At 72.8% G+C, this 56064-nt stretch carries 52 protein-coding genes and 8 pseudogenes (1 of these 60 only partly in view); 29 read left to right on the top strand and 31 right to left on the bottom strand.

The features are described from left to right. The 3 genes and pseudogenes from ACFW6P_RS16285 to ACFW6P_RS16275 form a co-directional block, all read left to right on the top strand. Positions 1-1121 carry the 3' portion of a hypothetical protein gene (locus ACFW6P_RS16285; RefSeq protein WP_386355273.1) on the top strand. 355 nt of this gene lie to the left of the window's left edge, so the window shows 1121 of its 1476 coding nt (coding positions 356-1476); the start codon falls outside the window, past its left edge; its stop codon occupies positions 1119-1121. 74 nt (positions 1122-1195) lie between these two features. Then, positions 1196-2046 (top strand): annotated as a pseudogene (gene prcB / locus ACFW6P_RS16280) (proteasome subunit beta). A 206-nt stretch (positions 2047-2252) separates the two neighbouring features. Next, positions 2253-2744 (top strand): DUF5709 domain-containing protein, encoded by a 492-nt coding sequence (locus ACFW6P_RS16275; protein WP_386355443.1) that lies wholly within the window; start codon positions 2253-2255, stop codon positions 2742-2744. Positions 2745-2787: 43 nt separating this feature from the next. Here ACFW6P_RS16275 and ACFW6P_RS16270 read toward each other — a convergent pair whose 3' ends face one another. Next, a complete protein-coding gene (locus tag ACFW6P_RS16270; protein WP_386355270.1) occupies positions 2788-2994 on the bottom strand; it encodes a hypothetical protein in 207 nt (68 codons plus the stop codon). A gap of 218 nt (positions 2995-3212) precedes the next feature. Here ACFW6P_RS16270 and ACFW6P_RS16265 point away from each other — a divergent pair, with 218 nt between their 5' ends. Beyond that, positions 3213-3449, top strand: coding sequence for a chaplin (locus tag ACFW6P_RS16265; protein WP_386355267.1), 237 nt, complete (start codon positions 3213-3215; stop codon positions 3447-3449). 64 nt (positions 3450-3513) lie between these two features. Here ACFW6P_RS16265 and ACFW6P_RS16260 read toward each other — a convergent pair whose 3' ends face one another. Both ACFW6P_RS16260 and ACFW6P_RS16255 read right to left on the bottom strand, forming a co-directional pair. Continuing rightward, positions 3514-4614 carry a PP2C family protein-serine/threonine phosphatase gene (locus ACFW6P_RS16260; RefSeq protein WP_386355440.1) on the bottom strand — a complete coding sequence of 367 codons (1101 nt, stop codon included), beginning with the start codon at positions 4612-4614 and terminating at the stop codon, positions 3514-3516. An 80-nt stretch (positions 4615-4694) separates the two neighbouring features. Next, entirely contained in the window at positions 4695-5891 is a 1197-nt protein-coding gene (locus ACFW6P_RS16255) for a beta-1,3-glucanase family protein (RefSeq protein WP_386423985.1), read from the bottom strand. Between the two features lie 368 nt (positions 5892-6259). Here ACFW6P_RS16255 and ACFW6P_RS16250 point away from each other — a divergent pair, with 368 nt between their 5' ends. Continuing rightward, a complete protein-coding gene (locus tag ACFW6P_RS16250) occupies positions 6260-7147 on the top strand; it encodes a GNAT family N-acetyltransferase (protein ID WP_386355261.1) in 888 nt (295 codons plus the stop codon). A 21-nt stretch (positions 7148-7168) separates the two neighbouring features. Here ACFW6P_RS16250 and ACFW6P_RS16245 read toward each other — a convergent pair whose 3' ends face one another. Then, positions 7169-8047: a Gfo/Idh/MocA family protein gene (locus ACFW6P_RS16245; protein ID WP_386423983.1), complete on the bottom strand. Its 879-nt coding sequence runs from the start codon at positions 8045-8047 to the stop codon at positions 7169-7171. 239 nt (positions 8048-8286) lie between these two features. On the opposite strand from ACFW6P_RS16245, the gene helR reads away from it, so the two are divergent. Then, complete coding sequence (gene helR / locus ACFW6P_RS16240) at positions 8287-10452, top strand: RNA polymerase recycling motor ATPase HelR (protein ID WP_386423981.1); 2166 nt, start codon at positions 8287-8289, stop codon at positions 10450-10452. Here the strand turns inward: helR and ACFW6P_RS16235 are convergent. Both ACFW6P_RS16235 and ACFW6P_RS16230 read right to left on the bottom strand, forming a co-directional pair. Further along, positions 10433-10846: a VOC family protein gene (locus ACFW6P_RS16235; protein WP_386355252.1), complete on the bottom strand. Its 414-nt coding sequence runs from the start codon at positions 10844-10846 to the stop codon at positions 10433-10435. The genes helR and ACFW6P_RS16235 overlap by 20 nt on opposite strands. Before the next feature lie 184 nt (positions 10847-11030). Then, entirely contained in the window at positions 11031-11243 is a 213-nt protein-coding gene (locus ACFW6P_RS16230) for a hypothetical protein (RefSeq protein ID WP_386355249.1), read from the bottom strand. Between the two features lie 297 nt (positions 11244-11540). Between ACFW6P_RS16230 and ACFW6P_RS16225 the strand changes: the two genes are divergently transcribed. From ACFW6P_RS16225 to ACFW6P_RS16210, 4 genes and pseudogenes are all read left to right on the top strand, one after another. Next, positions 11541-12398, top strand: coding sequence for an aldo/keto reductase (locus ACFW6P_RS16225; RefSeq protein ID WP_386423979.1), 858 nt, complete (start codon positions 11541-11543; stop codon positions 12396-12398). Between the two features lie 38 nt (positions 12399-12436). Then, positions 12437-12879, top strand: a pseudogene (locus ACFW6P_RS16220) (ATP-binding cassette domain-containing protein); the annotation flags it as partial. Between the two features lie 154 nt (positions 12880-13033). Beyond that, positions 13034-13303 (top strand): DUF5133 domain-containing protein, encoded by a 270-nt coding sequence (locus ACFW6P_RS16215; RefSeq protein WP_386355437.1) that lies wholly within the window; start codon positions 13034-13036, stop codon positions 13301-13303. 283 nt (positions 13304-13586) lie between these two features. Further along, positions 13587-13790, top strand: coding sequence for a hypothetical protein (locus ACFW6P_RS16210; RefSeq protein WP_031111422.1), 204 nt, complete (start codon positions 13587-13589; stop codon positions 13788-13790). Between the two features lie 42 nt (positions 13791-13832). Here ACFW6P_RS16210 and tgmB read toward each other — a convergent pair whose 3' ends face one another. The 6 genes and pseudogenes from tgmB to ACFW6P_RS16180 all read right to left on the bottom strand — a co-directional run bounded on the left by tgmB (position 13833) and on the right by ACFW6P_RS16180 (position 17880). After that, positions 13833-14810: an ATP-grasp ribosomal peptide maturase gene (tgmB, locus tag ACFW6P_RS16205; protein ID WP_386355243.1), complete on the bottom strand. Its 978-nt coding sequence runs from the start codon at positions 14808-14810 to the stop codon at positions 13833-13835. 16 nt (positions 14811-14826) lie between these two features. Then, complete coding sequence (tgmA, locus tag ACFW6P_RS16200; protein WP_386355240.1) at positions 14827-15018, bottom strand: putative ATP-grasp-modified RiPP; 192 nt, start codon at positions 15016-15018, stop codon at positions 14827-14829. A 133-nt stretch (positions 15019-15151) separates the two neighbouring features. Further along, complete coding sequence (locus ACFW6P_RS16195) at positions 15152-15463, bottom strand: YkvA family protein (protein ID WP_386355237.1); 312 nt, start codon at positions 15461-15463, stop codon at positions 15152-15154. 245 nt (positions 15464-15708) lie between these two features. Continuing rightward, positions 15709-16100, bottom strand: a pseudogene (locus ACFW6P_RS16190) (xanthine dehydrogenase family protein molybdopterin-binding subunit); the annotation flags it as partial. A 24-nt stretch (positions 16101-16124) separates the two neighbouring features. Further along, positions 16125-16656, bottom strand: a pseudogene (locus ACFW6P_RS16185) ((2Fe-2S)-binding protein). An 87-nt stretch (positions 16657-16743) separates the two neighbouring features. Then, positions 16744-17880 carry a hypothetical protein gene (locus ACFW6P_RS16180; RefSeq protein WP_386423978.1) on the bottom strand — a complete coding sequence of 379 codons (1137 nt, stop codon included), beginning with the start codon at positions 17878-17880 and terminating at the stop codon, positions 16744-16746. A 585-nt stretch (positions 17881-18465) separates the two neighbouring features. Here ACFW6P_RS16180 and ACFW6P_RS16175 point away from each other — a divergent pair. After that, on the top strand, positions 18466-19206 hold the full coding sequence (locus ACFW6P_RS16175; protein WP_386355231.1) for a GNAT family N-acetyltransferase: 741 nt from the start codon (positions 18466-18468) through the stop codon (positions 19204-19206). Between the two features lie 276 nt (positions 19207-19482). On the opposite strand, the gene ACFW6P_RS16170 is transcribed toward ACFW6P_RS16175, so the two are convergent. Both ACFW6P_RS16170 and ACFW6P_RS16165 read right to left on the bottom strand, forming a co-directional pair. Beyond that, positions 19483-20310 carry a ribonuclease BN gene (locus ACFW6P_RS16170; RefSeq protein WP_386355228.1) on the bottom strand — a complete coding sequence of 276 codons (828 nt, stop codon included), beginning with the start codon at positions 20308-20310 and terminating at the stop codon, positions 19483-19485. 359 nt (positions 20311-20669) lie between these two features. Continuing rightward, complete coding sequence (locus ACFW6P_RS16165) at positions 20670-20885, bottom strand: hypothetical protein (protein WP_386355225.1); 216 nt, start codon at positions 20883-20885, stop codon at positions 20670-20672. A 325-nt stretch (positions 20886-21210) separates the two neighbouring features. Here ACFW6P_RS16165 and ACFW6P_RS16160 point away from each other — a divergent pair. Continuing rightward, a pseudogene (locus ACFW6P_RS16160) lies at positions 21211-21607 on the top strand (hypothetical protein). Then, positions 21604-21897, top strand: a pseudogene (locus ACFW6P_RS16155) (hypothetical protein); the annotation flags it as partial. The pseudogenes ACFW6P_RS16160 and ACFW6P_RS16155, both read left to right, overlap by 4 nt. 108 nt (positions 21898-22005) lie before the next feature. Here the strand turns inward: ACFW6P_RS16155 and ACFW6P_RS16150 are convergent. From ACFW6P_RS16150 to ACFW6P_RS16135, 4 genes are all read right to left on the bottom strand, one after another. After that, positions 22006-23370 carry an FAD-dependent oxidoreductase gene (locus ACFW6P_RS16150; RefSeq protein ID WP_386423976.1) on the bottom strand — a complete coding sequence of 455 codons (1365 nt, stop codon included), beginning with the start codon at positions 23368-23370 and terminating at the stop codon, positions 22006-22008. 128 nt (positions 23371-23498) lie between these two features. Next, positions 23499-26255, bottom strand: a complete 2757-nt coding sequence (locus ACFW6P_RS16145; protein WP_386355220.1) for a SpoIIE family protein phosphatase — start codon at positions 26253-26255, stop codon at positions 23499-23501. 110 nt (positions 26256-26365) lie between these two features. Then, positions 26366-26911 carry a hypothetical protein gene (locus ACFW6P_RS16140; RefSeq protein ID WP_386355217.1) on the bottom strand — a complete coding sequence of 182 codons (546 nt, stop codon included), beginning with the start codon at positions 26909-26911 and terminating at the stop codon, positions 26366-26368. A 28-nt stretch (positions 26912-26939) separates the two neighbouring features. After that, a complete protein-coding gene (locus ACFW6P_RS16135) occupies positions 26940-27527 on the bottom strand; it encodes an ATP-binding protein (RefSeq protein WP_386423974.1) in 588 nt (195 codons plus the stop codon). Positions 27528-27698: 171 nt separating this feature from the next. On the opposite strand from ACFW6P_RS16135, the gene ACFW6P_RS16130 reads away from it, so the two are divergent. Beyond that, positions 27699-27929: a DUF397 domain-containing protein gene (locus ACFW6P_RS16130; RefSeq protein ID WP_386355212.1), complete on the top strand. Its 231-nt coding sequence runs from the start codon at positions 27699-27701 to the stop codon at positions 27927-27929. Positions 27930-28070: 141 nt separating this feature from the next. Beyond that, positions 28071-28985 (top strand): helix-turn-helix domain-containing protein, encoded by a 915-nt coding sequence (locus ACFW6P_RS16125; protein ID WP_386423972.1) that lies wholly within the window; start codon positions 28071-28073, stop codon positions 28983-28985. 68 nt (positions 28986-29053) lie between these two features. Here ACFW6P_RS16125 and ACFW6P_RS16120 read toward each other — a convergent pair whose 3' ends face one another. After that, positions 29054-29881, bottom strand: a complete 828-nt coding sequence (locus tag ACFW6P_RS16120) for an SAM-dependent methyltransferase (protein ID WP_386355206.1) — start codon at positions 29879-29881, stop codon at positions 29054-29056. A 373-nt stretch (positions 29882-30254) separates the two neighbouring features. Here ACFW6P_RS16120 and ACFW6P_RS16115 point away from each other — a divergent pair. After that, a pseudogene (locus ACFW6P_RS16115) lies at positions 30255-30484 on the top strand (nitrate reductase); the annotation flags it as partial. Positions 30485-30667: 183 nt separating this feature from the next. Here ACFW6P_RS16115 and ACFW6P_RS16110 read toward each other — a convergent pair. Continuing rightward, the gene (locus ACFW6P_RS16110; RefSeq protein WP_386359488.1) at positions 30668-31021 is read right to left on the bottom strand and encodes a hypothetical protein; all 354 of its coding nucleotides are present in this window, start codon (positions 31019-31021) and stop codon (positions 30668-30670) included. Between the two features lie 215 nt (positions 31022-31236). On the opposite strand from ACFW6P_RS16110, the gene ACFW6P_RS16105 reads away from it, so the two are divergent. Beyond that, positions 31237-31410, top strand: coding sequence for a CsbD family protein (locus ACFW6P_RS16105; RefSeq protein ID WP_003995073.1), 174 nt, complete (start codon positions 31237-31239; stop codon positions 31408-31410). 199 nt (positions 31411-31609) lie between these two features. Here ACFW6P_RS16105 and ACFW6P_RS16100 read toward each other — a convergent pair whose 3' ends face one another. Next, positions 31610-33055, bottom strand: coding sequence for a glyceraldehyde-3-phosphate dehydrogenase (locus ACFW6P_RS16100; RefSeq protein ID WP_386359486.1), 1446 nt, complete (start codon positions 33053-33055; stop codon positions 31610-31612). A gap of 157 nt (positions 33056-33212) precedes the next feature. Between ACFW6P_RS16100 and ACFW6P_RS16095 the strand changes: the two genes are divergently transcribed. From ACFW6P_RS16095 to ACFW6P_RS16080, 4 genes and pseudogenes are all read left to right on the top strand, one after another. After that, entirely contained in the window at positions 33213-34088 is an 876-nt protein-coding gene (locus tag ACFW6P_RS16095) for a hypothetical protein (RefSeq protein ID WP_386423970.1), read from the top strand. 267 nt (positions 34089-34355) lie between these two features. After that, positions 34356-34790, top strand: a complete 435-nt coding sequence (locus tag ACFW6P_RS16090) for a Fur family transcriptional regulator (protein ID WP_386359484.1) — start codon at positions 34356-34358, stop codon at positions 34788-34790. 49 nt (positions 34791-34839) lie between these two features. After that, entirely contained in the window at positions 34840-37062 is a 2223-nt protein-coding gene (gene katG, locus ACFW6P_RS16085; RefSeq protein ID WP_386359483.1) for a catalase/peroxidase HPI, read from the top strand. Positions 37063-37279: 217 nt separating this feature from the next. Then, a pseudogene (locus ACFW6P_RS16080) lies at positions 37280-38007 on the top strand (carbonic anhydrase). 45 nt (positions 38008-38052) lie between these two features. Here the strand turns inward: ACFW6P_RS16080 and ACFW6P_RS16075 are convergent. Beyond that, positions 38053-39444, bottom strand: coding sequence for a Tat pathway signal sequence domain protein (locus ACFW6P_RS16075; protein ID WP_386423968.1), 1392 nt, complete (start codon positions 39442-39444; stop codon positions 38053-38055). Positions 39445-39570: 126 nt separating this feature from the next. Then, complete coding sequence (locus tag ACFW6P_RS16070; RefSeq protein ID WP_386359481.1) at positions 39571-41289, bottom strand: VanW family protein; 1719 nt, start codon at positions 41287-41289, stop codon at positions 39571-39573. Between the two features lie 208 nt (positions 41290-41497). On the opposite strand from ACFW6P_RS16070, the gene ACFW6P_RS16065 reads away from it, so the two are divergent. The 3 genes from ACFW6P_RS16065 (at position 41498) to ACFW6P_RS16055 (ending at position 44475) form a co-directional block, all read left to right on the top strand. Beyond that, positions 41498-42763, top strand: coding sequence for a glycosyltransferase family 4 protein (locus tag ACFW6P_RS16065; protein WP_386359480.1), 1266 nt, complete (start codon positions 41498-41500; stop codon positions 42761-42763). Beyond that, entirely contained in the window at positions 42760-43632 is an 873-nt protein-coding gene (locus ACFW6P_RS16060) for a transferase (RefSeq protein ID WP_386359479.1), read from the top strand. Before ACFW6P_RS16065 ends, ACFW6P_RS16060 begins: the two co-directional genes overlap by 4 nt. A gap of 183 nt (positions 43633-43815) precedes the next feature. Next, on the top strand, positions 43816-44475 hold the full coding sequence (locus ACFW6P_RS16055; RefSeq protein WP_386359478.1) for a YceI family protein: 660 nt from the start codon (positions 43816-43818) through the stop codon (positions 44473-44475). 24 nt (positions 44476-44499) lie between these two features. Here the strand turns inward: ACFW6P_RS16055 and ACFW6P_RS16050 are convergent, their stop codons facing one another. From ACFW6P_RS16050 to ACFW6P_RS16030, 5 genes are all read right to left on the bottom strand, one after another. Next, entirely contained in the window at positions 44500-44997 is a 498-nt protein-coding gene (locus ACFW6P_RS16050; RefSeq protein ID WP_386359477.1) for a molybdenum cofactor biosysynthesis protein, read from the bottom strand. 51 nt (positions 44998-45048) lie between these two features. Continuing rightward, positions 45049-46059: an MASE1 domain-containing protein gene (locus ACFW6P_RS16045; RefSeq protein ID WP_386359476.1), complete on the bottom strand. Its 1011-nt coding sequence runs from the start codon at positions 46057-46059 to the stop codon at positions 45049-45051. A gap of 90 nt (positions 46060-46149) precedes the next feature. Continuing rightward, positions 46150-46986 (bottom strand): PP2C family protein-serine/threonine phosphatase, encoded by an 837-nt coding sequence (locus ACFW6P_RS16040; protein ID WP_386359475.1) that lies wholly within the window; start codon positions 46984-46986, stop codon positions 46150-46152. Between the two features lie 3 nt (positions 46987-46989). Continuing rightward, positions 46990-47652 carry a hypothetical protein gene (locus ACFW6P_RS16035; protein ID WP_386359474.1) on the bottom strand — a complete coding sequence of 221 codons (663 nt, stop codon included), beginning with the start codon at positions 47650-47652 and terminating at the stop codon, positions 46990-46992. Positions 47653-47672: 20 nt separating this feature from the next. Further along, positions 47673-48671, bottom strand: a complete 999-nt coding sequence (locus ACFW6P_RS16030; protein ID WP_386359473.1) for an anion permease — start codon at positions 48669-48671, stop codon at positions 47673-47675. Between the two features lie 151 nt (positions 48672-48822). Between ACFW6P_RS16030 and ACFW6P_RS16025 the strand changes: the two genes are divergently transcribed. Continuing rightward, positions 48823-49437, top strand: a complete 615-nt coding sequence (locus ACFW6P_RS16025) for a DUF998 domain-containing protein (protein WP_386359472.1) — start codon at positions 48823-48825, stop codon at positions 49435-49437. A gap of 136 nt (positions 49438-49573) precedes the next feature. Here ACFW6P_RS16025 and ACFW6P_RS16020 read toward each other — a convergent pair whose 3' ends face one another. Next, a complete protein-coding gene (locus tag ACFW6P_RS16020) occupies positions 49574-50272 on the bottom strand; it encodes a pyridoxamine 5'-phosphate oxidase family protein (protein WP_386359471.1) in 699 nt (232 codons plus the stop codon). Between the two features lie 316 nt (positions 50273-50588). Further along, positions 50589-50990: a hypothetical protein gene (locus ACFW6P_RS16015; protein ID WP_386359470.1), complete on the bottom strand. Its 402-nt coding sequence runs from the start codon at positions 50988-50990 to the stop codon at positions 50589-50591. A 237-nt stretch (positions 50991-51227) separates the two neighbouring features. On the opposite strand from ACFW6P_RS16015, the gene ACFW6P_RS16010 reads away from it, so the two are divergent. Together ACFW6P_RS16010 and ACFW6P_RS16005 are read left to right on the top strand one after the other, a co-directional pair. After that, positions 51228-52064 carry an endonuclease/exonuclease/phosphatase family protein gene (locus ACFW6P_RS16010; protein WP_386359469.1) on the top strand — a complete coding sequence of 279 codons (837 nt, stop codon included), beginning with the start codon at positions 51228-51230 and terminating at the stop codon, positions 52062-52064. After that, positions 52061-52807, top strand: a complete 747-nt coding sequence (locus ACFW6P_RS16005; RefSeq protein WP_386423966.1) for an SDR family NAD(P)-dependent oxidoreductase — start codon at positions 52061-52063, stop codon at positions 52805-52807. Before ACFW6P_RS16010 ends, ACFW6P_RS16005 begins: the two co-directional genes overlap by 4 nt. A 16-nt stretch (positions 52808-52823) precedes the next feature. Here ACFW6P_RS16005 and ACFW6P_RS16000 read toward each other — a convergent pair whose 3' ends face one another. Beyond that, the gene (locus ACFW6P_RS16000; RefSeq protein WP_386359467.1) at positions 52824-54326 is read right to left on the bottom strand and encodes an arylsulfotransferase family protein; all 1503 of its coding nucleotides are present in this window, start codon (positions 54324-54326) and stop codon (positions 52824-52826) included. Between the two features lie 436 nt (positions 54327-54762). Between ACFW6P_RS16000 and ACFW6P_RS15995 the strand changes: the two genes are divergently transcribed. Next, the gene (locus ACFW6P_RS15995) at positions 54763-55008 is read left to right on the top strand and encodes a DUF6411 family protein (RefSeq protein ID WP_386359487.1); all 246 of its coding nucleotides are present in this window, start codon (positions 54763-54765) and stop codon (positions 55006-55008) included. A 33-nt stretch (positions 55009-55041) separates the two neighbouring features. Continuing rightward, positions 55042-56001 carry a polyphosphate kinase 2 gene (ppk2, locus tag ACFW6P_RS15990; RefSeq protein WP_386359466.1) on the top strand — a complete coding sequence of 320 codons (960 nt, stop codon included), beginning with the start codon at positions 55042-55044 and terminating at the stop codon, positions 55999-56001. Positions 56002-56064: the final 63 nt, after the last annotated feature.

The following is a 56064-nucleotide window of genomic DNA, read 5'->3' as shown; positions in this document are numbered from 1 at the left end:
GCCTGTTCCCGACCCGCGTGCTGGTCGTGGGCGGCGCCTTCTTCGCCTCCCTGTGGATGACCCTCTTCTACGGGCCGCAGGCCATGCCCAACTACTGGGTCGCGATCGGCGCCCTGATCAGCGTGGGCTGCCTCCTGCGCGTCCGGGAGGGCCACGGCGCCCGACCGGCCCTGTGGGGTGTCGCCGGGGGCGCCGCCCTCATGGCGTGGATGCGGCCCATGGACGCGGTCTGGGTGACGGTCCCGCTCCTCGTCGTCACCCTCGCACGCCGCCACCGGCGGCTCCTCCTCGCGCTCCTCGCGGGCCTCGTGGCGGGCGCCGTGGAGTGGGTCGTCGAGGCCTACGTCGCCCACGGCGGGCTGCTGGAGCGGTTGCGCGAGGCGTCCCGCATCCAGGGCGGGCTCGGCTGGCAGTTCGCCGTCGACGACCAGATGCGCAGCCTCGGCGGACGCGCCCTGTGCCGGCCGTGCACCGGGTCGATGCCCGACCCGCCGGTCCTGCTCTGGTGGTTCGTACTGCCCGTCCTGGCCGGTCTCGCGCTGGTCGTCGCCGGCCGGGCCCGGCGCTCGGGACGGACTCTGATCCCCCTGGCCTGCGCCACCACGGCCGCCCTGCCGTACCTGTTCATGATCGGCTACGCCGCCCCCCGCTTCCTCCAGCCGTCCTACGCCCTGCTCGCGATCCCGGTCGCGGACGCCCTGTGGTACCTGGTCAGAACACCCGGCGGACGATGGCGTCCCGTCACCGCGTGTGTCGTCGGGCTCTGCCTGGCAGGGCACCTCGCGGTGCAACTGGCCGTCCTGCACGGCGCCGTCACCCGCAACACCGACAGCCGCCGCGACTGGGACCGCACCGCCGCCGCGCTGCACCGCCTCGGCGTCCGCCCGCCCTGCCTGCTCACCGGCCACGAGGCCATCCCCATCGGCTACTACACCGGCTGCTCCTCGGGCGCGACCTCCGGCAACAACGAGAACACCACGGTGGAGGACATCCGGCGCACCGCGGACCGGCTCCCGGTCGCCCACCTCGCCCCCGCCGGCGGCACCCCGCCCCGCTACGCCCGCGCCTGGCCGGTCCACCGGATCACGGACCTGGACGTCCGCGTCGCACCGGCCCCCTGACGCCCCGGCCCGCGTTTCCCGCCCGCCTCGTGCAGGTAGGACTGGGACGACGGTCACGGACGAGGCGGAACGGCATGGCGGCGAGCGACCACCAGGGCCGGCTGGGCGCGGAGTTCTTCACACCGGGCTCGTCGTCCTTCACGGAGTTCCTGGCGGCCCACCGCCCCGAGCTGCTGGGCACCCGCCGCCTCCGGCCGGACGGGGTGCGCGCGAAGGGCGTCCCGCACGGCACGACCGTGCTCGCCCTCACCTACGGCGACGGCGTGCTGATCGCGGGCGACCGGCGGGCGACGCTGGGCAACCTCATCGCCCAGCGGGACCGGGAGAAGGCGGACCCCGCGGACGACCACACCGCCGTCGCCTTCGCCGGCACGGTCGGCCTGGCGGTGGACCTGGTCAGGCTGTACCAGGTGGAGCCGGCGCACTTCGAGAAGAAGATCGAGGGCATCCCCATGACCCTCGCCGCGAGGACGACCCGGCTGGCCGCCATGATCCGCGGCAGCCTGGGCCAGGCCATGCAGGGCCTCGCCGTCGTCCCGCTGCTGGCCGGCTATGACGTCACGGCGCCCGGGGACACGAGGGCCGCATCTTCTCCTTCGACCTCGCCGGAGGCCGCTACGAGAAGCACGGCTTCCACGCCGAGGGCTCCGGTGCGCCGTACGCCAGGGGCGCGCTGAAGAAGCTGCACCGCCCCGGCATGTCGCGGCGCGAGACGGCCCTGGCCGCGCTCCAGGCGCCGTACGACGCGGCGGGCGACGACTCGGCGACCGGCGGCCCCGACCTCACGCGCCGCATCTACCCCGTCGTCGCCGTGATCACCGAGGACGGCTTCGAGCGGCTGCCCGACGCGGAGACGGAGGCGCTCAGCCGCACCACGGTCGAGCAGCGCCGCGGCCGGCCTGACGGACCCGGCGCGCCGGTGTGAGACCGCTCCGGCCGCGGGACCGCCGGGTTCCACCGGTCGGCCCTCCCGCCGTCGCGTCCGGTTCCCCCCTCCCTGCGGGGCGGCATCCGCCGAGGTTAGAGCGCGCATTACGGGAAACGCGGAACGGACGAGACGAACGAGTCGACGCCTGTCGCGACAGACGCGGCAGACGCGACAGGGAGGCAGGAGCAATGGGCACGGAACCGATGCGCCCCGAACCGATGGCGGACGATGCGTACCAGCCCGCCGGGAGCAACGAGGAGCAGGCGGACGCCGCGCCGCTGGACCTGCAGGACGCCGTCGACGAGCGGACCTACGACGACACCCTCGACGAGGGCTACTCCCCGCCGGAGAAGCCGCTCGGCGTCACCAAGACCGGCACCACCGCCGCCGAGCAGCACGAGGGCGAGAGCCTCGACGAGCGGCTGGCCCAGGAGGTGCCCGACGTGACGGCCGAGCCGGCCGGGGACGGCATCGGCGACACTCCCGACAGCGACGGCGAACCGGTGGACCCCGAGGCGGGCACGGCCCGGGCCGGCCGCCTGGTCGCGCCGGACGAGGGGGCCCACCCCGACACCGAGAAGGACGCCGTCGCGAGCGACATGGGCATCGACGGCGGCGCCGCCGGTGCGGAGGAGGCCGCGGTCCACGTCGTGGAGGACGACACCGCCCTGCCCGAGGACGACGTCACGGTCTGAGCCGGCCGCTCAACCGAAGAGACCCGCGGCCGGGGGCGTGCGGTCAGGGCAGCAGCTTCTCGAGGGCGGCCGGCCCCTCCGCCTCCAGCTTGCGCCGGGCCCATTCGAGGTTCTGCGGGGTGAGGTCCTTGCCCGAGGCGAGGACCAGGTCCTCCGGCGACACGTCGGTGCCGGTGCGGGCGTGGAGCAGACGGTCCGGGGTGGTGCTGTCCTCGGGCGGCCGGGACGCGGGGGGCTGTGACGTCGACATGTTCTCTGCTCCTAGGGTCCGGATCGCTGGTGCGGCCCCGGTGCCGAAAAACGGGTCCGCTCTCACCATTCCCCGCGGGAGCCCGGTGTGCATCCTGAAGGCGCGGCCCTACCCCCGCAGGACCCCGGGCACCCCGTTCGGACGCCCCCCGATGTCGCACCGCCGCACCTCGGGCCACGGTGGTCACACATGTCCCTGCGAATGACAGGAGCTTTTCCATGCGCACTCGTGTGACTGCCGCGATCGGCCTGGCCTGCGCCGCCCTCCTGGCCACTGCCGGTGCGGCGAGCGCCGACGAGGGCCCGGTGGCCGTCTCCGCCCACAACTCCGGCGTCCTCTCCGGCAACATCATCCAGATCCCGCTCCACATCGACACCAACATCTGCGGCAACACGTTCGACACGCTCAACCTCTTCAGCCCCCCGATCGGCAACAGGTGCTCGAACGAGGGATGACGTAGCGGCCGTACGGCCTGCCGGCGGCGGTTCGCGCAGTGGTGCGGGCCGCAGCCGGCCGCTGTCAGGGCCCGGGTGGCGGCCGGGGCGCGAGCACCAGCACCGTGACGTCGTCCCGGACGTCGGGGCAGTGCCGCACCAGGTCGGACCACACCCGCTCGGCCAGGACCGCGGGGTCCTCGTCGGCGAGCTCCGGCAGCCGCTCGGCCAGCGGATAGAAGGCCCCCGCAGTGTCCCTCGCCTCCGTGACCCCGTCGGACGCGAGGAACAGCCGGTCACCGGCGCGCAGCGGCACCGAGACGACCCGGGGCGCCGCGGCCCCGGCGAGTCCCAGCCCGAGCGGTGGGCACGGTTCGACGTCGAGTTCGACGACCCGCCCGTCCCGCAGCAGCAGCGGACCGGACTGCCCGCACGCCACGATCCGCACCAGCCGCGCGTCGGCGGAGAAGTCCAGCAGCACCGCCGTCGCGAACAGCTCGGCGTGCGGATCGCCCGCCGAGTCCACCGTCAGCCTCCGGTCGAGCCGGCCCGCCACCGCCTCCGGGTCCGGCTGGTCCAGCACCGCCTCCCGGAACGCCCCCAGCAGCGACGCGACCGTGGCCACGGCCGACAGTCCGTGCCCCTGCACATCGCCCATGACCGCCCGGACGCCGTAGGGGCCCGCCCGCACGTCGAAGAAGTCGCCCCCGACGAGCGTCCCGCGCTGCGCGGCCCGGTACAGCCCCGCGCACCCCACCGGCCCCACCCGCCGCGGCAGCGGCGGCACCACGGCCCGCTGCGCGACCTCGGCGACCGCCCGCTCGGTGACCAGCTGCGCGTCCCGCCTGCTGCGGACGAACGACAGCAGCACACTCAGCACCGCGACGAAGCAGACGGTCAGCAGATCCGTGCTGCCGGGGTTGTCCAGGTTGAACGCCGGCACGGTCAGCACGACGACCACCAGCGCCCCGAGCACCGCCGTCGGCATCGGCCCGTGCGCCAGGACGGCCAGTGGCGGGATGGCGCCCAGCAGGAAGCCGATGTCCAGCGGGTCCGGGCTGACCAGCTCCGCCAGGCACACGGCCACCAGCAGCGCGGACGGCAGCACCCGGGCCCACACCGGCGGCGGTGCGCCGCGCAGCCAGCCCCGCCGGTCGGGGTCCCGGCGGGGCGGCAGGCCGCGCACGCTGCTCACACCCCCACGCTGCTACGGCCACCGGGCCGCCGCACGCCGGAACCCCGCCGCCGCGCGGCCCCGGGACCCGCCTAGAAGGGCGTGAGTGTGAGCCGGACGCCCGTGGGGGCCGTGTCCTGGATGTACGAGGCGAAGTCGGCCACGTCGTCGAAGGCGAAGCCGTACGCCTTGCCGTCCCGGGTGGCCGCGTGCATGGCCTTGGCGTAGTGGTTGGTGAGGCCGGTCCCGTAGAAGGACGCGGGGTCGGACGTCGGCTGCTCGGCCGAGCCCAGCAGCGTGGAACGGTTGAACCCGGCGCCCAGGATCGCGGCGACCGGCCCCGTCGTCCCGTCGTTGGGCGCGGCGAGCGCGCCGTCGCAGAACAGCACGTCGCGGGTGGACGGCCTGCCGAAGGACACCTCGGCGGGCCCGGTGAAGGCGAACCGCTCACCGCGCACCCGGCCCGTGAACGTACCGGCGTTGGTGGTCACCTTCAGGTCCCGGCCCGTGTACGTGCTCCACACCTGGTCGATGTGGGGCGCGAAGTAGTCCCGCGGGAACAGCCCGGCGTCCAGGCCGTGCCCGGGCGCGATGATCCGCGTGTCGTCCACCACCAGCCGCGCGAACTCCGGGACCTCCCGCACGGCCGCGAAGGCCGCCGCCCGGCCCCCGTCCCGCAGGGTGCCCGTCGTCTGGTCCTTCGCGCCGGTCAGCCGGATGCTCAGCGGCACGCTGAACATGTCGACCATGGTGGTGTTGCAGAACATCCCCGCGGAGTTGTACGTGAACTCGGCGCAGTCGTGCAGCACCCCGTAGTTGGGGTCCGAGGACACCCAGCCGGCCGGGTACTGCAGGGCCGGGTTGCCGGCCCCGTCCGTGACGACCTTGAACTTGAGCCTGGCACCCAGCGACACGTAGACGCGGCCCGACATGTACGGCAGGGACAGCTTCGTCTCGCCGCCGGCGGCCAGCGGGATCGCGTAGTCGGTGAAGCCGTCGGCACCGTTGTCCGACAGGGCCACCGGCGCCAGGGTGCCGTCGGGCCCGAGCCGCACCTGGCGGCCGTCGGCGTTGCCCACGACGTAGACGTGGACGCTCGCGTTGCCGAACGAGCCGCTGTCGTTGACGAGCGTCAGGGGCAGGGTGGCCGCCGCCTTCGGCGTGCTCGGGGCGGTGTCCGCCAGGGCGTGGGGGGCCAGCGCGGCGACCGCCGGGGCGGCGACCACGGCACCGCCCAGACCGGCGAGGAGGGTACGGCGGCGGACGTGGCGCTGGTGACGAGGAGTCATGTGGGGGGCCTCCTGTGGTGCGGGCGGGGAGATGACTGAGAGCGCTCTCGGTCACGATCGTCACGGATGCTACGGACGAGCGGCGTCCCGGCCAACCCGTCCGTCACGAACAAATCCCCTACGAAGCCGCCTACTTGGATGCCTTAGGAGTGGCTTAACCCGCTCTTAAGGGGCGGTTGAGCCCCGCCGGAAACGCGTGGACGGGCCGTCGGTGATCCCGTAACGTGTGGCCCGCCACACCCCGAGGCCGACGGAAGGAGGGCAGAGCCGTGCAGTTCACACCGTTTCCGCGCTCCCTCCCCCTCGTCCCGGCGTGCCTCGACTGAACCGGGAGCGCTCCAGACAGCGATCCGTCCCGGAGGACACCCATGACCGACCTGGTCATCCGCGCGCTCGACGCGAGCGACGCCGCACTCTTCGACGCCCTGCCCGACCCGCTGGGAGCCCGTGAGGGCCACCGGCGGACCCTGCACCGCCCCGAGTGGAAGCGGGTGGCCCTGCGCGACGGCCGGGTCGTCGCCCGCGGCGCCTGGTGGGGCGGCCCCGACGACACCGAGCCCGTCAACCTCAACTGGTTCGACGTGGCGGACGGCGAGGAGGAGGCGGGCGCCGAGCTCCTGCGCTCCGCCCCCTGGCGCGTGGAACTGGAACTGAACCTGCCCGCCGGATGGCGCGACGACCCCGTCCAGCGCACCGCCGCCGACACCCGCGCCACCGCGGCCCGCCGTGCCGGCTACCACCTCCTCGTCGAACGCCTCCTCTACCGCTGGACCCCCGGCCAGGGCCTGCCCGACCGCCCGGCACGCCTGGAGTACCGCGCCGAACCGGACGACGCCGTGTTTTTCGACGCACTGCGCCGCATCCACTCCGTCACGCTGGACGCCCACGCGCTGAGTGCCGTCGCGCAGGGCGGACTGGACCGGGCGGCCCAGGAGGAACTCGACTTCTTCCACTGGTGCCCGTCACCCCGCGCCTGGTGGCGGGTCGCGTCCACCCCGCAGGGCGGGACGGCGGGCATCCACATCCCGCTCCACAACCCCTCCGGCCCCTGCGTCGGTTTCATCGGCGTCCTGCCGGACCACCGGGGACGCGGCTACGCCTACGACCTCCTGGCCGAGTGCACCCACTTCCTCGCCGAGCAGGGCGCGGAGTTCGTCGCCGCGGCCACGGACCGGGGCAACGTCCCCATGGCGGCGACCTTCGCGCGGGCGGGCTACCCGGTCGTCCGGGAACGCCTCAACTTCCGTCCGGTGTGAGGGAGGGACCGCCGGGGAGGCTCAACGGGCGTTCAGCACCTCGTCCGCCGCCGCCAGGATCTCCGTGACGCGGAGCCCGAACGCCGCGTCGCACGCGTGCGGCCGGCCCGTGCGGGCGGCGGTGAGCAGGGCGTCTGCGGCCCGCCCGAGGGCGGGCACGGCTCCTTCGGAGTCGTCCGGCAGGACCGCCGCACCGGCTTCGCCCCGCAGCTCCACCGCGACCCCGGCGGCGGCGGGCGGTGCCGTCAGGCTCAGGGTGAGCGTGCTCGACGCGCCGCCCACGTGCTCCAGGACCACGTGGGCGGTGTCCCCGGGCCCGTACACCGCCGCCGCCACGCGCCGCACGTCACCGAGCACCGGCAGCAGCACGGACAGGGCGTGCGGGCCGACGTCCCACAGGGCGCCCTTCTCCCGCCGCCACGGCGTCGCGAAGGGGCTGTCGCCGGTGAACACCGCCCCCAGCCACTGCGCCCGCGCGGTGAACCAGCCCGGCACCGCGGCCTGTTCGGAGATCCAGGCCTCGGCCCCGGGCTGGAAGCGGGTCGTGAAGAACACCACCGAGGCGACCCCGGCCTCCGCGACCGCCTCCACCACGGCCCGCCCCTCCCGCACCGTCGGCGCCAGGGGCTTGTCGAGCAGCAGATGGCACCCGGCCCGCGCCGCCCGCACCGCCAGCTCGGCCTGCACCTGCGGAGGCAGGGCCACGGCGACCGCGTCCACGTCGGCGAACAGCTCGTCGGCGTCGTCGTACGCCCGGACGCCGTGCCACTGCGCCAGCTCCCCGGCCGCTTCGGGACGCCGGCCCCACACCCCGGCGAAGTCCAGCGCCTCGTGCCCGCCCAACGCGGGCGCGTGGGCCATCCGCGCCCAGGGTCCGGTGCCCAGCAGTCCCATGCGCATGCCGCCGCCTCTCCACGGTGCCCTGAACAGCGGGCGGCCGGTCTTCCGGCGACCGCCCGTCGCAGAGCGTGTCACACCCGAACGGGCGGCGGGCGAAGGGGGGCACGCAACGGAAAAGGCAAGGAGCCCTCTCCTTGCCACTCTCAACTTATAGCGCACGGGGGGCCTTGCGGCAAGGCCCCCCGTCTACCGCAGACTGTCCGGACAAAGCCCATGACCTGCGGAAACGGGAGCATGACGTGACCGGAGCGACCACGAGCGCGTTCGACCTTCCCGACCGCCTCGCACACAAGGCCGACCCGGCGCTGACCGCCCGGGACGAGCACCACTTCGCCGCCGTCGCCGCCTGCCTGGAGCAGACGATCGGCGAACTGACGGACCGGCTTCGGACCGCGCGCAGAGCCCCCGGCGGCAAGGGGCGGCAGGCGATGGACCGCGACGCGGAGATCCACCGCCTGACCGCCCGCCTGCGGGCCCTGCGCCGCTTCGGACTCGACCTGTGCCTCGGGCACATGGTGGGCGCCGACGACGGTGAGCCCGTGTACGTGGGACGGTTCGGGCTCACCGACAGCGAAGGCCGCCGGCTGCTGGTCGACTGGCGTTCCCCCGCGGCCGAACCCTTCTTCGGCGCCACCCACGGCAACCCGATGGGCCTGGCCGCCCGCCGCCGCTACCGCTGGACCGACGGCCGGATCAGCGACTACTGGGACGAGGTGTTCACCCCCGACGCCCTCGGCGGGCACGCCGCGCTCGACGACCAGTCGGCCTTCATCGCCAGTCTCGGCACCCACCGCTCGCCCCGGATGCGGGACGTGCTCGGCACCCTCCAGGCCGACCAGGACGCCGTCATCCGCGCAGGTTCCCGCGGCGCCCTCGTCGTCGACGGCGGCCCCGGCACCGGCAAGACCGTCGTCGCCCTGCACCGCTCCGCCTACCTCCTGCACTCCGACCCGCGCCTCGCCCGGCACCGCCACGGCGGCGTCCTGTTCGTCGGCCCGCACCGGCCCTACCTGTCCTACGTCTCCGACGTCCTGCCCGGTCTCGGCGAGGAGGGCGTGCAGACCTGCGTCCTGCGCGACCTCGTCGACGAGGGAGCCACGGCCGGGGAAGAGGCCGACCCGGAGGCGGCACGCCTGAAGTCGTCCGCCGCGATGGTCCGGGCGATCGAGAAGGCCGTCGCCTTCTACGAGGAGCCGCCCGCCGTGAGCATGACCGTCTCCACCCCCTGGTCCGACATCCGCCTGAGCCCCCGCGACTGGGCCGTGGCGTTCGAGGCGGCGTACCCCGGCACCCCGCACAACGAGGCACGCGACCAGGTCTGGGAGGAACTGCTCACGATCCTCGTCGGCAAGCACGGCGGCGACGTCGCGGACGAACCGCTTCGCGGGGCACTGGCGCAGAACGGGGAACTCCGCACGGAGTTCCACCGCGCCTGGCCGCTCCTGGAGGCGACCGACGTCGTCGGCGACCTCTGGTCGGTGCCCGCCTATCTGCGGATGTGCGCTCCCTGGCTCAGCCGTGACGAGGTGCGCACCCTGCAACGCGCGGACCCGCACGCCTGGACGGTGTCCGACCTGCCGCTGCTCGACGCGGCACGCCGGCGGCTCGGAGACCCGGAGGCCTCCCGGCGCAGACGCCGCACGGAGGCGGCGGTCGCCGCCCGGCAGGAGCGCATGGCGGACGTCATCGACGACCTGCTCCAGGCGCACACCTACGACGACGGCGAAGGCGTGCTGATCATGCTGCACGGCCAGGACATGCGGAACTCCCTGGCCGACGAGAGCGGCCTGACCACCGCCGACCCGGACCGGCTCGCGGGACCGTTCGCGCACATCGTCGTCGACGAGGCGCAGGAACTGACGGACGCCGAGTGGCAGATGCTGCTGTCGCGCTGCCCGTCCCGCAGCTTCACCGTCGTCGGGGACCGTGCCCAGGCCCGGCACGGCTTCACCGAGTCGTGGACGGAACGTCTCGCCCGCGTCGGGTTCGAGCGCATCGACCTGGCCTCCCTGAGCATCAACTACCGCACCCCGGCCGAGATCATGGCGGAGGCCGAGCCGGTCATCCGGGCCGTCCTGCCGGACGCCAACGTGCCCGTCTCCGTCCGCGACGGCGGGATCCCCGTCCGCCACGGGTCCGTCGGGGAACGGGACGCGATCCTCGGCAGCTGGCTGGCCGACCAGGCCGGGGGAGTCGCCTGCGTCATCGGCGACCCCACGTTCCGTCCTGCTTCGCCCCGGGTCCGGTCGCTGACCCCGGAGCTCTCCAAGGGGCTGGAGTTCGACCTCGTCGTGCTGGTCGACCCGGAGGGCTTCGGCGCCGGTGTCGAGGGCGCCGTCGACCACTACGTGGCGATGACCCGGGCGACGCGGGAACTGGTCGTCCTCAGCTCTCCGGTCCGCTGATGTCGACCATCCACGGGACGCCGAAGCGGTCGGTGCACATGCCGAACACGTCGCCCCACATCTGCTTCTCCAGCGGCACCGACACCGAGCCGTCCGCGGACAGCTTCTCCCAGTAGCCGCGCAGCTCGGCGTCGTCGTCACCGCTGAGGCTCACCGAGAAGGGGCCGCCCTGCGGAATCTCCATGCCGGGCGGGCTGTCGGAGGCCATCAGGGTGAAACCGCCGGCGGTCTCCAGCATGGCGTGCATGATCTTGTCGGCGTGCGGGGTGTCCTCCTGGCCGAACTCGCCGAAGGTGCTGAGGACCAGGGTGCCGCCGAAGACCTGCTGGTAGAACTCCATCGCCTGGCGGGCGTCGCCGTTGAAGGTGAGGTAGGGGTTGAGCCGCGAGGACATGAGAACCTCCCAGTAGGGGCGGGGGTCGGTTGCGCGCAGCGTAGCGCCGGGTACTGACGGCGGCTCGCCGAACGCGCCGCGCGCAGGCGGGAAGCGTCGCGGCCGGGCCTGCTTCGGGCAGGGCGCGGGAGCCGCCCCGGCAACGGCCCGGGGGACTCAGGGCGGGCCGTCGTACCCCGGACTCTCACGCCTCGTCGGGCGCCCCGGCGTTCCAGTCGTACGGGCCGCCGCCCTGCCACGCGATCAGGTCGGAGTCGTCGACGGCCGTGTCGGCGGTGGGCAGGCCCTCGCGGTGGAGCAGGTCCAGGACGTCGAACAGGCTGTAGGCGACGCCCATACGCTCGCCGTGGATGGTCACCAGCCTTCCGCCGTCCGGCGCGGGCGGCTGCACGATCACAGGCGGTTGACCTTCCATAGCCCCACCATGCCCCTCGAACGGCGGTTCCGCAGCTCGATGACACCCGGAAGCGGGACGCCCTCTCGGGTCTGACGGCCCCGAACCTGGCCGGCGTCCTCCTGGGGGGCGGCTGCCGTTCAGGGGTGTGGCGTGCCATCGGCGCGCCAGGGGGCATTCACCCCCCGGGTGCTGAATGCGTTCTCCATCCTCTATTGGACGCCCGGTCGCACGTCGGCCAGGCTGGAGTGGGTCATCGCCCGAACAGCCGACACGACAGCCGGAAGAGGTCACGAAGCCATGCACACCCGCCGCATCGGTGATGTCGCCGTCAGCGCGATCGGCCTGGGGGCGATGCCCCTGTCCATCGAGGGCCGCCCGGACGAGGAACGCTCCCTCGCCACCGTGCACGCGGCGCTCGACGCCGGGGTGACCTTCATCGACACCGCGGACGCCTACCACCGGGACGTCGGTGAGGTCGGCCACAACGAGACCCTGATCGCGAAGGCCCTCGCCTCCCACGACCTGGGCAAGGAGGTCCTGGTCGCCACCAAGGGCGGCCATCTGCGCCCCGGGGACGGCAGTTGGACTCTCGACGGCAGCCCTCGCCACCTGAAGCAGGCCTGCGAGGAGTCCCTGCGCCGGCTCGGCGTGGAGGCCGTCGGCCTCTACCAGTTCCACCGGCCCGATCCCCGCGTCCCCTACGCCGAGTCCCTCGGCGCGATCCGGGACCTGCTCGACGAGGGCAAGATCCGGATGGCCGGCGTCTCCAACGCGAACCCGGAGCAGATCCGCCAGGCGAACGAGATCCTCGGCGGCCGGCTGGTCTCCGTGCAGAACCAGTTCTCCCCGGCCTTCCGCTCCAGCGAGCCGGAACTGCGGCTGTGCGACGAACTCGGCATCGCCTTCCTCCCCTGGAGCCCTCTCGGCGGCATCGCCAGGGCCCGTGAACTGGGCTCCGCCCACGCCCCGTTCGCCCGGATCGCCGAGGCCCGCGGGGTGAGCCCACAGCGGGTGTGCCTGGCCTGGATGCTCGCCAAGTCCCCCGTGGTCGTGCCGATCCCGGGGGCGAGCCGGCCGGAGACCATCCGCGACTCGGCCGCCGCCCCCGACCTCGTCCTGACGCCCCGGGAACTGGCGGAACTGGACGCTGCCTGAGCGGACCGCGGGACCCGGGGCGCCGCCGCCCCGGGGCGCGCGAGAACGTCGTCTACGGCATGGACGACGCCGACGAGGAGACCGTGCGGGCCGCCCTGCGCCACGCCAACGCCCGGGAGTTCGTCGACCGGCTCCCCGAGGGCCGCGACGCCCTGGTCGGGGAGCACGGCGCCCGGCTGTCCGGGGGCAGCGTCAGCGGCTCGTCATCGCCCGGGTCCTGATCCGCCACCCCAAGGTGCTGGTGCTCGCCGAGGCGACCTCAGCCCTGGACACCCGCTCGGAGGCCCTCCTGCAGCAGGCGCTGACCCGGCTGCTGCACGGGCGCACCACGTTCGTCGTCGCGCACCGCCTGTCCACGGTCCGGAGCGCCGACCGGATCGCGGTGATGGGTGATGGCCGGATCCAGGGGGGCGGCACGCATGAGGAGCTGCTGCTCCGGGGCGGGGCGTACACGGCCCTGCACGGCGGTCAGCTCGCATGATGAGGCGGTGAGCCGCCGCTCCGACGGGGCGTGCGCCGCGGACGATGAGTCATGAAGCGAATGATGTGCGTCAATCACGATCAGACGCCGGAAAGGTGCGATTGCATCCGCGCGGCCCGGGCATACGCAGCGAAAACATAGAGAGGGGCGCTTGGTGCTCGTACCGGACCCGAAGGTCGTGAGGACGCTGCTGACGCGGTACGCGTCGCTGCAGATCGCGCAGGCGGAAAGGCATACGCCGGCCAGGGCACGCGAGGTGGAGGACGTCAGTTACACGCTGTGCGTGATGATGGGCACGTCCGTCATCCACGACGCCATCACCCGGGCCGACGCCCTGCTGCTCGCCAAGGGGGCCAAGGGGCGGCCCGCGGACGTCACGCCCGCGGAGCCCGAGGGGGAGAGCGGCCTGTCGCTGGCCGTCTGACCTCCCCACGGGTGACGACCGACGCACGCCCCGTCGGCCCTCAACGGGCCGCCGGGGCTTCGGTCCTCCCGCGCAGCGACGCGCGGTACGCGTACGGCCTCCCGTCGGTCCGCCCACGGAGGCCGAGGCCCGGGCCACCCGAGGCAAGACGCCGGCTCGCCTGTCACAGATGTCCCTTCTGCGTCAAGTCATCCCCGGGAATTCACACTCCGGGACGTCGGGGCGCCTACACTCGCAGTCTTGGCCCCTGTACGGGGACGCGAGCAGAAAGGCACGTTGACGGGTGTTCCAGGATTCCCCCATCTACGACCGGCTCATCGCGGAGCGCGGCGATGTGCCCGCCCAGGTGCGCCGCGAGGCCGAACGGGTCAGCAGGGAACTGGAGCTGGTCATGCGGCCTTCTCAGTCCCTCGGCTACGACCGCCCGCACTCCCCGGGCGCCGGCTGGCAGCGCGCCGGCATGCTTCCCGGACCGCGGCCGCAGTGAGGAGCGCGGCCTGCCCGGGCCCGGATCTGCCGGGCCCGGTGCTCAACACACCGTCGTTCCTGAGTCGCTGACGCGCGGCGGCTCCACGGGGACGGGCCGGGCCAGCCACGCCGCGATGGTGCGGGCGACGGGCTGTCCCGTCTCCACCTCGACGAACCCGAACTGCCCCGACTGGTTGCACTCCAGAAACCACCACGTCCCGTCCGCGTCCTCGGCGAAGTCGAAGGCCCCATAGGCCAGTTCGGCCTCTTGCAGATAGGCCAGGACGCCCGGGGCGATGTACGAGGGCACCTCGATGGGCAGCCAGGGCGCGCCGGGTGCGGCGAACCGCACATCGACCTCGTCCGGGTCCGCCGGGGCCGCCTTGCGGGCGGCCAGCATCCGCTTGCCGACCACGGTCAGCCGGATGTCGGCCCGCTTGTTGATGCGGCGCTGCAGCAGCGTCGGCCCGAACGCCACGGCGGAGAAGTCCGTGTCGGGCGCGACCCGGCTGGTCGGCACCGCCCGGGGCGGGTCCTGCGGATGCGCGCCCGACACCGGCTTGACCACCAGGTCCGGGTAGCGCTCGGCGAACTCGCGGGCGGCGCGCGGGAAGGTCGTGATCAGCGTCGCCGGCACCGGCAGCCCGGACCGCTGGGCGAGCCGCAACTGCCAGGGCTTGTGCCGGGCCCGCCGGGCCGCGTCCGGATGGTTCATCCAGCGCGCGTCCGAGCCCCGCAGCATGCCGTAGAGCGCCTGTGCGGCCTCCTCGGTCAGCCAGTCCGACGGCTGTGCCGCCCGAGCGGCCGGAGCACCGGGTCTGCGGACCCAGACCGACCGCAGCCCCCCGATGCTCACCAGCCGTCCCCCGGCGGACAGATGGCCGCGGAACCGGCCGTGGACGTACTCACCCGACAGCGAGACGCCCCCGGTCAGGTCGGCCGGGTCCACGCGGACCACCGGAACCCCTGTCGCGTTGAGGTGCACGACCACCATGTCCGCGGTCACGTCCTCCTCACAGGTGAGGATCAGTACGGTCATCTTCGGCGGCCCGCGGTCAGTCGTCGAAGTGCGTCTTGGAACCGGCGGTGGACGTCGTGGTGCCGAACTCTCTCAACAGGGCGAAGTCATGGGCCGCGACCCGGCCGTCGTGGAGCACGTTCAACTGCATTCCGGCGTCATACGCGTACGGAACAGCGGCTTCCAACTCCACTGCCGGGCGCGCGTAGTTGAGCGCGAACGGTTGCATCGTCTCTCCCTCGTCGGTACTGCGCCGACCGAGCGGCGGACCGGGGGGCGCGGCCACCCGGTCCACCGGCTCGATGCGGCTTCCAGAGACTTATACGAATCGAACGGGTGGTTGGTTTCGTTACTTTCCGTAGTCATCGCGCCGGTTGCTGGTCGGGCCGGTGCTTCGTGCTGCGCTCCCGTTCGCCGAGGGAGCCGCGGACGGTGCGCAGAGCGAGGAGCAGAACCCCGATGTCGTCCAGGTACACGGGGTCGGGCAACAGGTCGACCGGGAGCACGAAGTAGAGCACCGCGCCCCAGAAGACCCAGCGCGGGCCGGTGGGAAGTCCCGCGCGACGCAGTTCGCGCCGGGTCCGCACCAGCCGTACGAAGGCGCCGGCGGCGAAGGCGAGCACGACGGCCGCGAGGACCGCGGCCAGGACGATCACCGATGTGGTCGTATCCACGGGTTGTCCTCCTCCTGGCGTGCCGCGCCGCGACACGGGGTGTCCCTAGCTGGATTCCCGTTTCCGGCGGCTGTATTGCCGCCTGGGCAGGAGATGTCCGTGAGTCGCCGCAATGGCGCCGGGCGCCTGGTCATCCCGATGGCTCACCCGAGTGGCACTCCGTGACGTGTGCCTCTGGTAATGGTCACCGTAACGTCGCTCGTCACACGCCGGAGGACGCAGGTACGGCCGCACTCGATTCGGCCGTCCTCCTCCCAGCGGGCGGTGCTGGTGTGGGGCTCCATGGGGTGGTGGTGCAGCGGCGGCACCCGGTAGGCGACGTCGACCCGCACGTCCGAGGGACCGAACGCCGCGTCCTGTCCCCCTGTTCACGTACCGCCGGATGGCCGCGGTTGGCCGTCTCGGGCACGTACACTCCCGGGTGCGAAGGGCTGAGCACGACATCGTGCTCCTCCGCCTCGTAGTCGACCCGGACGGCTGCCGCACCGGCCCGGGCCGCCTCCAGGGTCTCGGCCACCACCAGGGCCACGAACCAGCCGCGGTGCGGCACCCGCGCGTCCTGGAGCACGGCGAGCGCGGGATCGTCCGGCTCCGGAAGCCGCGGCGCGTCCTCGGGGGTGAGGACGGCGAGGATACCGCCGACGAACGTGGGCGAACTCCCTCACGCGACCACGTCCCGCACGGCCTCGTTGATGCGCGGGTAGGCGCCGCACCGGCACAGGTTGCCGCTCAGCCGCTCGCGGATCTCCTCCCGGTCCAGCGGCACGGGCTCGCCCGAGGGCGCCGCCGGGTCGGTGACGTGCGAGGGGTGACCGGCCGTGGCCTCGGCGAGCGGGCCGGCCGCCGAGCAGATCTGGCCCGGGGTGCAGTAGCCGCACGGGAAGGCGTCGCGCTCCAGGAAGGCCCGCTGCAGCGGATTGGGGCTCCTCCCCGTCGCCGGACAGGCCTTCGATCGTGGTGACCTCGCAGCCGTCCAGGGCGACCGCGAACAGCAGGCAGCTGTTGACGCGCCGCCCGTCCACCAGGACCGTGCAGGCGCCGCACTGGCCGTGGTCGCAGCCCTTCTTGGCGCCGGTCAGGTCGAGGTCCTCCCGCAGGAGGTCCAGCAGGACCCGGCGGTGGTCGACGGTGAGGGTGTGGGGTTTGCCGTTGACGCGGAGCGTCGTCCGCGAGTGGTGCTCGTCGCTGCCCACGTCGTGGTGGACCCTTCCCGGGCGGGCCGTAGTGCCGTCCGCACCCACGTATCCACCGGACCGCGCCTGACACGGCGGGGGAAGGCCCTACCGCTCCGACGTCACCCGCCGGACCCCGGCGCTCCCCGCTTCGGCGGCCGGGGACGCGGGACGCCTGGGCTTGAGGCGTTCGAAGGTGCGGGTGAGCTGCTGGAGCGGGGAGGTGGCGGGGGTGCCCGCAGGCTGCGGGCCCGGGGGAGCGGCCGCGGTGGACTCCTGGAGGGCGGCCAGGGCCTCGTGGGCCCGTTCGGCGGCCTCCCGGTACAGGTCGCGCGACTGCGTCATGGCCTCCAGGGCCTCGGCGTACATGGCCACCAGAGCACGCTGGCGCTCCAGCTCCTCCCGGAGCGTCAGCAGGTGCCAGTCCTCCCGCAGCGCGGTGAGGGCGTCCTCGGCGCCGTCGGGCAGGGGTCTCGGAAGGGCGGCGAACCGCCGGACCGCGTCGACGAGGTCGGCCGGCTCGGAACCGTCGAGGAAGACCGCCCGCACGGAGAAGTCCCGGGCGTCGTAGCCCTCCGGCGCCGGGGTGCCGGGCAGCACCACGGCACCGCCGCGCGGCACCTCGACACCGGTGTCCCGCAGGGCCCAGTTCAGGCCCCGCAGCTGCTGCGGCGCGGCGCGGTGCTCCACCACCCGGTGCCGCAGCCCCGGGGGGAGCCAGCGCGCCAGCGGCACCCGGCCGCGGTCGTCCGTCGTCATCGCCTCGTGGACCACCACGTGGATGTGCCATCCGCCCCGTACCGCGCCGCGGAGCAGGCGCCTGGTCTCCTTGTCGTCCCGGGGGAGCGGGTTGATCCCGCCCGGGGCCAGCCGCGTCGTGGCGTCCCGGTCCCAGGCGAGCTCCGGCCCGTCCGGCCAGAACAGGCCGGCCGGGGACGGCCACGCGTCGCGCCACGGCCGCCCGGCCTCGGCGACCAGGATCCACTCCTGCCCGTCACCGGAGGCGAGGCTCAGCCGGGCGCGCACGGTCACGTCGCCGTCGACCCGCCAGCGGGCCTCGAAGACCCGCTCCGAAGGGCCGGTCCGGTCGTCGGGCAGCTCCAGGAAGTCGTCGATGTCCTGGTTGTCCTTGCGCCGCTGCAGCGAGCGCCGGAGAACGTCGTCCGCGGCGCCGGAGGCATGGCGGCCGCGCGCCAGCCACACCGTGGCGGGCGTCATGGGGCGGGCGGTCGTGGAGGTCGACATGGATCCATCTGTGAGCGGGGGGCATGTGCGCCTGCCAGTATCGTCACCGCAGGCCGGTGGGCGTGAGCCGGGGTCACGCAGCCCCTACCCAGGATGCGCCGGGGCATGTGGAATCCGAGGAAGCGCGGTGCGGCGCACGGGTGCGCGTCGGGGCAGCGCGGGGCGCGCGGGGTGTGCGTGACGCGCGCGGGGTGTGCGCGGCGCGCGGGCATCGGCGGGTCTCACTCGTGGCCCGCCCGGTGCATGATCCCGACAATGGTCCGCACGAGCAGGGCCCGCCCACCATCCGCACCGGGGCGGGTCCTGCTCGCTGGCCGGAGCGGGACCCGCGGCCCCTGCGGCTCGTGACCTCCGGATGAGCGAGGGGGATTCGACCCATGGGCTCGGCAGACGTGCTGGTCGTCCCGTGGCGGACGGCGCCGGGTGCCGACAACGGCCGGGGCGTCGCCGCGGACGGCTGCGCCGGCAGCCCGGGCGCGGAGGCCTGGTCGGGCCCGACTACGATGGTCCGCCGGCGCGCTATGCCGCCGTACCGGTCCGCTCACCGGCCGCCCCGACGCACGGGGCAGGGAGAGGCGCAGCATCATGTCGGGACTTCGCGACGCCGTCGCACTCGACGACCCCGTGGGGGAGTCCCTCCGCGGCCGCCACGCGCACCTCGCGCGCCGGCACGGCACCGCCGCCACCTATCTGCCCCAGGTCGCTCCCTTCGGTGCGGTGCCCGCCGAGGCCGGTGCGACGGAGTGGGCCGACCTGGCCGCACTGCTCGGACCGGGCGCGGTCGCCGACCTGTTCAGCTGCCCGGCGACACCGCCGCCGGACTGGGAGCCGGTGTTCGTCCTCGAAGGCCGCCAGATGATCTGGACGGGCGACGACGGCCCGGACCCCGCGACCGCGCAGCCCTGCTCCGGCCTCGTGGAACTGGGCGCCGCGAGCGTCCCCGAGATGCTCGACCTCATCGGGCGGACCCGGCCCGGGCCCTTCCGGCCGCGCACCCACGAACTCGGCACGTACCTCGGCATCCGCGAGGCCGGTTCGCTGGTGGCGATGGTGGGGGAGCGGCTGCGGCCCCCCGGGTGGACCGAGATCAGCGCCGTCTGCACCGCTCCCGAGGCGCGCGGCCGCGGCCACGCCGCCCGTCTGCTGCGTGCCCTCCTCGCACGCGTCGTGGCCCGGGGCGAACGCCCGTTCCTGCACGTCGCCGAGGCGAACACGGGGGCGATCGCGCTCTACGAGCGGCTGGGCTTCGTGACCCGCAAGTCCGTGACGTTCCGCGGTTTCCGCACCCCGGACGGCGGTGCGGCCGCGGCGAGCGGAAGCCCGTGAGACCGGTGGACGCGTCGTCCGGGGCGGTGCGCGCGCCGGCGTCCGTGACATCTGAGAGGCCGTCGGGCCGGCCGGGGCCAGTCACCAGGAGGACGGGTCGGTTCCTGCCACGTGTTCCGCCGGGCGGCGCGCCGTCGCGGAGAGACTGGGCTGCACCGTCGAGGGGACGCTGCGCCACCGGAACATCGCCAACGACGGCAGACCTCACGACTGGCGGGTCGGCGGTCTGCTGCGACCGTGAACACCGTGACACCGTGAACGACCGCGCTCGCGGCGTCACTCCTCGATGTCGCCGGCGGGGTGGGCATGATGCCCGAACCCGTGATGCTCCAGCAGCCAGCGGCCGAGCAGCGCCCCGCCGTAGACGACGAAGCCCACGCCGATGAGCCAGGACTCCACCACGAGCACCACGCCGACGGCTCCGTAGCTGATCGCGTTGGTGACGATGAGCGGGGTGAAGACGAAGTGGGAGAACGTGCGCAGGCCGACCATGCCCAGCATGGTGGCCACGGCCCCGGGGAGCAGGTCGGTCCAGCTGACCTGCCCGCCCAGCAGGAACCGCTGCCCCCACCAGAAGAACAGCACACCGGACGCCGCGCTGAGCGCGATCCGCTCCGGACCCGAGACGAGGCCGCGTGTCTGCACCTCCTGGTACAGGTAGGCGGTCACGGCGACCATCCACACCGCCTGGCGCCAGAGGCGGTGCCAGGGCCCGGCCGCCAGACCCCAGATCCGCTCGTAGCCGTTCTGCACGCTTCCCCCGAGCGCGATGCCGAAGACGGCGAGCGCGACCCCGCCGAGGACACTCGTGGTGCCGATGACCTTGCGCGGGGGACTGATGATGTCCGTGAGCAGGCGCGCGGACCGTCCGGACAGCCCCATGCCGTCCGCCAGCCACAACGCGAACCCGCCGCGCTCCAGGGGATCCGCGGCCGCCACCACGATCAGCAGCGGTGCCAGGGTGACCAGCGAGAGCGTGGCGAAGCCCGTGGCCCGGTGCAGCAACTCCAGATCACGCCCCTGCCGCAGCAGCGTGTGCGCCCCCAGCCGCTCCCACCCGTGGCGCAGCGCGTGCCCCGCCCGGTGCGCGGCGTGCCGTCTCATGCCCGGGCGACGGACGTGACCGGCCGTCGGCCCGCGAACGAGCCGGTCCTGGACGGCACGGTGGTGACGGTCATGCTTCGGTCCGCCTCCCGGTACGGTCTCCGTTCCACTGCCGGAATCCGTTGACCGTTCCGGTACGGGGCAAACGTGACGAAAAAGGGTGATGCGGGGTGTCGCCGCCACCGTGCCCTGACCCGGACGCCACGCGACCGGCCCCTCACCCCGGACGCCCTCAACCGCATCACCGCGACCGTCGTGAGCGGCGAGCGGCCGCCCGGGCGGTAGCGCCCTGACGGTGGTCGCGCGACGTGCGGGGCGTCTATGGTGACGGGCGCGGCGTACGGCGACGGGGCCGGCCGCTAGTCGTTCCCGCGGTCCAGGACCCGGCGTGCCGCCTCGGCCTCTGCCGCCGCCGGCGACAGTTCGTCGAGGGTGTCGAGTTCGTCGTCCGTCTCCAGTTCCCGCTCCCAGGCGGCCGCGAGGCGTTCCTGCTCCTGCCGGGGCCTGGCCCCGACGTCCTCGCGGTGGTGAGCGTCCAGAGCCGCCAGGAATCGTCCGACCGGGTCCGTGGTCATGCGGTGCTCCTTGTCGTGGGGAGAGGGCGCCGTACCGCCTGCCCCAGCATGGCCGAACACCTGCTCACCAGCCGCTCGACACCGCCGCGGGCCCCCGTGTCGGCCCCCGGGCCGTCCGTCCCGGATCCGGCAGGTCACGGTGGGTACGGCTGCGTCGGACTCGCTCATGACGGTCGCTGCTCGCTTCGGTCCGGCCTCGTCCATCATCTTCCCTGCTTTTGCGCAATGCCGTTGGAAAATGCCAAAGCCTTCACCTGTGCCGAGCGCCTTCCGTAGGGTCGTGCTCACGTTCACGGGAACGGCCGTGCAGGGGAGGGGATTCGGCGTGCCCGGAATCGACGAGAGTCTGCTGGAAGCCATGCGGCTGCCCGGCGCTCGATGGGCGTCGGTGGTCGACTGGATCAGCGGTCTCGCCCTGGGCGCGGTGGGTGACGCACCCGGCGGTGACGCGGAGGCGACGGCTGCCGAGACCGCCGAGCTCGCCCGGCTCGCCACCGAGAGCGGCGCGCTGGCCGGCACCGACGCGGGAGCAGACACCGGGAAGGAACCACCGGTACAGGACCTGATCATCACGACCCGACTCTTACCACCTGCTCAGGTTCGTGAGCACGACGTTCGACAGCACCGTGTTCCTGCACTTGTGGCTCGACCGCGCGGAGGGCAACCTCGCCCTGGCGCGGATCCGGCTCGGAGAGATGGCGGAGCGACTGGTGCTCGGATGATCACGCAGATCCTGACCTCACGCACGGACGAACCGGCCTCGGTCCAGCTCGCCACCCTTGCCGCGCAACGCGCGAGCGGCGCCCTGTCCACCGAGTCGGGGATCGTCTACCTGGCCGCGGGACACGTCGTCCACGTCGAATCGGCCGTCACACCCGCCCTCGGGGACCTCCTCACCCACAGCGGAGCACTCGCCCCCGACGGCTGGTGGGCGGCGATCGACCAGGCCGGCCGCCGCTGCCGCGTCGGCCGGCAGCTCGTGGACGACGGCCATCTCGCCGCAGGAGCACTGAGGTGATGTGATGATCTGATGAAGCATGTGGATCGTACGAGCTTCAAGCGCGCGAAAGGGCGGGTCCGGTGACATCGCCACCGGACCCGCCCCGCGGGTGTCCGACCGTCAGGCGCCGCTCGCCCGCAGCATGTCCTCACGCTCGACCAGCTTCACGCGCTCGCGCCCCTCGGGCTCGCCCAGCGCCTTCTCCGCCGCGTCCAGCCGGTACCAGCCGTCCCACGTGGTGAAGCGGACCTCCCGCTCGGCCAGGAACGCGTCCACGGCCTCGGGGGCGGGGACGGCCGGTGTGTGGAGGCGGCCGCCCGCGTAGTCGGCCAGCAGGTTGGCCACCGTCTCGTTGGCGTCGCCCTTGGTGTGCCCGATCAGGCCCACCGGGCCGCGCCGGATCCAGCCGGTGACGTACGTCGACTGCAGGTGCTCGCCGGTCTCCTGCAGGACCCGGCCGCCCGCGTCCGGCACCGTGCCCGAGTCCAGGTCCCAGGGCAGCTTGGGGAGCTTGTCGGAGAGGTAGCCGACGGCGCGGTAGACGGCGCCGACGTCCCAGGTCCTGAACGTCCCGGTGCCCTTGACGTTTCCGGTGCCGTCCAGCTCCGTGCGCTCGGTGCGCAGCCCGACGACCTTGCCGTCCTCGCCCAGGATCTCCGCCGGCGACTCGAAGAAGTGCAGGAACAGCTTGTGAGGACGGTCGCCGGTGTCGCGGATCGCCCAGTTCTCCAGGGTCTTGGCGACCATGTCGGCCTGCTTGTTGCCGCGCCGGGTGGCGATCGAGCCCTCGTCGTAGTCGATGTCCTCGGGGTCGACGACGACCTCGATGCTGGGGGAGTGGTCCAGCTCCCGCAGCTCCATCGGGCTGAACTTCGCCTGCGCCGGGCCGCGGCGGCCGAAGACGTGGATCTCCTTGGCCCGGTTGGCCCTCAGGCCGTCGTAGACGTTCGGCGGGATCTCGGTCGGCAGCAGTTCGTCCGCCGTCTTGGCCAGGACGCGCGCGACGTCGAGCGCCACGTTGCCGACGCCGAGCACGGCGACCTTCTCCGCCTCCAGCGGCCAGCTGCGCGGCACGTCCGGGTGGCCGTCGTACCAGGACACGAAGTCGGCGGCGCCGTAGGAGCCGTCGAGGTCGATGCCGGGGATCGGCAGCGCCCGGTCCGCCGTGGCGCCGGTGGCGAAGATGACGCCGTCGTAGAACGCGCGCAGGTCGTCCAGGCCGATGTCGGTGCCGTAGTCCACGTTGCCGAAGAGTCGGATCTGGGGTTTGTCGAGGACCTGGTGCAGGGCCGTGATGATGCCCTTGATCCGCGGGTGGTCGGGAGCCACGCCGTAGCGGATCAGACCGAACGGCGCGGGCATCCGCTCGAAGATGTCGATGGACACGCCGGGTTCGGCGGCCACCTCGGACTTGAGCAGGGCGTCGGCGGCGTAGATCCCGGCGGGGCCGGATCCGACGATGGCGACCCGCAGGGGGCGGGGCATGGTCAGGTTCCCTTCGAGCGGCGACAAGCGATCTCGACGGGAAGCCTAAGCTAAGGCATGCCTAAGTCGGTACGCGGGTCCGGCCTATGGGCTCATAAGGTGATCTTATGAGTAGTCCCTTGTCGTGCTTATGGCCGGAGGTGCCCGGCGGGCAGCGGCTGCTCCGCCCAGATCACCTTCCCGGCGGGCAGATAGCGCGTCCCCCAGCGCTCGGCGAGCTGGGCGACGAGGAACAGGCCCCGGCCGCCCTCGTCCGTCATGGTCGCGTACCGCAGGTGCGGCGAGGTGCTGCTGTTGTCGAACACCTCGCAGATCAGGTTCCGGTCGCGCAGCATCCGCACGTGGATGGGGCTGCCCCCGTACCGCAGCGCGTTGGTCACCAGCTCGCTCAGGATCAGCTCCGTGGTGAACGTCAGCTCCTCCAGCCCCCACGCGGCCAGCTGCCGGCTCACCGCGGCCCGCACCTCGCCCACGGCCGCCGGGTCCGCCGGCACCGGCCACTCGGCGACCTGGTCGGCCGACAGCGCCCGCGTCCGGGCCACGATCAGCGCGATGTCGTCGAAGGAACGGGCCGTGAGCTGGGCGTCCAGCACCACCCGGCAGGTGTCCTCGGGCGACTCCCCGGCCCGGCCCAGCGCCTTGCGCAGCATCTCCAGGCCGACGTCGATGTCCCGCTCCCGGTCCTCGACCAGCCCGTCGGTGTAGAGGACGAGCCGGCTGCCCTCGGCCAGTTCCAGCTCCGCCGTCTCGAACGGCAGACCGCCCAGTCCCAGCGGGGGACCGGCGGGCACCTCCGGGAACTCCACCCGGCCGTCGGGATGGATCAGCGCGGGCGGCGGATGCCCGGCCCGGGCGACGGTGCAGCGCCGGGACACCGGGTCGTACACGGCGTACAGGCAGGTCGCGCCGGAGACCGGGGCGCCGCCCTCCTCCTCCGTCTCGTCCTGGTCGATCCGGACCACCAGCTCGTCCAGCAGGGCGATCAGTTCCTCGGGCGGCAGATCGAGCGCGGAGAAGTTGTGCACCGCGGTGCGCAGCCGCCCCATGGTGGCCGCGGCGTGCAGCCCGTGCCCGACGACGTCCCCGACCACGAGCGCCACCCGGGCCCCCGACAGCGGCAGCACGTCGAACCAGTCGCCCCCCACCCCGGCCTGCGCGGGCAGATAGCGGTAGGCGATCTCCAGCGCCCCCTGCTCGGGCAGGCTCCTCGGGAGCAGGCTGCGCTGCAGCGTCACCGCCATGCTGTGCTCGCGGGTGTAGCGGCGGGCGTTGTCGATGGAGACGGCGGCCCGCGCCACCAGCTCCTCCGCCAGGGCCAGCTCGTCCTCGTCGAACGGCTCCGGCTTCTCGCAGCGCCAGAAACTCACCACGCCCAGGACCAGGGCCCCGGCGCGCAGCGGCACGGTGATCAGGGAGTGGATGCCGTACTCGACGATCTGCGTCGAGCGCTCCAGGTCCTGGGCCTGCCAGCCCGGTGCCTCGCCCAGCCGGGGTTCCAGGACGGGCCCCCCGGTGTCGAGGCTGCGGCCCTGGGGGGAGGACGCGACGAACCGGATGCGCTGACCCACCGGATACAGAGGGGCGTCCTTGCTGATGCCGTTGAGCGCCGTGCGGCTGAGGGAGGCGGCGGCATCCGGCTGACCGCCGCCCAGCACCGCGTCGAACAGGTCCACGGTCACGAAGTCGGCGAACCGGGGCACCGCCAGCTCGGCCAGTTCCTCCGCCGTGCGGGTCACGTCGAGGCTGGTGCCGATGCCCACCCCGGCGTCGTACAGCATGTCCAGCCGTTCACGGGCGGTCTCGGCCCGGCCCGACAGGGCCCTCAGCTCGGTGGAGTCGCGCAGGGTGGCGACACTGCCCGGCGGGCCGCCCGCACCGTCCGTGGTGCGCTGGTTGACGGCCAGGAGCCGGTCCCCGACGAGGTGCACCTCGTCCGTGGCGACGCGCCGCGAGGCCAGCAGCTCGGCGGTGCCGGGGTCGAGCCCCAGATCCAGCACCTGCCGGCCCTCGGCGTCGCCGGGCAGCCCCAGCAGGCGGTGCGCCTCGTCGTTGGCGAGCACCAGGGTGCCCCCGTCGTCGACGATGAGCACACCCTCCCGGACAGCGTGCAGCACGGCGTCGTGGTGTTCGTACATCCGGGTCATCTCGTGGGGCCCGAGCCCGTGTGTCTGGCGCAGCAGCCGGCGGCTCACCAGGGCGGCGCCCGCGGTCGCCAGCGCGAGCGCGACCGCGGCGGCGGACAGGACGAGCGGCAACTGGCGGTCGGCGGTCCCGCCGACGTTCTTGGTCGTGATGCCCGCCGACACCAGGCCCACGACCTTGCCGTCGGCCGGGTCCCGCACCGGCACCACCGCCTGCACGAGCCGGCCGATGGTGCCGTCGATCTCCTCGGTCACCGTCTTCCCGGCCAGTGCGGGGGCCAGCGTCCCGACGAACTTCTTCCCGATCCGGTCCGGCTTGGGGTGGGTGTAGCGGATCCCGTCGGTGTTCATCACGACGACGAAGTCGACCCTCGACCGCGTCCGGGCCGCTTCGGCGCGCGGCTGGAGCACGGCGGTGGGATCGGCGCTCCTGAGCGCGTCGACGGTGCCCGGGGCGTTGGCGAAGGTCTCCGCGACGGCGAGCGAGCGGTCGCGGGCCTCCTGCGTCGTGTCGTGCCGCACCTGCAGCACGAGCGCCCCCACGGCCGCCATGACCAGCAGCAGCACGATCACCACGACCAGCAGGAACACCTGCCCGGCGACGCTGCGCCCGCCCAGGGCTGACCGCAGCCCCGTCACCGTCTGCCACCGCGACGGGCCCGCCTCCCCGCGCTGCCGTCCGGACGGCGTGGCGCCGGGCCGCCGGGGCGACCGGGTCCCGGATCGACCCAACAGTCGGACCATGTGCCATGTCTACACTGCCCGGCCCCGGGAGGCGAGGGGCACCACCCTCCGCGACGGGCGGCCCTCACCGTTTCGTCACATCCCCTGCCGCACGGGCGCCCGTGCGGGGCTCAGACGCCCAGCGAACGGGCCAGTTCGCTCGTGGCCCGGGCGATCTCCGTGTCCTCGTCCGCCATCAGCCGGCCGAGCTCCCCGCTGCGCGCCCGTACCGCCTGGCGCGCGGCCCGTTCCCACACCACCGGGTTCTCCCGGCGGTTCATCAGCTTCGGGTAGAGGGCCGCGGTGCTCTCCCACTGCCGCGCGTCGGCGATGCTCTTGAGGAGCTGGATGATCTGCGGGCGGCAGGTCACGTGCGGCAGTTTCGCCAGCTCCCAGAGGAACGGAACGGTGGCGGCCGTCGCCTGCTCCACGACGAACCCGAACTGGCAGATCCGTTTCCGCAGGGCGTCGAGCGCGGACCGGGCCGTGTCGGCGTCACCGCACGCGATACCGCTCAGCAGCACGGGAATGGCCGCCGCCGACCCGGTGGAGTCCTGGATGTCGCCCCACGGCACGCGGTCCAGTGCCGTGAGCGGTGTGCTCCGGGCCAGCCCGGTGGGGGTGTCGGGGCGCTGGGGGCGCTCGCTGCTCGGGTGTTCCGTCGAAGCGCTGCGCATGGCGAGGGGCCTTTCCGCGACAGTCGTGTCAGATGGGTGGACAGGTCGACAACCGTGCCCAGACCGTCTTGCCCGCGGGAGGGGTGGTGGTCCAGCCCCACGCCTCGGACAGGGCGTCGACGATGCACAGGCCCCGGCCGTGTTCCTCCAGGGCCGGGTCGGCCGCGGGCGCGCGGACGGACAGCCGGTCGTCGGGGTCGGAGACGGTGACCAGGAGGAACGCCGGGTCCAGGCGGAAGGCCAGCAGTATCTCCGGCGCACCGGGCGTCTCCGGTGCCGCGTGCGTCGCGGCGTTGGTGGCGAGTTCGGTGACGACGAGGGTGGTGTCGTCGCAGCGGTGGTCGAGCGACCACCGCCGCAGGGTGTCCCGGGTGAAGGACCGGGCGCGGGCGAAGCCCTCACGACTGCACTCGAGGCGCAGGGCGACCGAGGCGTGGGGTGAAGCCGAGGCCGGCGGGGCGTGGGATGGCGCGGGTGTCTCCGGCGGCGGGAGCGCGGCCTCGTGCCGGGCCACGCCGCAGGGGCCGGCCGGGAAGCCGTCGATCGCCCCGGCCGCGCCCGGGGGCTCCGCAGTCGCACTCGGCGACTGGAGCACGGGCTGCGCTGGTGATGACACGGCGTCTCCCCGATGCGACGTCAGGACGCGACGTCAGCACGGGGGTTGACGCCGCGGCTATTATCCACGCCGACGGCGCCGCCGTGCAATTGCACGAGAAATTGCGTGAAAAACAAGCCGTCGTGGGTACGCGAGCCGGGTCGAGCACGGCTGAAGAGCAAGGAGACTGCGGTGCCACCAGTGCGGAACGGAGTGCAGGCCAGTTCGCTGGACACCTGCTGGATCAAGAGCCGGCACAGCAACGCCGAAGGCAACTGCGTCGAGGTCGCTCTGCTCGTCGACGGCGGGATCGCTCTGCGCAACTCCCGTGACCCCGACGGGCCGGCGCTCGTCTACACGGCGGCCGAGGTGGCCGCGTTCCTGGCCGGGGCGAAGGACGGCGAGTTCGACCACCTGGTCTGAGGAGGCGTCGTTCACGCGCGACCCCCGGGAACAAGCGGAGCCCGACTCCCCATTTGCGCATGGCTCCTGTGAAGAATGTGGAGAAGCTCGGCAGGATGCGATAGCGTAAATCGCCCTTGTGCCGGTCTGCTGGGAGTCAGGATGTCCGCCGCGTCGCATCGCATCTCCCGTCTGGAACCCTACCTGGACAGAGCCGAGCCGGCGCCGACGCTGCTGAAGATGCTGGTCGGTGTGCAGCTCGCCGGTTTCCGTGAGGACGCCGGACTCGCCCAGGACCAGGCGGCGCGCGCTGTCGGCTTCAGCGCCGCGAAACTGTCCCGCATCGAGTCGGGCAAGGGCCGCCGCCCGCCGACCGAGAACGACGTCCGCGCGCTGCTGCAGCTCTACCACACCGACGAGTACGAAGCCTCGGTGCTGATCAAGCTGCTGCAGCGCGCCGGTGAGCCGGGCTGGTGGCAGCGCTACGACAAGCGGCTGATGCCCGAGTGGTTCGACCGCCTGGTCGGCCTCCAGGAGGCCGCGGCCACGATCCGCACGTTCGAGATCCAGTACGTGCCCGGCCTGCTGCAGACACCCGCCTACACCAGGGCCGTGGTGGAACGCGGCCTGCCGAACGCGCCGGCGAACGAGGTGGAGCGGCGCGTCGAACTCCGCGAGACCCGGGCGCGGTTGCTGTGGCGGCCGGACGCCCCGCAGTTGTGGGCGGTCGTCGACGAGTCCGTGCTGCTGCGCGTCCTCGGCAGCACCGAGGTCATGCGGGAACAGCTCGCGCACCTCGTCGAGATGGCCGAGCGCCCCAACGTGACGGTGCAGATCGTGCCGCTGAGCGTCACGAACGCCTCGGCGCCCGCCATCCCGGTCACGTATCTGCGCTTCGGCGGCCTCGATCTGCCCGACGTGGTCTACCTGGAGCACATCAAGAGCGCCAACTTTCTCGAGGACCGCGACGAGACCGAGGAGTACCGGATCGCGCTGGACCGGCTCGCGGACGAGGCACTCAAGCCGCGCGAGTCGCTCGACCTGCTGCGCCGGACGATGGCGGAGCGCTACTCCTGACACACGGATGCCGCTCGTGGGAAACGTCCCACGAGCGGCATCCTGTCACGTCCGGGGCGGCAGCCCGGTCACTTCTCCAGGGGGATGCGCCCCACGCCGCCGAACTCGATCCACTCGTGAGTGAGCTGACGTGGCGCCACGTCCGTGTCCGGACGCCAGGTGGACACCTCCACGAGACCCGGCTCGAGGATCTCCAGGTCCTCGAAGTACGTCTCGACGTCCTTCGGTTCGCGCACCCGGCCCCAGTGCCCCTGGGTCGCCTTGTCCATGAAGTCGGTGACGAACGCGCGCACCTCGGGGTCCTCGCTGACCAATTGGCACATCACCATGAAGCTGCCGGGGGCGAGCCGTTCCCGGACCCGGCGGACCACGGCGAGCGGGCCGTCGGTGTCGCTGTCCGGTATACAGTGGAACACCGAGTTGAAGAGCACGCACACCGGCTCCGAGAAGTCGATCAGCCGCTTGGTGTCGGCGTGCCCGAGGATCAGGTCGGTGTCGCGCATGTCCGCGTGTATGACGGTCGTGCGCTCGTCCTGCTCCAGCAGGGCACGGCCGTGGACCAGCACCATCGGGTCGTTGTCGACGTACACCACGTGGGTCGTGGGGTCGATGCGCTGCGCGACCTGGTGGACGTTGTCCTGCGTGGGCAGGCCTGAGCCGTGGTCGAGGTACTGGCGGATGCCGTACTCCTCGGAGAGGGTCCTCACAACCCGCTGGAGAAAGCGGCGGTTGTTCAGGGCGAGGCGGCGCGTGCTGGGCACGACCTTGTCGAGTTCCTCGGTGGCGGCGCGGTCGGCCGCGTAGTTGTCCTTGCCGCCCAGGTAGTAGTCGTACATGCGTGCTGCCGTCGGCACGTTCGCGTCGATCTCGGTGGACAGCTGCTTCTCGGAGTGCATCGTTCCCCCTGCAAGGTGCCGCGCCAACGGACTGGCCGGACAGGAAATACATCCTAGGGAGCGGGAGTTGGGCCGTGCCAGTCCACTGGCGAAGGTGCCCGCGATCGAACGACCATGATCGGCCGCGTGTTGCCGCGAATCCGTTTTGCCCTCTTTGTGTGCTCTGAGTCACCGGTTCTCCGGTGGGTACCCACGGGGGGGTAGAGACCGTTCTCCTCAGGAGGTGGACCGGTGGGCACCTCGTCCGACCGCCTCGCGAACCCTCGGGGTCCGCGCACCCCGTACGCGCGCGGCGCGTCCTGGCCGGTCCGCACGGACACGCACCCGCGTGAGGGGACCGCCGAGCAGGACGTGGAGCGCTGGGTGCAGGCCGCGTCTCGACCGGGCGTACCTCGAGGCGCACACCGTCGGCTTCGAGGAACTCGCGGCCCGGGTCGAGGACTGCACCCCTGAGTGGGCGGCGGGGATCTGCGACGTGCCGGCTGCGCAGACCGAGCGGGCGGCGGACATCCTCGGCGGCGCAAGCGGCTGGTGTCCACCGTCCTCCAGGGCGTCTACCAGTCCCACCAGGCCACGGCGGCCGCCGTCCAGGTCGACAACCTAGGCCGTTGTGCCGCTTGTACGCGCGCCGGTGCAGCGGCCGGTCGTCGACGCGCAGCATCAGCGTGGCCCGCGTGCCGTCCAGCGTCAGCCGCCAGCCGCAGCAGCCCGGCGGGGGAGCGGCCCCGTCACGCCGGGAGCGGTAGGGCACCCCGAGCCGCCTGCGCCAGGGCCTCGCCGACGACGTCACCGGCGTCGTACCGGGGTGAAGGCCCGTCGGCCGAGGAAGGAGGCCGAGACCTCGACCGCGGCGGGTGCCGAGTCCTCGTGCCTGAGGGGCAGCAGGCGGTCGGTGTCGGTGAGCCGGGCGAGCTCGCCGAGCCGGTGCAGGTCCTGCCGGGCGGGTCCGCTGTCGGGGGACCGGGTGGCGAGCAGGAAGACGTCGTCGGCGGTGCGCAGCGGACGTGCGGGGCGGTGGGTGCGGAAACGGACTTCGCGGTGCCGCAGTTCGGTCACGGTGCCGAGCCCGGACCCCAGGACCTCGGCGGCGACCACGGCCTCCAGGCCGCGGAGGCAGCGCGCCACGAGGGGCGTGTGCATGGTGGTGCTCTTCCTCCACGTCGGCACTCGGGGCAGCGCTGCGCCGCCCCGTGTCGTCGGCGACGGGGGATCCTCGCTTCGCCGACGGTGCCTAGCGGAGGTGGAAGAAGTACGTCATGCGCGGGAGTCTGATCGGCGCGCCGGGTTTGAGAAGCGGTCTTCAAGGTCACCCGGAGGGGGACCAGGAGCCGGACACGACTGGGAGTGAGCTGACCGTGGCTGAAGAACAGAAGGCCAAGGCGAAGGCAGAGCAGGCCAAGGGCAAGGCCAAGGAGACGGTGGGTCGAGCGGTCGGCAACGAGCGCCTGACGGCCGAGGGCCGCGCCGAGCAGTCCAAGGGCGACGCCAGGCAGGCGAAGGAGAAGACGAAGGACGTCTTCAAGCACTGAAGCCGTCGGTCCGTGGTGGTGTGCCGTGTCCCGATGACGGGCGCGGCACACCACCATGCCTGCGAGCGGCCTGAAGGGGACCGGCCTCGTGTGCGTCCGCCTTACTCCTGGCCTCTCCTCGGACGTTCGCGGCCACGTCGATGCAAAGACGGAAGAGCGCGGGGCCCGCATGCCCCGCGCTCTTCCTGGCTCGCCGGGATCAGACCGCCGGAGCCGGGTACGTCGGGTACTCGACGCCGGACACGTGCTGCACGACACGGATGACCTGGCAGGAGTAACCGAACTCGTTGTCGTACCACAGGTAGAGGATCGCGTTGTCGCCCTCCACCTTGAGGGCGCCCGCGTCGACGATCGAGGCGTGGCGCGAGCCGATGAAGTCGCTGGAGACCGCGTCGGGCGCGCTGGTGAAGTCGATCTGGCGCTTCAGCGGGGAGGTCAGCGAGACCTCGCGCAGGTAGTCGAGGACCTCCTGGCGGGTGGTCTCCCGGGCGAGTTGCAGGTTGAGGATCGCGATGGAGACGTCGGGCACCGGCACCCGGATCGAGCTGCCCGTGATCTTCGCCTTGAGGTCGGGCAGGGCCTTGGCGACGGCGGAGGCGGCGCCGGTCTCGGTGATGACCATGTTGAGGGGCGCGGAACGGCCCCGGCGCTCGGACTTGTGGTAGTTGTCCAGCAGGTTCTGGTCGTTGGTGAACGAGTGGACGGTCTCCACGTGGCCGCGCTGCACGCCGAACTCGTCGTCCATCGCCTTCAGCGGCGGCACGATCGCGTTCGTGGTGCAGGACGCGCAGGACAGGATCTGCTCGTCCGGCTTGATCGTGTCGTGGTTGACGCCGTGGACGATGTTCGGGACGTCGCCCTTGCCGGGCGCGGTCAGCACGACCTTGTCGATGCCCGGGCGCAGATGCGTGGACAGGCCCTCGCGGTCGCGCCACTTGCCGGTGTTGTCGATGAGGATGGCGTCCTTGATGCCGTACGCCGTGTAGTCGACCTCGGACGGGTCGTTCGCGTAGATCACCTTGATGGCGTTGCCGTTGGCGACGATCGTGCTGGTCGCCTCGTCCACGGTGATCGTGCCCTGGAACTGGCCGTGGATGGAGTCCCGGCGCAGCAGCGAGGCACGCTTGACGATGTCCTGCTCGCCCCCGCCGCGCACGACGATGGCGCGCAGGCGCAGGCCGTTGCCCGAGCCGGCCTTCTCGATGAGCAGGCGGGCCACGAGCCGGCCGATGCGGCCGAAGCCGTACAGGACGACGTCGCGTCCCTCACGCCGCTCGATCTTGCTGGCGCCCGTGGCGCCGGCGACGGCCTCGGCCGTGAACTCGGCGACCGTCAGGCCCCGGTCGTCCTCGCGGTACGTCGCGGCGAGCATGCCGATGTCGATCTGGGACGGACCGAGGTCGAGCTCCGCGAGCGTCTGCAGGAACGGCAGCGTGTCGGTGACCGAGAGCTCCGCGCCGGCGATCTGCCGGGCGAACCGGTGGGTCTTCAGGATGCTGACCACCGACTTGTTCACCAGGGAGCGGCTGTGCAGCAGGACGGTCACGTCCCGCTCCCGGTGCAGCTTCCCGATGATCGGGATCATCGACTCCGCGATCTCCTCGCGGTTCTTCCAGTTGGTGAACGAGTCGTCGTCTACAGTCACGAGTCCATCTTTCGAGCTAGGCGGCGCTCATATGTTAAACCGTCGATGTCCCGGCCCTGAACGGGGTGCCCCACGGCGTCCGGCCGCCCTCCGCGCGCCCCCGGCGGCACCGCCTGAGACGATCGGAGAACGGAGCTTCCGCGCGGAAGGGACGCGCATGGACTACGACGCCGTGGCCGACGAGCTGTACGCCCTGCGGCCGGAGGAGTTCACCTCCGCCCGTGCGTCGGCCGTCGCCGCCGCCCGCACCGCGGGCGACCGGGACCTCGCGTCGCGGATCGGCGCGCTGCGCAAGCCCAGCCTCGCGGCCTGGGTCGGCAATCTGCTCGTCCGCGGCCGGCCCGGTGAGGTCGAGCCGCTGCTCCGGCTGGGGGAAGGGCTGCGGCAGGCGCACCGGGACCTGGACGGCGCGCAGCTGCGCGAGCTGAGCCGCCACCGGAACGCACTCGTCCGCGCGCTGTCCCTGCAGGCCAGGCAGCTCGCCGCGGAAGCCGGTCATCCGATCGGCGCGAGCGTGCAGCGCGAGGTGGAGAACACCCTGCACGCCGTCCTCGCCGACTCTGGGGCCGCCGAGGCCTGGGCGGCCGGACGCCTGACCAAGCCGCTCGACGCGGCCGTCGGCTTCCCGGCCGCGGCCGACGGCGCCGCACCCCGGCGCCGTGCGTCTCCGCCCGCGGAGGCCGCCCCCGCCCGGCCTGCCGGGAAGGCCGACGAGCAGCACAGACGACGCCTGGCCGAGGCGCGCCGGGCCGCAGAGGCCGCCGAGCGGGAGCTGCGCGCCGTACGCGAGGATGCGGAGACGGCCGACCGGGTGGTGGACGATGCGAAACAGCAGGTCGAACGCCTGCAGCAACGCGTCGGCGAGCTCACCGGGGCACTGGAGCGGGCCAGGGCCGAACACCAGCAGGCCCGCCTCGCCGAACGCACGGCCCGGGAAGAGGCACGGGCCGTCGAACGCCGCGTCCGTGACGCGTCCCGCCGGGCGTCGACGGCGGCGGCCCGGCTCGAACGGCTGACATCGGTGAAGGCCTGAGCGAGCCGCTCGGAAAGGCCTGGGCGAGCCGCTCGGTGATGGCCCGGGCTGGCCCCTGCCGTCGTAGGCGCTCCTCAGGGTCCACGGTCCGGCACGCCACCCGCACGTTCTGTGTCCGGTGTCTGTGTCCAGCGGATCTACCTCGCTGATGTGATGGAGTTCGCAAGTCGAGGGTGGAGCGGCTCCCCATGTCCTCACCGGCGCGACACCAAAATTGAACCGTTAGTTTTCTTGAACCGTTCGTGTTTGTGCCGCTAGGTTGTCGGCATGACCGCATCCCGGACCCCGACCGCCGAGGAGCTGCGCGGTGCCGGCCTGCGGGTGACGGCCGCTCGCGTCGCGCTGCTGGAGACCGTGCGGGACGGCGACCACCTCGGCGCCGAGGCGATCGCCTCCGCAGTGCGCGTCCGCGTGGGCCACATCTCCGTCCAGGCCGTCTACGAGGGGCTCCACGCCCTCACCGCGGCCGGACTCATACGCCGCCTCGAACCACCCGGCAGCCCGGCCCTCTACGAGGGGCGGGTCGGCGACAACCACCACCACCTCGTGTGCCGGTCGTGCGGAGCCGTCGCCGACGTCGACTGCGCGGTCGGCCACGCCCCCTGCCTGACCGCGTCCGACGACCGCGGCTTCGCCGTCGACGAGGCCGAGGTCATCTACTGGGGTCTGTGCCCCGGCTGTTCCACCGCCCGCAGTTCCTGAGCACGTGATCCACCCAGCACCGTGATCCACCCCGTCCGGAAGGATTCCCATGACCGAGAACCACGACGCGATCATCACTGATGCGAAGCAGGCGGAGACGGGCGGCTGCCCGGTCGCGCACGACCGGGCACCGCACCCGACCCAGGGCGGCGGCAACCGTCAGTGGTGGCCGGAGCGCCTCAACCTGAAGATCCTCGCCAAGAACCCCGAGGTCGCCAACCCGCTCGGCGGCGGGTTCGACTACGCCGAGGCGTTCCGGACCCTTGACCTCGCGGCCGTGAAGCGGGACATCGCGGAGGTGCTCACCACCTCCCAGGACTGGTGGCCCGCCGACTTCGGCAACTACGGCCCCCTGATGATCCGGATGGCGTGGCACAGCGCGGGCACCTACCGCATCAGCGACGGCCGCGGCGGCGCCGGCGCGGGCCAGCAGCGCTTCGCCCCGCTCAACAGCTGGCCGGACAACGGCAACCTCGACAAGGCCCGCCGCCTGCTGTGGCCGGTCAAGAAGAAGTACGGCCAGTCCGTCTCCTGGGCCGACCTGCTGGTCCTCACCGGCAACGTCGCCCTGGAGCAGATGGGCTTCGAGACCTTCGGCTTCGCAGGCGGCCGCGCGGACGTCTGGGAGGCCGACGAGGACGTCTACTGGGGCCCCGAGACCACCTGGCTCGACGACCGGCGCTACTCCGGCGACCGCGAGCTGGAGAACCCTCTGGCCGCCGTCCAGATGGGCCTCATCTACGTCAACCCCGAGGGCCCGAACGGCAACCCGGACCCGCTGGCCGCGGCCCGCGACATCCGCGAGACGTTCCGCCGCATGGCGATGAACGACGAGGAGACCGTCGCCCTGATCGCCGGCGGTCACACCTTCGGCAAGACCCACGGCGCCGGCCCCGCCGACCACGTCGGCGCCGACCCCGAGGCCGCCTCCATGGAGGAGATGGGCCTGGGCTGGAAGAACACCTACGGCACGGGCAAGGGCGGCGACACCATCACCTCCGGCCTGGAGGTCACCTGGACCGCCACGCCGACCCAGTGGAGCAACGGCTTCTTCAAGAACCTCTTCGAGTTCGAGTACGAGCTCGAGCAGAGCCCGGCCGGCGCCCACCAGTGGGTCGCCAAGGACGCCCCGGAGGTCGTCCCGGACGCGCACGACCCGTCGAAGAAGCACCGCCCGAAGATGCTCACGACCGACCTGGCGCTGCGCTTCGACCCGATCTACGAGCCCATCTCCCGCCGCTTCTACGAGAACCCGGAGGAGTTCGCGGACGCCTTCGCCCGCGCCTGGTTCAAGCTGACCCACCGTGACATGGGCCCGAAGTCCCTGTACCTCGGCCCGGAGGTCCCGGAGGAGACCCTCATCTGGCAGGACCCGCTGCCCGAGGCCGAGGGCGAGCCCATCGACGCCGCCGACATCGCGGCGCTGAAGACCAGGCTCCTGGAGTCGGGCCTGTCCGTAGCGCAGCTGGTGTCCACCGCGTGGGCGTCGGCGTCCACCTTCCGCGGCAGCGACAAGCGCGGCGGCGCCAACGGCGCCCGCATCCGCCTGGAGCCGCAGCGCGGCTGGGAGGTCAACGAGCCCGACGAGCTGGCCCAGGTCCTGCGCGTCCTGGAGGGCGTCCAGCAGGAGTTCAACTCCGGCGCCGGCGCCAAGAAGGTGTCCCTGGCCGACCTGATCGTCCTCGGTGGCTCCGCCGCCGTCGAGAAGGCCGCCGAGGACGCCGGCTTCCAGGTGGAGGTGCCCTTCACCGCGGGCCGCGTGGACGCGACGGAGGAGCACACCGACGCCGAGTCCTTCGAGGCGCTCGAGCCGACCGCCGACGGGTTCCGCAACTACCTCGGCAAGGGCAACCGCCTGCCGGCCGAGTACCTGCTGCTCGACCGGGCGAACCTGCTCACCCTGAGCGCCCCCGAGATGACCGTCCTGGTCGGTGGCCTGCGCGTCCTGGGCGCCAACCACCAGCAGTCCCCGCTCGGGGCCTTCACCGGGACGCCCGGCGTGCTGACCAACGACTTCTTCGTCAACCTGCTCGACCTGGGCATCACGTGGAAGTCGACGTCCGAGGACCAGACCGCCTTCGAGGGCCGCGACGCCGCCACCGGCGAGGTCAAGTGGACCGGCTCCCGCGCCGACCTGGTCTTCGGCTCGAACTCCGAGCTGAGGGCCCTCGCGGAGGTGTACGCGAGTGACGACGCCAAGGAGAAGTTCGTCCACGACTTCGTCGCGGCGTGGGTCAAGGTCATGAACCTGGACCGGTTCGACCTGGTCTGATCCAACCCCGCCTGACAGGACGCCCCGGGCCGGCCGGCCCGGGGCGTCCCGTGTACTTCTGAGGGCACGTCAAATTCCTGTCAGGGCAAGGGAATTGCTCATCCAACTCCTGTCATGAAAGGGCAAGGAACGCGACCCGGCCCACGTCCGGGCATACGTTCGGGTCGTGACCACAGGCCCCGCCGCCCCCGAAGGCGCGAGGCCCGCCCCGCACGCCTTGGCCGGTTCCCGGCCGGCCACCGGCGGCCCCGTGCGCCGCACCGTCCTGCGCACCGCGCTCACCGGGGCGGCAGCCCTCGGAGCCGGCCTCGCCGCCGCACCCGCCACCGCCGTCACGCGTACCCGGGACACGCCCCTGCGGCACACCACCCCCGACGAGGCGCTGAGGGAGCCGGCCGGGGGAAACCGCCGCTGGCGCGCCCACCGGGAACGGCACCCGCACGAAGACCCCGTCGTCCGGTAGGCGTTGACCACCGGCCAGTACCCCTTCGCGGTCGTCCTCGGCTGCATCGACTCCCGCGTGCCCCCGGAACTGGTCTTCGACCAGGGTCTGGGCGACCTGATGACCGTCCGGACCGCCGGCGAGGTCCTCGACGAGGCCGTCCCCGGCCGCGTCGCCTACGGCGTCCTGGAACTCGCCATACCCCTGGTCGTCGTGCTCGGCCACCAGTCGTGCGGCGCCGTCCGGGCCGCCGTGGAGGCGGAGCGGTCCGGGAACCGCCTGCCCGCCCACATGCAGTACCTGGTCGACCGGATCAGCCCCGCCATGGACCACGGCGAGGAGGGGGACGCCCGGATCGACGCGACCGTCAGCGCCGACGTCCGGCTCGTGCGCTCCGGACTGGCCGCGGACCCGAGCCCGCCGCGCGGGTCGCCTCCGGCCGGCTGGCGATCCTCGGCGCCCGCTGCGAACTGACCACCCAGGTCGTCCGCCGCATCGCGTGAGCGGCGCCCGGTCCACCGCACAGGCCGGCGGACCGGGCCGCCCCGTCAGGCCCTCAGCGGGTTGCGGCGCGCCGCCGCCAGCAGGTACCAGGCGGTCGCGCCGGTGTGCCGGTACGGGTAGTAGCCGAAGCCGAATCCCGTGTCCAGCGGGCTGCTCGCGGACACCACGCCACTGCGCTGGGGAAGCGCCGCCCCTCCCACGGTCTGGCCGCCACCCAGCAGGTCCTGCGCCAGCTCGGTCGACGCCAGCAGCCGCCGGGCGCGTGCCTCGTCACCGCGCGCCCCGCGCTCCCGCAGGGCGAGCGCGAGATGGGCCGTGCCCTCGAACCACACGGCGTTGCGGTCCGGCTTCGGCTGGCCTGCCGCGATCGGCGCGTCCTCGTCGGCGAGGAGGCTCGCCGAGCTGAAGGTGACCCCCTCGTACGACTGGCCCGCGGGGACGGTGCTGTTGGGGCGGCCGGAGTGGTCCCGGACGGCCAGTTCGGCCGCCGCCCAGTCCAGTGAGCGGCCGTATCCCCGCGTCCGGTCGCCGAACGCGAGGTACGTCCAGGTCTGGGTGTCCTCCGGGACCGGCGACCTGTTCACGGTCACGCCGTCGTTGGTACCGGTGTAGAAGAATCCGCCGGACGGCTCCCACATGCGCCGCACGAACGCCTCGGCCCGCTCGCGCCGTTCGCGCCACACCCGGTCACCGGTGAGCCGGGCCAGACGCCCGAACAGGCAGACCAGGTCCGTGTTGTGCTCGGTGGAGGTGAACGGCAGTTTCTGGTTGGCCCCGTCCACCCCGAACTTGTAGCCGCCCAGCGGCTCGTCCGTGCGGCCGGTCCGTTCGATCCACTCACCGATCCGCGTCGCGCCCGTGAGGAAGCGGCGTGCCTTGGTGCGCCGGGCGAGGGCGCTCAGCGCGATGCCCGCCCAGGCCATGTCGCCCACCGCCGTGCCCGTGAAGCCGAACTGCGTCCCGACGTTGACGGTTCCGTCCGGCCGTACGAAGCCGTCCGGCTGCGGGGAGCCGTCGTAGAAGGTGTACGGCCCGACGTTGTAGGCCTGCCGGAGCCTGCCGTCGTCGTACACCGGGTCGTGCAGCTGGGCGTAGAGCAGGGCGTCGCCCAGCGCCTTCGCCCGGGTCAGGCCGTCCGCGGTGCCGGCCGCGAGGTGTGCCAGGACGGCCAGGGCGTTGTCGTACGTGAACGCGGTGCTGAACAGGCCGGCCTGGTCCGTGTAGCTCTGGGTGAGGCGGATGTGCCCGTGGTCCGGATAGGCGTCCATGGCGGCGGCGAGGAAGGCCCGCCCCCGGGCCGGGGCGGACCGGGGCCCGGACGCGGTCGAGCCGGCCGCCCATGCCGGTCCGGTGCCGACCGCGGCCGTTCCCGCGGCGCCGAGTCCGGCCCCGATGAGCGTGCGCCGGCTCAGCGCCGGGCCTTGTCTGCCAGTCATGGATCTCCCCTTGAGAGCGCTCTCAACGATGCGCGCTCATTCTGCTGGCGCGCCGGGGGAGGGTCAACGCCCTGGTCGAGAGGAGATCCGCCGAGGAGAGGCGGAACCGGCCGGACGGCGGGTGGTTCACTCGCAGACGATCTCGTCACGCGGTGTGTAATGGGTGCGGAACGGCTCGCGCCGCACCTCCCGGCCGTCGTTGTAGAACACTCGCTCCACGGTGACGTCGAACCCTTCGAGCGGTGTCTGCGGCACGCACTCCTTGTCGTCGCTCACCTTCTTCTCCGGCTCCTTCACGTTGGTGCGCGGCCCCGTGACGGACCGGACCCCCTCGTACGCGCGGGTGCCGAGGAAGGAGACGCTCACCGACGTGTCCGTGGACTCGGCCTGGATGTAGAGGGCCTTGCCCGAGTCGTTGGTGAACCGCAGATCGAGACTGCCCCAGGCGACCGTGGCCTCGCGGCCCTCCGGGTAGCGCTCGATGTAGAACGAGTGCGCCCCGTGCTCCACGGGCCGGACCCCGGCGAAGAACAGCGCGTTGTACACGGTCGTCGCCACGGTCGAGACGCCACCGCCGGCCGCCTTGGTGTACTTGTCGTCGAGGATGATGATGCCCTCCGTGAAGCCGTTCGCCTCGGTGCGCTCCCCGACGGTCCGGTTGAAGCTCCACGTCTCGCCCGGCTGCACGACGGAGCCGTTGATGAGCTCCACCGCCCGGCCGATGTTCTTCGTCCGGTACTCGGCCGGTTCGAACTCCACCGCGAAGGAGGACATCGTCTCGGTCAGCCCCAGCCGCGCGGCGTTCTCGCGGGTCACCTCGGGCTGGATCCCGCGCACCTCCACCTCGCCGCCGCGGGCCTCGCCCGACCGGGTCAGCAGCGGCAGCACGGCCTTGCCGAGCGCCTTGTCCGTGACCTCCTGGCCGATCGTGGCGTCCCGGGAGATCACGGCCCGGTCGCCGTCCGGCCGGAGCTCGGCGTTCTTCGCGGTGGTGGTGACCTCGTCGAGGGGTCCGGCCACCTCGGGCTCCTCGCGCAGCCCCTTCGCGTCGAGTTCCGGCCGGAGCGTGCCGCTGTCGTCCGCCCGCAGGGCCAGGTGATCGCCCAGCACCTCGGGGCTCACCGAGAAGCGCTCGCCGGCCGCGGTGAGCGTGACGGGCGCGGACACGGCCGGCTGCGCGAACGCGCGCACCGCCCGGCGCACCTCCTCGGCCGTCACCTTCGGCCGGGTCTCGCGGGTGGGCAGGGCCGTCACCGCACCGGCGTCACCGCGCAGGAAGGACGCGCGCAGGGGAGCGACCGCGCCTTCCACGTCCAGGGCGTAGCCGGTGCGCGGGGCGGTCTGCTCGACCTTCCCGTCCCGGAAGCCGACGGCACCGTCCCGGACCTTCTGGTCGAGCCCCTTCGCCAGCTGCCCGAGGGCGGCCCGGGCCTTGCCCTCGTCGACGCGCACGACGGGCTCGATGGCGCCGCCCTCGTGGAAGAACGCGCCGACCACGCCCACGGGGTCGCTGCCGGTGCGCACCGCCCGGTCGACGGTCTCCTGGACGTCGTAGGACAGCCCGGCGCGCCGCGGGTCCACCGTGGCCGTCCGGTCACCGACCCGTACGGGCAGGTCCCGCGCGCCGGCCGCCCCCAGGTACCGCTCCAGCTTCCGCACCGCCTCGGCGCGGCTCAGCCCCCCGATCTCGACGCCGCGCACCGTCGTACCGGCTTCGATCTCCCCGCCGGTGACGAGGAGCCCGGCGAGATACAGCCCGCCGACGCCCACGGCGAGGGCTCCGCCGGTCAGGGCCAGGGAAGGGAGGGAGGTGGCGCGGCGGGTGGTGGTCATTCGAGGGCGCATGGGACTCCTGAAGACATGGGGTGCGCCCGGCGTCGTTGCTGCGGGCAAACACCTCCAGCTATGCACACCCCGGCGGCACAGTGGTATGGCCCAGACCACTTATGTCCGAGATCATTCCGAAAAGGCCCCGTCGCCGCTCTCGCCCGCACCCGGCCACAGAATGGTAACGACGAACAACCCTCCGGTCATTGGCGCGATCCAGGCCACCATGAAGATCTCTTTCCTGATCCACAACGCCTACGGGATCGGAGGCACGATCACCACCACGTTCAACCTGGCAGGGGCACTCGCCGAACGGCACGACGTGGAGGTCGTCTCCGCCTTACGGCACCTCGAGCACCCCCTCCTCACCCCCCACCCCCGGGTGCGGCTGCGGGCGCTGGTGGACCTGCGCAAGGAAGCGGACCATCCCCTCCACCGGAGACCCGCGAGGGTGTTCCCGCCCGCCGAGTACCGCCACCACCAGTACAGCGAGCTCACCGACCAGCGCATCGGCGAGCACCTGGCGGCGCTCGACGCGGACGTCGTCATCGGCACCCGCCCGGGCCTCAACGTGCACATCGCGCGCCAGGCCCCCGAGCACGTCCTGCGCGTCGGCCAGGAGCACCTCACCCTCGACAACCACTCGCCGCGGCTGCGCACCGTGCTGCGTCGCGCCTACCGCCGCCTCGACGTGATCACCACCGTCACCGAGGCGGACGCCGCCGTCTACCGGCGCACGATGTGGCTGCCCGGCGTCCATGTCGAGGCCCTCCCGAACAGCGTCCCGGATCCGGTGCTGCCTCCCGCGGACGGCACCTCCAAGATCGTCGTCGCCGCCGGGCGCCTGGTCCGGGTCAAGCGCTACGACCTGCTCGTCGGGGCGTTCGCCCTGGTCGCCGCCGCCCATCCCGACTGGCAGCTGCGCATCTACGGCAAGGGCGAGGAGCAGCCCCGGCTGCGGCAGCTCATCGAACAGCTCGGGCTCTGGAACAACGTGTTCCTCATGGGGGCCGCCACTCCCATGGAGGCGGAATGGGTCAAGGCCTCGATCGGAGCGGCCGCCTCCGACTTCGAACCGTTCGGCATGACGATCGTCGAGGCCATGCGCTGCGGCCTGCCCGTCGTCAGCACGGACTGCCCCTACGGCCCTGGCGAGATCATCGCGGACGGGACCGACGGCCGGCTGGTCCCGGCCGGCGACCGTGACGCCCTCGCCGCCGCCCTGCTGGAACTCGTCGGCGACGACGAGCGCCGCCGCCGCATGGGCCGCGCAGCCCTGGACAACGCCCGCCGCTTCGCCCCCGGTCCCGTCGTCGCCCAGGCCGAGCGCATCCTCGCCGACGCGCTCGCCGCCAGAACCGCGGGCCGGCGGACCACCCCGGAGGGCCGCGGCACGCACAGCGCCCTGTCCGGCCGGGGCCACGCCGCCCGCGACGCGGCCCTGGCGGCCGCCGCCGGGGCGCTGCGCGCGCTGCGCAAGGGCCGCCGATGACGGCGGCACGACGGGACACCGAAGGAAAGGCCGAGCCGACGATGACCGCGCACCAGGACACCCGCCTGCGCACCGACTGCGCCGTCGACATCGGGGGCCGGATCACCTTCCGCCTCCCGCCCTCCTCCGTCCCACGCCCCCGGCTGCTCCTGCGGCTGCGCCCCGGGAAGGGCCGGCCCGAGGAGATCCTGCGCCACCTCGACCTGGAGCCGGACCCGGCCGACGGCCGTCCGGCCGGCATACTGGAACCGCACCCCGCCCTCCAGGAAGGCCGCTGGGACCTGTACCTGCTCACCGATCCCGAAGCGGAGCGGCAGCGGCTGCGGCCCGGCCTGCGCGACCTGCGCGTCCTCGTCGACGGGCACCTGCGCGACCGGCCCGCACCCGTCGCCGTACGGATCCCCTACGCCACCAAGGACGGCTTCCTGGCGCTCCGGACCTGGCTGCGCCCCGCCCACGCCGAGACGCACGCCCTCCACATCGTGGACCGCGCCATGACCGTCACCGCCCGCCTGCACGGCGCGGAGCTGCGCGAGGACGCCACCGTGCGGCTGTGCCTGAGGGGCACCCCCACCGCGCGGGAGATCCACCCCCGGATCGACGACGACGGCAGGGGCTTCTCCTTCACCGTCACCCCCGAGGAACTGGATGCCGGGCGAGGGGGAAGGGGAGAGGCGGGGGGACGCTTCTGGGACGCCTTCGTCCGGCCCACCGCCGGCGCGGCCCCGGTGCGGATCGGCCGCCTGCTCGACGACGTGGCGGACCGCAAGCACGTCCATGTCCACCCGGGCGTCCCCGTGGACGGGGCCGTCCTGCGCGCGTATCACACCGTCGACAACGACCTTGCGATCGAGGAAACACGGCCCTGATTTCCGAGCTCCCCGACAGGGAAAGCCACGGGGCTCCGGACGCTTTTCACGGAAGTGTGCCGCGACAGCGATGTGTGGGTTCTGTGCAAGAAACAGCGGCAAAGAGCCAGGGTTGCGTCCTCAACACCCGCAAAACGGCAGGGGACTTGCGGCGAATACCAAAGTCAAGTACCTAGATGAACCATGAACCTGTTCAACCGTGTCGTGCCGTCCCGCCGGCAGGCGCCGCCCGTCCCCCCACAGCACCCCGGCGCGCCTGTCTTCCCCGTCGGCGTGCCGGCAGCCCCCCACCCGGCCGATCTCACCGGTGAATGGGTGGTCGACCCCGCGCACAGCAGAATCGGCTTCTCCGTCCGCCACGCCATGGTGACGACCGTGCGCGGCTGTTTCCTGGAGTACGAGAGCCGCCTCTACTTCGACGCCCACGACCCCGCGCGGTCGCAGGCCGACGTCACTCTGTTCACCTCCAGCGTCGACACCGGGGTGGAACAACGTGACGCCCACCTGGTGGGGCGTGACTTCCTCGACGCCGCGACCTATCCGCATATGCGGTTCACCAGCACGGCGGTGGAACACGTGGACACCGACCTGTTTCGTATGTCGGGGGAGTTGACCATCAAAGGCGTGTCCCGTCCCGTCATTCTGGACATGACGTATATCGGGTGCGTCACCGACCCCTTCGGCTACGACCGGGTCGGCTTCGACGGAACCACCACCATCAACCGCTCGGACTGGGGCCTGACGTACAACAGCAGGCTCGCCGAGGGAGGCGCGATGGTGAGCGAGAAGGTGCGGCTGCAGCTCGACATCGCCGCCATCCGCACCCCGCCCTCGGCCGCCTGACACCCCCGAGGCCCCAGGAGTCCGCTACGGCGCGGCGCCGGTCCCGGCGACGACACGGAACGTCGCCGGGCCGAGCGTCAGCACCCCGTCGCCGAGGGGCGTGCACCGCACCCCGCCCCGGCCGCGCAGGGCCCGCTGCGCGCCCGGGCCGATGGTCACGTCCATCCAGGCGCAGGGCCGGGCGGGACGGTTCACCGAGAACAGCACCGGCCCGGTGCCGCAGTCGAGGGAGATCGTCGCCCCGACGCAGGCATCGATGTCGACGCCCCCGAGGAGGACGTTCCGGCGGGTGTGACGCAGGTCCGCGTCCGCCGGGAGTCCTTGCGAGGCCATCATCGTGACCGAGGCGTTCCGGTGCGCGGGCCGGGCGTAGTAGCGGTCGCCGACCAGGCCCAGGCCGCCGCGTACCTCCACCCGGGTGACACGCTCGTCGGGCGGGCCGGGAGCGGGCCCGTCGGCCGGGCGTCCGGCCAGCCGGTGCGAGGGCGACACCAGCAGCTGCAGCACCTCCACCTCGGTCATGGCGGCCACCCTACGTCCCGGCGGCCACGGGGCCGGGGGGGCGGCGGCCGCTCACTCGTCCGGCCGTCGCCCGGCCCCGCTCTCCCGCACCGGGGCCCGTGCCTCCGCGGACTCGCCCGCCGTCAGGTGCTCCAGCACCTCGACCAGCTCCTGGCACGCGTGCTCCACCGAACGCCGCGTGTTGACCTGCTCGGTGATCACGGCCGACAGGATCAGGGCCGTGAGCGCCATCGCCCCGTTGAAGGCCTGCAGCTTGATCATGACCTCGACCCGGCTCAGCCGCTCGAAGGGCCCCACCCGGTCGGCCGCCGCCACCGTCGCCGTCACCGAGGCGAACAGGGCGCACATCATGCTGCCCGCCAGCTGGAAACGCAGAGCCGCCCAGATCAGCAGCGGGTAGACGAGGAACAGCACGCTGACGGAGCTGTGCGCGGCCAGCGGCACCAGAGCGCAGGCGATGACCGCCAGCCCCGTGGCTTCCCTCCAGCGCGACAGGGGCAGCGGCGGGCGGATGCGGGCCAGCAGGAGCAGCACCGGCGTGACGATCAGTACGCCCATCGCGTCCCCCACCCACCAGGCGAGCCACACGGCCCAGAACCCCGGCCAGTCGAGCCGGCCCGTCACCAGCAGCAGCCCGGCGCCCGTGGTCGAGCTGATCAGCATCGCGGTGAACGCGCCCAGGAACACCAGGGCCAGGCCGTCCCGCAGCCGTGCGAGATCCGTACGGAAGCCCGCCCGGCGCAGCAGCAGGTACCCGACGACGGGCGCGGCCGTGTTGCCGACGAGAACACCCAGCGCCGACGGCGTCAGGGACGTGAGGGACAGGATGACGAACAGGGCGCCCAGGGCGATCCCCGGGCAGCAGCGCAGCCCGCACAGCAGCAGGAAGGCGACCGAGACGCCGGTGGGGGGCCAGATGGGCGTGACGACCGCACCGGAGACGACCAGTTCGCGCAACAGGCCCAGCTGCGCGGACACGAAGTAGCAGGCGGCGACGGCCAGTGTCCGCAGAGCGAAGACGGCCGGCGTGCGCAGATCCTGGCAACCCACCACAGCACTCATGAGACACCGGGGCCGACGGGTCGGCGAGGTGAGGGCCGCGCCCCGCGGCCCTATGGCTGAGGCACCGGCCGCCGTGCCGCCGGTGCGTGGCTACACGGGCGGCGCGGTCTCCGGCCCGTCCAGGCCGACCACCAGGACGGCCGCGTCGTCGTCGTGCCCCACCCGCTCGGCGCCCTTGATCACGGCCGCCGCGAGCGCGTCCACGTCCATGCCCGCCACCGCCGCGGTCCCCGCGAGCCGCACCGCCTGGTCGAGGCCCTCCTCCAGCGGCATCGACGGCCCCTCGACGACACCGTCCGTCAGCAGCACGAACACCCCGCCCGTCGTGAGTTCGTACCGGGTGACGGGATACGGCGTCCCGGCCAGGACTCCGAGGGGTGGGCCGCCCTCGTCCGCGGTGACGCCCGACTTCCCGTCGGCCGTGGCCCACACGCAGGGCAGATGCCCCGCCCGCGCGCTCTCCAGCACCCCGGCGCACGGGTCCAGCCGCATGAACGTGCAGGTGGCGAACAGGTCGGAGCCCAGCGACAGCAGCAGATCGTTGGTCCGGGAAAGGACCTCGCCCGGCTCACCGGTGACGGAGGCCAGCGCCCGCAGCCCTGCCCGCACCTGCCCCATGAAGGCGGCGGCCTCGATGTTGTGCCCCTGGACGTCACCGATGGACAGCGCGATCCGGCCGTCGCCCAGCGTGAACGCGTCGTACCAGTCGCCTCCCACGTTGAGGCCCTGGGTGGCGGGCGCGTAGCGCACGGCCAGGTGCAGCCGGCGGGCCCGGGGAAGGTCCCGCGGGAGCATGCCGCGTTGCAGGGCGATGGCCAGCTCGACCCGGGACCGCTGCATCTCCGCCTGGGCGCGGGCCTGGGCCGTCAGGGCCCCGAGCCTGTTCAGCAGCTCGTCGCCGCCGTCGGTCGTGCCGGTGCGGGCCATGGATCACGCACCGCCCGGCCCGGCACCCGACCGGTGAGAGGTGCCGAGGGGCTTCGGCGCGGGCGGGCTCGACCTCGCGGCCGCGCCGTCGGCCGTGCCGTCCCGGGCCTCGGCCACGGCCTGCCGCAGCAAGCCGGACAGCCGCAGGTCGGCGTCCGGCGCGGCGCACAGCACACGCAGCGCGTGTTCCAGGTACCGGCGTCCCGGCCCCCGCCACCACAGCAGATCGGCGAGGCGGCCCGGTCGGCCCTCCGCATGGACGTGGGCGACCCGTTCGGCCCGTCGGCGGCACACCCGGCCGTGCCGCGCCGGGCGGCGTGCCCCGGGACGGGACAGCAGGGCCGCGTCGGCCGCCAGGGCGACGAGCGACGGGGCGTAGTCCCGGCCCTCGGGGTACGCGTCGGCGAGTTCGGCGGCCAGGGGCCACAGGGCCGCCCGGGCGGAGTCGCCGACGCTGTCGTTGACGGCACGGGCCAGCGCGGCGAGCGCCGGATGCGTGCCGGGCGGGGTGTCGGTGAAGCGGCCGCCGCCCAGCAGGGCGGCCGCCTCCATCAGGCAGGCCCCGCCGTCGGGGTGCAGATGGGCGAAACGCGCGGGCGCCGGAAGACCGGCCGGTGCACCGGCGCGGGGCGGCTCGGGCGGCCGGCGGGCGGGGAAGGCACTCATGATCGGCCTCCGGCTGGCCGTCACACACCGGTGACGGCATGCAGGAACAGATAGAGCAATGCGGCCGGGATGCCGGCGCCGGGGAACGTCAGCACCCAGGCGGTGACGATGGATCGTGCCACTTGCCAGCGTACGGCGGAGGCACGCCGGGTCGCACCGGCACCCAGGATCGCCGCGGTGATCGTCTGCGTGGTGGAGATCGGCGCCTTCACCAGGAACGCGGTGGTGTAGAGGACGCTCGCCGCGGCGGTCTCGGCGGCGAACCCGCGCGGCGGGTCCAGGTGCACGATGCGCCGCCCGAGGGTGGTGATGATGCGCCGCCCGCCGCTGTACGTCCCCGCGGCCATGGCGAGGGCCACGGCGACGATCACCCACACCGGCACGGAGAATCCGTCCTGCAACCCGGCCGTCACCAGGGCGAGCACGATGACGCCCATCGTCTTCTGGGCGTCCTGCAGGCCGTGCCCCAGCCCCATCGCCGCCGCCGACACCGTCTGCGCCATCCGGAAGCGCCGTACGGTGCTCCGCGGCGCGGCATGCCGGAACAGCCACAGGATCAGTACGTGCAGCGCGTACCCGAGCGCCACACCGACCAGCGGGGACAGCAGCATCGGGAGCACGACCTTGTTCATGATCCCGGACCAGTGCACCGTCGCCGAGGCGGCCAGCGCGGCGCCGACCAGACCGCCGATCAGCGCGTGCGAGGACGACGTCGGCAGCCCCCGCCACCAGGTGAACACGTTCCAGCCGATCGCGCCGAGCAGCCCGCACAGGACCAGCAGCAGCCCCGAGACCTCCTCGGGCGCCCCGATGATGCCGCTTCCGACGGTCTCCGCGACACCCGTCCCCAGAAAGGCGCCGCAGAAGTTCATCACCGCGGCCATGACCAGCGCGACGCGCGGCGTCAGGGCCCGGGTGGAGATCGAGGTGGCGATCGCGTTGGCGGCGTCGTGGAATCCGTTGGTGAAGTCGAACGTCAGTCCCACGACAATGATCAGCGCCACCAGGGTGAGTTCCACGACCGGTCACCTCCCGCCACACGCCGCCGGTTCCATCCTGCGCCCCCGCGGCCGAAGCGGACCGCGCGACTAGGCCGGCCGGGGCGGGCCCGCCCCGCGGCGGGGGACCGGCTGCCACCGGGAAACGAATGTCCCGCCTTACGGTGGCACGATGCGATCTGTTCCTAGATGGGTCCTTCTGTCGTCGGGATGCGCACCCGTCGCGCTGATCCTGGGCTGGCTGGTGGCGGCCTCGCTCCACGGGGCCGCATACGACGCGGCCGCCCAGACGATCAGCGTCCTGGCGGCCCCCGGAGGCTCGGGCTACTGGGTGATGACGACCGCCTTCGTCGTCCTCGGCGTCTGCCACCTGCTCACCGCCTGGGGACTGCGCCCCGCCGCCACCGCCGGACGGGTGAGCCTGGCGGCCGGGGGAGTGGCGGCGCTGGCCGTGGTGCTCTTCCCCACGGCCAGCAGCGGGGGGTCCCTCACGCACGGCTGGGTGGCCGCCGCGGGCTTCGTCCTCCTCGCCGCCTGGCCCCTCCTCGCCGCCCGGACCGGCGACTGCGTGCCCTGGGCTCTGCGCCCCCTGCCCGCCTTCGGAGCGACCGCCGTCATGGCCGGGGGCGCGGCCTGGTTCCTGCTGGAACTCCGGTTCCGTGGAGTCCCCGGCGTGGCCGAACGCGCGGTGACCACCGTGCAGTCGGTCTGGCCGTTCCTCGTCGCGCTCTCGTGCCTGCGCACCACCGCCCGGGCACGTCAACCCGCCGGGCTGGTACGCCGGTAGCTCGTGTTCGGTACGCGATGCGCACGGTGGAGTCGGTCCACCGGCGCCGAGCACCTCGAGGTTCGGCCTGTGAGGCGGTGGGCTCGCGGCACGGGACCGGCAGGCCGTCGTGGAGGGCTCCACGCCTCCGTCGGCGTCAGCGGGCCGGGGCCCTCCTCGCCGCTGCCGCGCCGAAGTAGTCGCCGCCCTTGCGCTTCACGTCGTCGGTGCCCCAAGGCCGCTCGCCCCCGGCGCCCGTACCGTTCGCCTCGTCCGCGTTCCGCGGCACACGGCCCGGTGTCCGTGACTGTGCCGGAACCTGCGCCCTGACGAGACCGGGGATGTGCTTCGAGCAGTGGACGTACGCCTCCTCGACGTCGATCTCGACCCACATCTGCGGACGGCGGCCGGGTATCGCGTCGACCGGCAGGCCCGGGCGGCTCCGGCGCATGGCGGGGTCGGTGACGAGGCGCGCCCGGCCGTTGACGTGCAGACCGATCCGGTCCGCCGAGAAGTCGATCATCAGCAGGCCGACGTGCGGATTCTCCCGGATGTTCCCGAGGGAGGCCATGACACCGTTGCCGCGGTACTCCGGGTACGCGAGCGTCGTGTCGTCGAGGACGTGGAGGAAACCGGGGGGCCCGGCGCGGAAGGTGCTGTCGCACTCCCCGCGGCTGTCGGCGGTGGCGAGGAAGAACATCTCCTGGCGGCCGACGAACGCGCGCATCCTCGGGTTGAGGCGGTCCAGGACCTGCTCGTCGTAGAACCGGTCGGCCCGGTCGGTGGTGCCGAGCTCACGCTGGACTTCGTGTTCTCCGCGGCTTCCGGGGCGGTCGGCGCGCTGATCGTGCTGCAACGGTCCTCCTGACAGGCATCGGCGGGGGCCGCGGTCGCCCGATCCGCGTGGGGGGAGAGGCGCTCGCGCCCGGCTCGCGCCCCGGATGCGGGCGCGCCGGTGATGCCGGTCGTATGGCTGGCTGGGGGAAAGGTGCCGTGGGTGGTGTGGACGAGCGTAGAGCAGAGGCGGCGGCGTGCCGCCGGCTGCCGTGATCAAGGAGGTGTGGCGTGGGTCACGGCCCCTGCCCGGCTCCCTTCTCCCTCACGGCACACGGCGTGCCCAGACCCTCACCGTCTGTGCGGCCGGCCGATCTCGCCGCCTGGCCCCGCGCCGGTCAGTCACGCACGGCGCACAGCGCCCAGATGACGAAGGCGTACAGCGCGATCAGTACCAGTGACCACACGGGGTAGTAGGGGATCGACAGGAAGTTGGCGATGATCAGCAGGGCCGCGATGCCGACCCCGACGACCCTCGCCCACAGGGCGCGCGTGAAGAGACCGGCGCTCACACCCAGGGCGATCACGCCCAGGATCAGCTGGATCCAGCCCCAGCCGGTGAGGTCGAACTTGAAGATGTAGTTGGGGGTGGACACGTAGATGTCGTCGTTGGCGATCGCCATGATGCCCCGGAACAGATCCAGGACGCCGGCGACGAACAGCAGGATGGCGGCGAACGTCACCAGCCCGCCGGCGCCTGCCTGGGCCGTCCGTGAGCGGTGGTGGGTGGTGGTGGTCATGGCTGCTCCCTCACTTCCTCGTCACCGCAGCGATGGGTGCTGCCCTTCCGATCATGGGGTGCGGCCCGCGTAAGGTGATCACCCATGACGGGTGAGGTTGGGGTCGGCCGGGAGATCCGCGGCCCGGCCCGGGCGCTGATCCTGCCGCTCACCGTTACGCGCCGCTGACACCCCTGTCTCGTAACCTCGTGGCTGAGCGCGCCGGACACCCGGTGTGTCCGCGGCGAGGGGGAGACGATGCTGAGCAGGGGTGCGCGGTTCTTCGCGGGGGCGATCGCGGTGATCTGCGTCGTGTTCATCGGTCCCAGTGCGCCCAGCGGTGCCGTCTTCGCCGGTTCCCTGCCCGTCGAAGCCGCCAGGGACGTGGTGCCGAACCGCGTCATGACGTGGAACCTCTGCAACCCGTGCGAGGTGAGCAACGCCGACCGGGCCGCCGAGATCGCCGCGTACGCCCCTCAGGTCGTCGGGATGCAGGAGGCCTGTGTGCGCGACGTCGAGAGGATCCGGGAGTACCTGGAGAGCCTCCACGGGCTGGTCTACCACGTCGAGTACGGGACGGTCCTGCAGAGCTGGGGGCGGTGCGGGGGAGTGCCCTGGGACCCGGGGGCGTTCGGGCAGGCGATCCTCTCCGCGGCTCCGATGACCGACCCCGTCAGCGTGGAATACCCCGAGGGCGGGTCCGAGGACCGCGGGTACATGGCGGTCACCACCACGGTGGGCGGCCGGCAGGTCCGGGTCTTCGACACGCATCTGGCCCAGCGGCGTCAGGAGGCCGTCCGGGCGGCCCAGACCGAGGTGCTCACCACGGAGGTCGCCCGGCACGACCGCGCGATCGTCCTCGGCGACTTCAACGCCGTGCCGGACGCTCCCGAACTCACCGGCATGTGGGAACTCGCCTCGGACGCGGACCCCCAGTGCCACCCCTCCCTCACCGCCGTCTGCGAGGCGACCACCGACTGGCAGAGCAAGTTCGACTACGTCTTCCTGCGGGGCATCGCCCCACTGGAGCACCGGGTGCGTCCGACCGAGGTCTCGGACCACCACGTGCTGTACGCCGACCTGGACCTCTCGTGAACAGGGGAACCGGGAGAGCGGACCGGCCCGTCGCCCGGGTCAGCGGGTCCACGTCGGGCATAGGCGAGGCCGTCGCGCGGCGGCCGGCGGCGGACGGGATGCGCGTCGTCGTGCACTCACGGCGCAGCCCGGAGGCCGGTCAGGCGCTGGCGGCGGAGCTCGGCGGGACGTACGTCCGGGCGGACCTTGCGGTCGAGGAGGAGGCCCGGGGCCTGGTCGAGGCGGCGCTCGGCCGGTACGGGCGGCTGGACGTCCTGGTGAACAACGCGGGCGTCAGCCGGCCCATCCCGCACCACGACCTGGCCGCGGCCACACCGGCCGACTGGCGTGCGCTGCTGGAGGTCAACCTCATCGCGCCCTGGGTGCTGTGCACTCAGGCGCTTCCGGCACTGCGGGCAGCCCCCGCCGGCGGCTGCGTGGTGAACATCACCAGCCACGCCGGGGTCCGCCCCAAGGGGGCGTCGGTGCCGTACGCGGCGAGCAAGGCCGCGCTGAACCACGTGACCCGGCTGCTCGCCGCCGCGCTCGCGCCGGAGGTGCGGGTCAACGCGGTGGCGCCGGGGCTGGTGGACACCCCCCTGACGAAGGACTGGGCGCAGGCCCACCAACTGTGGGAGTACCGCGCGCCCATGCGCCGCCCGGCCCAGCCCGCCGACGTGGCCGACCTCGTCGCGTCGGTGATCGCGTCCACGTATCTCACCGGCGAGGTCATCGTCCTCGACGGCGGACTGAACCTGACGTAGCACCCCGGCCGAGCGATCAGCCCTCGGGCCGGTTCAGCCGCACCACGCGGGAGGTCCCGATGACCTTGCCCCGCGCGTCCAGCGCCTGTACCCGGAAGAACGGACCGGGGCAGTCCGTGCGCACGGCCGTCTCGAAGCCGGAGCGCCTGGCACGCTCGACCACGACCGACAGCGAGCGGGGGCCGGACCCGGCGAGCACCCGCCACGCCCTGGTCTCGGTCGAGCCGTTCCAGGAGGCGTGGACGACGCTTCCCCGCGCGTCGGCGCGTACCGCGGCACGCGGAGGGTAGTACGGGGTGCCGGTCCACTCGTACCGGAAGGACCGGTACGAGATGTTGGAGCCCGGCAGCCTCACGTCGTAGAGCTGGTTGCGCGAGCCGTCGGCGGCGGTGTTTCCCTCACCCGCGTACTCGGAGTAGTAGGAGCTCTGGCCCCACCCGATGAACGCGTTGCCGTTGGGAAGGACCTGGTTGTTCCCCTGGGTCGCTGACACGAGTGGCGGCCGGTGGTAGTAGGTCCGGTCCACGGTCGCCTTCCGGTCGCGGAGGTCGAGGTCGAGGATCAGACCGTGCGACGGCTCGGTGGGGGAGCCCCCGGGCAGCCGGCAGCACGCGTTGTCGAACAGGCTGATCCGGCCGCCCGGCCGGTACCGGGCGTTGTGCTGCCAGGAGAAGTCCGCGTGGGGTCCGAAGGCGAAGTCGCTCTTCTTGCCTCCGATCTGGTAGCGGATCCTCCCGGTCCGCTTGGTGACGTCGTAGATCGCCCACATGTTGCGGGCCGAGATCAGCAGCCGGCCGCCGGGACCCTCGTCGACCGAGTTGATGTGAAAGGCGTCCCACACCCCGCCGGATGACGTCGCGTCGGACGCCGGCTGCTGCGAGTCCGCCGGGTCCAGGTGGTCCAGCGCGTTCCACGAGAAGACCAGCCGGCCTGTGGCGAGGTCGACCTCCTGGATCTCGTGGTTCTCGATGAAGCCGTCCCGGGGACCTCCGTACGGCCTGAGGTCCATGGGCTCCGGCCTGGACGCGATGAACAGCGCGGTACCCCTGCGGGTCAGGCGGAACTCGTGCTCGTCCGGGTGGTAGCCGTGATGCGCGAACACCGTCCTCAGCAGCCGGTAGTGGCTGTCGTAGATGTAGTAGCACCCGCCCGGCTCCGGGGAACCCGGAGGCAGGTTCGTGTAGTACGGCGGCAGCGCCATGCTCCCCTGCCACCAGGTCAGCACCGGCTGCCCCTGACCGCCCTTGCGCGGGTCGTGGTACGTCTGGACCTTCACGTCGGTGCTCTGCAGCAGCGGCGAGGGCAGTGGACGGAACCAGACCGGGTCACCGGAGTTGTCGTTGATCAACGCGCCGGTCCGGCCGATCATCCTGGCCCCGCTGTACGGGCCCAGGAAGACGTCCCCGGGAGCCGTTCCCGGCTTGTTCTCCCTCACGGTCACCCGCATGGGGCGCAGGCGCGGCTCGGAGACGAAGCTCCACACATCCCTGCCCGAGAGGAGCGGAGGCGGCGGGCTCACCGCCGGAGGATAGGGCTCCGTCGCGCACGCCCGGTCGTCCCCGCGTGGACTCGCCGCCGCCGGGGGCACGCAGCTCGCGGCCACACACCCCGCGGCGAGCACGCCGGCCCCGACAGCGCGCCACGCGCCTCCCGGTGCCCGGCCCGCTCTCAGATCTCGCCTCGCCAATGCCGTCCTCCCGTCCTGCCTGGCACCCCGTCTCGCACGGCGGTGCCACTGGTTCCTGCACGTCCTGGGATCACATCTCGGGCGACCGTAAGCGACACGGGACCCCGGGACCCGCTCCGCGCCACCCGGGTGGGCCGTCCGGCAGACGCGGACTCACCCGGACAGTCGGCCGGACGACGGCCCGCCCTCCTCAGCCGCGGCCCCGGACCGGACATGGGCGGGGCAGGGCGGGGCACCTGTGTATCCGTCCCGTAGAGCGAAGGAGTCGATCGTGGTCGTTGGCGTCGTCATCGCCGTCTGTGTGGTTCTGGCCGTCCTGGCCTTTCTCGTCCCGCGGCTGTCCCGCCACCCCGAGCGCGGCACGCAGCGCACGCTCGGTGCCGGGGCACGCGCCGGAGGCAAGGCGCCCGGCGCGCTCGGCCGCCTCCTCAGCAAGCCCTTCCACACCAGTTCCCGCGCGGTCGGCCGCAGCGGTTCGGCAGGCCGCCGCTCCCGCGGCCGCATGCCCTTCTGATCGACGACACGGGCGGAGTTGAGGACACAGACGGTGAACGCCGAGGACGCGAGCAACCTGCTGGACGGCCTGACCGTGGACGCCAGCCGGCGCGAGCAACCGGTCGTGCTGGACGCGGAAGGGCGGCCCATCCGGACGTGGCGGGAGAACCACCCGTACGACCGGAAGGTGGGCCGCAAGGAGTACGAGCGGACCAAGCGCATCCTGCAGATCGAGCTGCTCAAGCTCCAGCGGTGGGTCAAGGACACCGGTGCACGCGTGGTCGTCGTGTGCGAGGGGCGCGACGCGGCGGGCAAGGGCGGCACCATCCAGCGGCTCATCGAGCGTCTCAACCCGCGCGGCGCACGGGTGGTCGCCCTGGACAAGCCCACCGAACGCGAGATGGGACAGTGGTACTTCCAGCGGTACATCGCGCAGCTGCCGACGGCCGGCGAGATCGTCTTCTTCGACCGCTCCTGGTACAACCGGGCCGGCGTCGAGCGCGTGATGGACTTCTGCTCCAAGGACGAGTACGAGCTGTTCCTCGAACAGTGCCCGGCTTTCGAGAAGATGCTGGTCGACGACGGCACCCTGCTGGTGAAGTTCTGGTTCTCGGTGTCCCGTTCCGAGCAGCGCACGCGCTTCGCGATACGGCGGGTCGACCCGGTGCGGCAGTGGAAGCTCTCCCCCACGGACCTGGCCTCCCTGGACCTCTGGGACGACTACACCGAGGCAAAAGTAGACATGTTCCGAGCCACCGACACCGCGCATGCTCCGTGGACCGTCGTCAAGAGCAACGACAAGCGGCGCGCCCGGTTGGAGACCATGCGCAGCCTGCTGTCGCGCATCGACTACGACCGCAAGGACGCCGAGGCGGTCGGCATGCCCGATCCCCTCATCGTGGGCGCCGCCGACACCCTTCTGGAACCCGGTGAGGAGGACACCACGTTGTCACCCACCCCACTGTCCCCCGACGCCGCCGACGGGCCGGGCAACCACCCCGACACCGACTGACGTTCCTGGCGCCCCACCACGGCAGGGGTGGGGAGGGGGGGGACGCCCCCCCCCCCCCGGGCG

The organism is Streptomyces sp. NPDC058741 (assembly GCF_042746715.1).
Lineage (GTDB): Bacteria > Actinomycetota > Actinomycetes > Streptomycetales > Streptomycetaceae > Streptomyces.
This window is presented reverse-complemented; position numbering and strand designations above follow the sequence as displayed.

Bases quoted from the DNA above. Each gene is read 5' to 3' on its own strand.
- ACFW6P_RS16275 (WP_386355443.1), top strand. From the start codon at position 2,253: ATGCGCCCCGAACCGATGGCGGACGATGCGTACCAGCCCGCCGGGAGC.
- ACFW6P_RS16270 (WP_386355270.1), bottom strand. From the start codon at position 2,994: ATGTCGACGTCACAGCCCCCCGCGTCCCGGCCGCCCGAGGACAGCACC.
- ACFW6P_RS16265 (WP_386355267.1), top strand. From the start codon at position 3,213: ATGCGCACTCGTGTGACTGCCGCGATCGGCCTGGCCTGCGCCGCCCTC.
- ACFW6P_RS16255 (WP_386423985.1), bottom strand. From the start codon at position 5,891: ATGACTCCTCGTCACCAGCGCCACGTCCGCCGCCGTACCCTCCTCGCC.
- ACFW6P_RS16250 (WP_386355261.1), top strand. From the start codon at position 6,260: ATGACCGACCTGGTCATCCGCGCGCTCGACGCGAGCGACGCCGCACTC.
- ACFW6P_RS16245 (WP_386423983.1), bottom strand. From the start codon at position 8,047: ATGCGCATGGGACTGCTGGGCACCGGACCCTGGGCGCGGATGGCCCAC.
- ACFW6P_RS16235 (WP_386355252.1), bottom strand. From the start codon at position 10,846: ATGTCCTCGCGGCTCAACCCCTACCTCACCTTCAACGGCGACGCCCGC.
- ACFW6P_RS16225 (WP_386423979.1), top strand. From the start codon at position 11,541: ATGCACACCCGCCGCATCGGTGATGTCGCCGTCAGCGCGATCGGCCTG.
- tgmB (WP_386355243.1), bottom strand. From the start codon at position 14,810: ATGACCGTACTGATCCTCACCTGTGAGGAGGACGTGACCGCGGACATG.
- tgmA (WP_386355240.1), bottom strand. From the start codon at position 15,018: ATGCAACCGTTCGCGCTCAACTACGCGCGCCCGGCAGTGGAGTTGGAA.
- ACFW6P_RS16180 (WP_386423978.1), bottom strand. From the start codon at position 17,880: ATGTCGACCTCCACGACCGCCCGCCCCATGACGCCCGCCACGGTGTGG.
- ACFW6P_RS16175 (WP_386355231.1), top strand. From the start codon at position 18,466: ATGTCGGGACTTCGCGACGCCGTCGCACTCGACGACCCCGTGGGGGAG.
- ACFW6P_RS16170 (WP_386355228.1), bottom strand. From the start codon at position 20,310: ATGAGACGGCACGCCGCGCACCGGGCGGGGCACGCGCTGCGCCACGGG.
- ACFW6P_RS16165 (WP_386355225.1), bottom strand. From the start codon at position 20,885: ATGACCACGGACCCGGTCGGACGATTCCTGGCGGCTCTGGACGCTCAC.
- ACFW6P_RS16150 (WP_386423976.1), bottom strand. From the start codon at position 23,370: ATGCCCCGCCCCCTGCGGGTCGCCATCGTCGGATCCGGCCCCGCCGGG.
- ACFW6P_RS16145 (WP_386355220.1), bottom strand. From the start codon at position 26,255: ATGGTCCGACTGTTGGGTCGATCCGGGACCCGGTCGCCCCGGCGGCCC.
- ACFW6P_RS16140 (WP_386355217.1), bottom strand. From the start codon at position 26,911: ATGCGCAGCGCTTCGACGGAACACCCGAGCAGCGAGCGCCCCCAGCGC.
- ACFW6P_RS16125 (WP_386423972.1), top strand. From the start codon at position 28,071: ATGTCCGCCGCGTCGCATCGCATCTCCCGTCTGGAACCCTACCTGGAC.
- ACFW6P_RS16120 (WP_386355206.1), bottom strand. From the start codon at position 29,881: ATGCACTCCGAGAAGCAGCTGTCCACCGAGATCGACGCGAACGTGCCG.
- ACFW6P_RS16110 (WP_386359488.1), bottom strand. From the start codon at position 31,021: ATGCACACGCCCCTCGTGGCGCGCTGCCTCCGCGGCCTGGAGGCCGTG.
- ACFW6P_RS16095 (WP_386423970.1), top strand. From the start codon at position 33,213: ATGGACTACGACGCCGTGGCCGACGAGCTGTACGCCCTGCGGCCGGAG.
- ACFW6P_RS16090 (WP_386359484.1), top strand. From the start codon at position 34,356: ATGACCGCATCCCGGACCCCGACCGCCGAGGAGCTGCGCGGTGCCGGC.
- katG (WP_386359483.1), top strand. From the start codon at position 34,840: ATGACCGAGAACCACGACGCGATCATCACTGATGCGAAGCAGGCGGAG.
- ACFW6P_RS16075 (WP_386423968.1), bottom strand. From the start codon at position 39,444: ATGACTGGCAGACAAGGCCCGGCGCTGAGCCGGCGCACGCTCATCGGG.
- ACFW6P_RS16070 (WP_386359481.1), bottom strand. From the start codon at position 41,289: ATGCGCCCTCGAATGACCACCACCCGCCGCGCCACCTCCCTCCCTTCC.
- ACFW6P_RS16065 (WP_386359480.1), top strand. From the start codon at position 41,498: ATGAAGATCTCTTTCCTGATCCACAACGCCTACGGGATCGGAGGCACG.
- ACFW6P_RS16060 (WP_386359479.1), top strand. From the start codon at position 42,760: ATGACGGCGGCACGACGGGACACCGAAGGAAAGGCCGAGCCGACGATG.
- ACFW6P_RS16055 (WP_386359478.1), top strand. From the start codon at position 43,816: ATGAACCTGTTCAACCGTGTCGTGCCGTCCCGCCGGCAGGCGCCGCCC.
- ACFW6P_RS16050 (WP_386359477.1), bottom strand. From the start codon at position 44,997: ATGACCGAGGTGGAGGTGCTGCAGCTGCTGGTGTCGCCCTCGCACCGG.
- ACFW6P_RS16045 (WP_386359476.1), bottom strand. From the start codon at position 46,059: ATGAGTGCTGTGGTGGGTTGCCAGGATCTGCGCACGCCGGCCGTCTTC.
- ACFW6P_RS16040 (WP_386359475.1), bottom strand. From the start codon at position 46,986: ATGGCCCGCACCGGCACGACCGACGGCGGCGACGAGCTGCTGAACAGG.
- ACFW6P_RS16035 (WP_386359474.1), bottom strand. From the start codon at position 47,652: ATGAGTGCCTTCCCCGCCCGCCGGCCGCCCGAGCCGCCCCGCGCCGGT.
- ACFW6P_RS16025 (WP_386359472.1), top strand. From the start codon at position 48,823: ATGCGATCTGTTCCTAGATGGGTCCTTCTGTCGTCGGGATGCGCACCC.
- ACFW6P_RS16015 (WP_386359470.1), bottom strand. From the start codon at position 50,990: ATGACCACCACCACCCACCACCGCTCACGGACGGCCCAGGCAGGCGCC.
- ACFW6P_RS16010 (WP_386359469.1), top strand. From the start codon at position 51,228: ATGCTGAGCAGGGGTGCGCGGTTCTTCGCGGGGGCGATCGCGGTGATC.